The sequence below is a fragment of the Henriciella sp. AS95 genome (assembly GCF_038900055.1).
Taxonomy (GTDB): Bacteria; Pseudomonadota; Alphaproteobacteria; order Caulobacterales; family Hyphomonadaceae; genus Henriciella.
The window spans coordinates 1692302-1749972 of sequence record NZ_JBBMQM010000001.1 but is presented as its reverse complement, the minus strand read 5'-3'; the positions used below and the strand labels follow the sequence as shown (position 1 = coordinate 1749972).

Here is a 57671-nt window from a genome sequence, read left to right as displayed (position 1 = left end):
CGGTGCGGCCGCCTTCGCGGATCGCGAAGCGCAGACCCTGGTCCATGGCGATCGGAGCGATGAGCTCGACTTCCATTTTCACATTGTCACCCGGCAGGACCATTTCCTTGTCCGCTGGAAGCTTCACAACACCGGTCACGTCCGTCGTACGGAAGTAGAACTGCGGACGGTAATTGGTGAAGAATGGCGTGTGACGGCCACCCTCTTCCTTGGTCAGGATGTAGGCTTCGGCTTCGAACGTTGTGTGCGGCGTGATCGAGCCTGGCTTACAAAGAACCTGGCCACGCTCGACACCTTCACGGTCGATACCGCGGATCAGCGCGCCGATATTGTCGCCAGCCTGGCCCTGGTCGAGCAGCTTGCGGAACATCTCAACGCCGGTCACGGTCGTCTTCTGGGTGTCGCGGATGCCGACAATCTCGACTTCCTCGCCAACCTTGATGATGCCCTGCTCAACACGGCCGGTCACAACCGTACCGCGGCCGGAGATCGAGAACACGTCCTCGACCGGCATCAGGAATGGCTTGTCCAGCGGACGCTCTGGCGTCGGGATGTAATCGTCGACAGCCTTCATCAGCTCGATGATCTTCTCCTTGCCGATCGCCTCGTCGCGGCCTTCAACGGCTGCGAGAGCAGAACCAGCAATGATCGGAATGTCGTCGCCCGGGAAGTCATACGAAGACAGAAGCTCACGGACTTCCATCTCGACGAGTTCGAGAAGCTCTTCATCGTCGACCTGGTCAACCTTGTTGAGGAACACGACAAGCGCCGGAACGCCAACCTGGCGAGCCAGAAGGATGTGCTCGCGGGTCTGCGGCATCGGGCCGTCAGCAGCGTTCACAACCAGGATCGCGCCGTCCATCTGGGCCGCACCGGTGATCATGTTCTTCACATAGTCAGCGTGGCCCGGGCAGTCGACGTGCGCATAGTGACGGCTCTCGGTCTCATATTCGACGTGCGCGGTGTTGATGGTGATGCCGCGTGCCTTCTCTTCCGGCGCATTGTCGATGTCCGCATAGGACTTCGCTGCACCGCCATAGGTCTCAGCCATCGTCATCGTGATCGCTGCCGTCAGCGTCGTCTTACCGTGGTCAACATGGCCGATCGTGCCAATGTTCACGTGCGGCTTGTTCCGCTCAAACTTCTCCTTGGCCATGGGGCCTCTCCTTCACTTCAAACTCAAGTCTTCAATCAATTGACCGCGCCAGACCAAGTCTGGCCTGGCGCTGAACCGGTTTACCCTGCCAGATCCTGAACGATCTTCTGGGCTTCCGCCTTAGGCACTTCCGCATAGTGGTCGAACACCATGGTGAACTGCGCCCGGCCTTGCGACATACCGCGGAGGTTGCCGACATAACCGAACATGTTGACCAGCGGCACGAAGGCACCGATCGCCACGACGTTGCCGCGCGGATTGGACCCCTGGATCTGGCCGCGACGTGAGTTCAGGTCACCAATGATGTCACCCATATACTCTTCCGGCGTCACAACCTCGACCTTCATCATCGGCTCCATGAGGCGTGGATCGCCCGGACCTTTCAGCTCTCGGAAGGCTGCGCGAGCAGCGATTTCGAAAGCGAGGACCGAGGAGTCAACGTCATGGTACTTGCCGTCAACCAGAACAGCCTTGAAGTCCGTCACAGGATAGCCGGCCAGAAGACCGTTTTCCTTGGCCTGCTCAAGACCTTTCTGGACGCCCGGGATGTATTCCTTAGGCACCGAACCACCGACGATGGCACTTTCAAACACAAAACCGGATCCGGCTTCAAGCGGCTCGAACTGGATCTTGACCTCAGCGAACTGACCTGAACCACCCGACTGCTTCTTGTGCGTGTAGTTGATCTCGGTCGCACGGCCGAGCGCTTCACGGTAAGCCACCTGTGGCTGGCCGATATTCGCCTCAACCTTGAACTCGCGCTTCAGACGGTCGACGAGAATGTCGAGGTGAAGCTCACCCATGCCCTTCATGATGGTCTGACCGGACTCAATGTCGGTTTCCACGCGGAAGGACGGGTCTTCAGCGGCAAGGCGTTGCAGACCGATGGACATTTTTTCCTGGTCGGCTTTCGATTTCGGCTCGACAGCAATCTCGATAACCGGATCCGGGAAGGTCATGGTTTCGAGAACGACAGGATCGGACTTGTCACACAGCGTGTCACCGGTTGTCGTTTCCTTGAGGCCGGCAAGCGCAATGATATCGCCCGCATAGGCTTCTTCGATTTCCTCGCGATTGTTCGAGTGCATCATCATCATGCGGCCAATACGCTCCTGCTTACCCTTGGTAGAGTTGAGCATGGAGCCGCCTTTGGAGACGGTACCGGAGTAGATGCGCAGGAATGTCAGAGAGCCAACGAACGGGTCGTTCATGATCTTGAAGGCAAGACCGGAGAACGGCTCATCATCGTCTGCGTGGCGCTTGATGTTGCGAACTTCTTCTTCGTCGCCGGGTTTGAAGCCGGTGTAAGCAGGAACGTCCAGCGGACCTGGCAGATAGTCGACGACAGCGTTCAGCATTGGCTGCACGCCCTTGTTCTTGAACGCAGATCCACACAGAACCGGCACGAACGACATGGACAGCGTGCCCTTACGGATCAGCTGGCGCAGCGTATCGACGTCGGGCTCTTCGCCTTCCAGATACGCTTCCATGATTTCTTCGTCCATTTCGACGGCGATCTCGACGAGCTCAGCGCGCATCTCTTCGGCTTTCGCCTTGAGGCTGTCGCGAATGTCGCGAAGCTGCCAGCTCGCACCAAGGTCAGAGCCTTCCCAGACCCATTCCTTCATGGTGACCAGGTCAACATGGCCTTCGAGTTCGGTTTCCGAACCGATCGGCAGCTGGATCGGGGCCGGCTGAGCACCGGTCCGGTCCTTGATCATCGCGACGCAGTTGAAGAAGTCAGCGCCGGTCTTGTCCATCTTGTTGACGAACACGATGCGCGGAACCTTGTAACGGTCAGCCTGGCGCCAGACGGTTTCGGTTTGCGGCTCAACACCAGCGTTCGCATCGAGAACACAGACAGCACCGTCGAGCACGGCCAGCGACCGCTCAACTTCGATGGTGAAGTCAACGTGTCCGGGCGTGTCGATGATGTTGAAGCGGTATTTCGGCGACAGGGCGGACGAGCCGTCCTCGGTGCGTTCCCAGAAAGTGGTCGTCGCAGCAGAGGTAATCGTGATGCCACGCTCCTGCTCCTGCTCCATCCAGTCCATGGTTGCAGCGCCATCGTGCACTTCGCCGATTTTGTGAGACTTGCCGGTATAGAACAGGATGCGCTCGGTCGTCGTCGTTTTACCGGCATCGATGTGTGCCATGATGCCAAAATTACGATAACGCTCCAGCGGATATTCGCGGGCCATGGGATTACCTTTGTTGTCTGGTTCCGGGAGGAACGATGAAAGTGGGGATTACCAGCGGTAGTGAGAGAAGGCGCGGTTGGCCTCTGCCATGCGGTGCGTGTCTTCACGCTTCTTCACAGCGGTACCACGGCCCTGGGATGCATCGAGAAGCTCGCCAGCGAGGCGCTCGCGCATCGTGTTCTCATTGCGCGAGCCAGCCGCAGATGCGAGCCAGCGGATCGCAAGAGCCTGACGGCGCTCTGGGCGCACTTCGACAGGAACCTGATAGGTCGCACCACCAACACGGCGCGAACGGACCTCAACAGCTGGAGAGATTGCCTCAAGAGCCGAGTGAAACACTTCCACAGGGTCTTTTTTTGCTTTTTCTTCAACAAGGTCGAAAGCACCATAAACGATACGCTCGGCGGTCGATTTCTTACCGTCCTGCATGATCTGGTTCATGAACTTGGTGATGATAATGTCTTTGAACTTCGGATCCGGAAGGACCTGACGTTTTTCAGCGCGGTGACGACGTGACATGACTGGCAGCCCTTATTTCGGTTTCTTCACGCCGTAATGCGAACGGCGTTGCTTACGGTTCTTGACGCCCTGGGTATCGAGGACACCACGCAGGATGTGATAGCGCACACCTGGAAGGTCCTTCACACGGCCGCCGCGGATGAGCACAACGGAGTGCTCCTGCAGGTTATGGCCTTCACCCGGAATGTAGCACAGCGATTCAAACCCGGTGGTCAGGCGAACCTTTGCCACTTTACGAAGTGCCGAGTTCGGCTTCTTTGGCGTCGTCGTATAGACGCGCGTGCAGACGCCGCGACGCTGCGGATTGCCTTTAAGGGCTGGGGTTTTTGACCGCGCGGGCTTTGGCTTGCGCGGGTTGCGAATAAGCTGTTGAATCGTGGGCATGAGGGCCTTTTGACTTCTTTCTCTCGTGGCCCCATCGGACCAGTTCAAACCAAGATAGCCCGGTTGGGCCACGAACTGACCCACCGGACCATCAATTCCGTACTATGCCAGCCTTGCGGGACCTCAAATCGGGCCGCGGGAGACCATCGTTAAAATGGGCTCAGCCAGCGTTCGGCGCGTGTTAAGACCCTGTGGCCGTCCCGTCAAGTGTCCTCGACGGTGACGGCTGCGATCAGGGCCTCTCCAGCTGCAGCTTACTCTGCTGCGTCTGGTGCTGGTAGCGCAGCTGCTGCCTCCTCGGCCGCCTGACGACGCTTCGCACGAAGCTTGGTGTCGCGTTGAGCGGCAATGCGGCGGAAGTTGCGCATGCCACCGCCTGTACCAGCCGGAATGAGCCGGCCGACGATGACGTTTTCCTTGAGACCTTCCAGCGTGTCCATCTTGCCCTGAAGGGCCGCTTCGGTGAGCACGCGGGTCGTCTCCTGGAAGGAGGCGGCAGAGATGAAGCTGCGGGTCTGCAGCGATGCCTTGGTGATACCAAGCAGCACAGGAACACCCGTTGCTTCGCGCTGGTCTTGCTTGCGCGAGCGGCGGACCGCTGCGTTCGCTTCGTCCAGCTCCATAAGGTCGACATGTTCGCCCTTGAGAAGCGTCGTCGTACCTGGATCGGTGATTTCGATCTTCTGCAGCATCTGGCGAACGATCACCTCGATGTGCTTGTCGTTGATCGGAACACCTTGCAGGCGGTAGACCTTCTGAACCTCGTCAACGAGGTAGTCGGCCAGCGCTTCGATACCGAGCGAGCTCAGGATATCCTGAGGCGCCGGGTTACCGTCGACGAGATACTCACCGCGGCGGATGAAGTCGCCATCCTGGAACGAGATGCGCTTGTTCTTCGGTACGAGATAATCGACCGCTTCGGCGCCCTCTTCTTCCGGAATAATCGCGATCTTCCGCTTGTTCTTGTAGTCGCGGAGATAGGACACGCGGCCATCGATATCGGCGATGACAGCATTGTCCTTCGGACGACGCGCTTCGAAGAGCTCTGCCACGCGCGGCAGACCACCGGTGATATCCTTGGTCTTCGCACCGCCGGTCGCGGTACGTGCCAAGCTGTCACCTGGTCCGATTTCGTCGCCGTCATTGACGGAGAGGATAGCGCCCGGCGAAAGCAGATAGCGAGCCTCGGTGCCGTTCGGCAGGGTCTTGGCTTCGCCCTTGTCGTCCACGATGAGGACGGATGGACGAAGGTCATTCCCCTTGCTGCCGCGATAGTCGACGATCACGCGGGACGAGATGCCCGTTGCTTCGTCGGTCTCGTCGCGGGCCGTCATGCCGTCGACAACGTCGATCAGCTTGGCGACACCAGCAATCTCGGAAACGAGCGGCTGAGCAAACGGATCCCAGTCAGCGAGCTTGTCGCCCGGCTTGACCTTTGCACCGTCCTTGATGTGCAGGCGCGTACCATATCCAGGCTTGAAGGTCTGGCGGGTGCGGCCGTCGCCGTCGACAACCGAGACGGCCATCTGACGTCCAACAACAACGAGGGTCTTGTCTTTCTTCGTAACGGTCTCGCCGTTCTCGAACTTGATCGTTCCCTCAAACGCCGCCTCAACGGAGCTGTCTTCTGCAACACTTGCAGCACCACCAATGTGGAAGGTCCGCATGGTCAGCTGTGTGCCCGGCTCACCAATCGACTGGGCCGCAATGACGCCAATGGCTTCACCACGGTTGACGATCGTACCGCGAGCAAGGTCACGGCCGTAGCAGGCCACACAGACACCGATCTTGGTTTCACAGGTCAAAGGCGAACGAACTTTGATTTCGTCCACACCTGCTTCTTCAATCGCAGCAGCAAGCGCCTCGTCAACATAGGTGTTGGCCGGACAGATGAGCTCACCGGTCTTCGGATTCTTCACATCTTCGCCAACCGAGCGGCCAAGGATGCGCTCAGACAGTGGAACAACCACGTCTGCACCTTCCATGACAGCGCCGATCTGGATGCCCTTGTCGGTTCCGCAATCGTCTTCGTTGACGATACAGTCCTGAGCAACGTCGACGAGACGGCGGGTCAGATAACCCGAGTTCGCCGTTTTCAGAGCCGTATCAGCAAGACCCTTACGGGCGCCGTGGGTCGAGTTGAAGTATTCAAGAACGGTCAGGCCTTCCTTGAAGTTCGACACGATCGGCGTCTCGATGATCTCACCGGACGGCTTGGCCATCAGGCCGCGCATACCAGCCAGCTGCTTCATCTGGTTCTTGGAACCGCGAGCACCGGAGTGAGCCATCATGAAGACGGAGTTCGTCTCTTCCATGCGGCCCGTCTTCTTGTCGATGGCAGCTTCACCAGCTGCATCCATCATCGCGTCAGCGACCTTGTCAGTACAGGTCGACCAGGCGTCGACCACCTTGTTGTACTTCTCGCCGCGCGTGATGAGACCTTCAGCATACTGACGCTCATATTCAGACACCTGCTCGCGCGTCTCTTCGACCAGCTTGGCTTTCGCCGCAGGGATCTTCATGTCGTCCTTGCCGAAGGAAATACCCGCTTTACAGGCTTCCTTGAAACCGAGGCCCATAAGCTGGTCACAGAAGATGACCGTCGCCTTCTGGCCGCAGTTCCGATAGACCTCGTCGATCAGTTTCGAGATGGCCTTCTTGGTCATCAGGTCGTTGACGACCTCAGGACGCATGCCCTTCATCTTAGGCAGCAGCGACGCGATCATGTAGCGGCCCGGCGTCGTATCGATGATACGAATTTCTTCCTTGCCTTCTTCATCGACGCCTTCGAAGCGCGCCTTGATTTTGGCGTGCAGCGAAAGTTTGCCGCTGTGAAGCGCATGCTCAAGCTCGGCAACATCAGAAATCGCCATGCCTTCGCCTGGCTCACCATCCTTGTCGAGCGACAGGTAATAAAGGCCGAGAATGATGTCCTGCGAAGGAACAATGATCGGCTTGCCGTTTGCTGGCGAGAGGATGTTGTTCGTCGACATCATCAGCACGCGCGCTTCCAGCTGGGCTTCCAGCGAGAGCGGAACGTGGACAGCCATCTGGTCACCGTCAAAGTCAGCGTTGAACGCTGCACAGACGAGCGGGTGAAGCTGGATAGCCTTGCCTTCGATGAGCTTCGGCTCGAACGCCTGGATACCGAGACGGTGAAGCGTCGGAGCGCGGTTCAGCAGAACCGGGTGCTCGCGGATGACTTCCTCCAGAATGTCCCAGACTTCCGGCTTTTCTTTCTCAACGAGCTTCTTGGCCGCCTTGACGGTGCCAGCCAGGCCTTTCGCGTCGAGACGCGCATAGATGAATGGCTTGAACAGCTCGAGCGCCATCTTCTTCGGAAGACCACACTCGTGAAGCTTCATGTTCGGGCCAACCACGATGACCGAACGGCCAGAATAGTCGACGCGCTTGCCGAGCAGGTTCTGACGGAAGCGGCCGTGCTTGCCTTTCAGCATGTCCGACAGCGACTTCAGCGGCCGCTTGTTGGTGCCCGTGATCGTGCGGCCGCGGCGGCCATTGTCGAACAGGGCGTCAACGGACTCCTGAAGCATACGCTTCTCGTTGCGGATAATGATGTCCGGCGCGCGAAGCTCCATCAGGCGCTTCAGACGGTTGTTACGGTTGATCACCCGGCGATAGAGATCGTTCAGGTCAGAGGTCGCGAAACGGCCACCGTCCAGCGGAACGAGCGGACGAAGATCCGGCGGAATGACCGGAACGATCGTCATGATCATCCACTCCGGCTTGGCCCCGGAGGCGAGGAAAGCCTCGACGACTTTCAGACGCTTGGAGTATTTCTTGGTTTTCAGCTCAGACGTCGACTCTGCGAGGTCATCACGCAGCTGATCTGCGAGCGAATCGAGGTCGAGGGCACGCAGGAGCTCGCGAATGGCTTCTGCACCAATCATGGCCGTGAAGCTGTCTTCGCCGTGCTCATCCTGAGCTTCCATGTACTCTTCTTCAGTGAGCAGCTGGTTCGGTTCAAGCGGGGTGAGACCCGGCTCGATGACGACATAGCTCTCAAAATAGAGAACACGCTCGACATCCTTCAGCGCCATGTCGAGCAGGGTCGAGATGCGGGAAGGAAGCGATTTCAGGAACCAGATGTGCGCGACCGGCGCAGCAAGGTCGATGTGCCCCATGCGCTCACGGCGAACCTTGGCAAGGGTAACTTCCACGCCGCACTTCTCACAGACAATGCCGCGATACTTGATGCGCTTATACTTACCACAGAGACACTCATAGTCCTTGATCGGACCGAAGATACGGGCACAGAACAGGCCTTCGCGCTCTGGCTTGAAGGTCCGGTAGTTGATAGTTTCCGGCTTCTTGATCTCGCCGGAGGACCAGGACCGGATCTTCTCCGGGCTGGCGATGGAAATCTTGATCGCCTCAAAGCTTGGGGCTGGGGCGTTGTTGTTGAAGATGCTGGCGACGTCTTGGCGCATATTTTCCGCTCCTCGGGAGGGGTGCGACCGGGCTAGGCCCGGCCTGGATAAAACTCAGTTCAACTCGACTTGGTTCACCTGCGGCGGCCTATTGGGCCGCCACTGGGGCGTCATCGTCATCATCATTGGCTTCGATCAGCTCGACGTTAAGGCCGAGTGAGCGCATTTCCTTGATCAGAACGTTGAAGCTTTCCGGAATACCGGCCTCGAAGGTGTCATCACCGCGCACGATCGCCTCATAGACTTTCGCACGACCGGCGGTGTCATCCGACTTGACGGTCAGCATTTCCTGCAGCGTGTAGGCAGCGCCGTACGCCTCAAGGGCCCAGACCTCCATCTCACCGAAACGCTGTCCACCGAACTGGGCCTTGCCGCCCAGAGGTTGCTGCGTGACGAGCGAGTATGGACCTGTCGAACGGGCATGGATCTTCTCGTCCACCAGGTGGTGAAGCTTGAGGAGATATTTGTAGCCCACTGTGACCGGACGTTTGAACGCTTCGCCGGTACGCCCATCATAGAGCGTGACCTGACCGGATGAGTGCAGCCCTGCCCGTTCCAGCATTTCAACGATGTCGCTCTCACGCGCACCATCGAAGACCGGCGTCGCAATCGGCACACCATTTCCGAGATTGGAAGCAAGCTCCACAATCTCTTCGTCGGTTTCCGGCAGTTCTTCTTCCTTGCCATAGACCATCTGCACGGTCTCGCGCAGCGCCTTGTTGTCGTGGTTCTCGTTCCACTCGTCGAGAGCGTTCTGGACGATACGGCCGAGGCCGTTCGAGGCCCAGCCCATATGGGTTTCCAGAATCTGTCCGACGTTCATCCGCGACGGCACGCCGAGCGGGTTGAGCACGATATCGACAGGCGTACCATCCTCGAGGAATGGCATGTCTTCGGATGGATTGATCTTGGAGATCACACCCTTGTTGCCGTGACGGCCAGCCATCTTGTCACCCGGCTGAAGCTTACGCTTCACAGCCAGGAAGACCTTGACGACCTTCATCACGCCCGGAGGCAGATCGTCGCCGCGCTGAACCTTGTCGACCTTGTCGTTGAAGCGGGCTTCCAGCTCGCGAAGCGACTCGTCGAAACGGCTTTGCAGCTGATCGAGCTCGCCTTGAGCCTTTTCAGACTTCAGAGCGATTTCCCACCAGACAGACTCGCGAACTTCATCGAGAGCTTCCTCGGTGATCTTACCGGTCTTGAAGCCTTTCGGGCCAGCCGCAGCGTCCTTGCCGATCAGAAGCTCTTTGAGGCGCGCAAAAGTGTTGCGCTCAAGGATGTTCTGTTCGTCTTCCTTGTCTTCCTGAAGCTGTTCGATCTGCTCACGCTCGATCTGCAGCGCGCGCTGGTCCTTATCGATACCGTGCCGGTTGAAGACACGGACTTCGACGACGGTACCGGCGCCGCCTGGAGGCACACGCAGCGACGTATCGCGAACGTCGGAGGCCTTCTCACCGAAGATGGCGCGGAGGAGTTTCTCTTCCGGCGTCATCGGGCTCTCGCCCTTCGGTGTGACCTTACCGACCAGGATGTCACCAGCTTTCACTTCGGCACCCACGGCCACGATACCGGCTTCGTCGAGGTTGCGCAGGGCTTCCTCGCCAACGTTCGGAATGTCACGCGTGATCTCTTCCGGGCCGAGCTTGGTGTCGCGAGCTGCGATCTCATACTCTTCGAGGTGGATCGAGGTGAAGACGTCGTCTTTCACGATCCGCTCGGAGATGAGGATCGAGTCCTCGAAGTTGTAGCCATTCCACGGCATGAACGCGACCAGCACGTTGCGACCAAGCGCCAGTTCACCGAGATCGGTAGACGGGCCGTCCGCGATGATGTCGCCAGCTTTCACCTCATCGCCCACGCGCACAATCGGACGCTGGTTGATGCAGGAGTTCTGGTTCGAACGGCGGAACTTGGACAGGCGGTAGATGTCGACGCCGGATTTGGCCGAATCGATGTCTTCGGTTGCACGAACCACGATCCGCGTCGCATCGACCTGCTCGATCACACCACTCCGGCGCGCCACAACAGCCGCGCGGCTGTCGCGTGCCACAACCGCTTCCATGCCGGTGCCGACGAATGGTGCTTCGGAACGCACAAGCGGCACAGCCTGGCGCTGCATGTTCGAGCCCATCAGAGCGCGGTTGGCGTCGTCGTTTTCAAGGAACGGAATAAGGGCCGCAGCGACCGAAACAACCTGCTTCGGCGACACGTCCATATATTCGACTTCCTCGCGGGGAACGAGCGTTGCCTCACCGTTCACACGGGCGTTGACGAACTCATTGTCGAGTTCGTTCTTGTCATTGATCGTCGCATTGGCCTGAGCGATCGCGAAGCGGTGCTCTTCCATGGCGGAGAGGTAGACGACCTCGTCGGTCAGTTTACCCTTTTCGACCTTGCGATACGGGCTTTCGATGAAGCCGTACTTGTTCACGCGGGCGTGGGTCGCAAGCGAGTTGATCAGACCGATGTTCGGGCCTTCCGGCGTTTCAATCGGGCAGATACGGCCATAGTGCGTCGGGTGGACGTCGCGGACCTCAAAGCCGGCACGCTCACGGGTGAGACCACCCGGCCCAAGCGCCGAAAGACGACGCTTGTGCGTGATCTCGGAGAGCGGGTTCGTCTGGTCCATGAACTGCGACAGCTGCGAGGAGCCGAAGAATTCGCGGACAGATGCCACAACAGGTTTCGCATTAATCAGGTCATGCGGCATGACCGTGTCGATATCGACCGACGACATACGCTCCTTGATGGCGCGTTCCATGCGCACCAGACCAATACGGTAATTGTTCTCCATGAGCTCGCCGACCGAGCGAACACGGCGGTTGCCGAGGTTGTCGATGTCATCGACTTCGCCCTTGCCGTCCTTCAGGTCGAGGATGACCTTCATGACGCCGACAATGTCATCCTTGCGCAGGATGCGGACATCGTCTTCAGCAGGATCATAGCTTTCCAGCGCCATGTTGAGGCGCATATTCATCTTCACGCGGCCGACCGCAGACAAGTCATAACGCTCGCCGTCAAAGAAGAGCTGACCAAACAGTGCCTCTGCGGCCTCCTGCGTTGGCGGCTCACCAGGGCGCATGACGCGGTAGATGTCGGAAAGCGCCTCAAAGCGGGTCTCGTTCTTGTCGGCTTTCAGCGTATTGCGCAGCCACGGGCCACGATCGCCACCGTCAATGTTCAGGACCTCGATCGATTTCTGGCCCTGCTCGCGCAGTTCAGCAACCAGCTCTTCCTCGAGCAGGTCACCGGCCTCACCGAAAATCTCGCCGGTCTCGCGGTTCACGATGTCACGGCCGAGGAACTTGCCCTCAAGCGCCGTCGACGGAACGAGAAGCTCGTCTGTGCCGCCTTCCGCAATGCGTTTCGCGGCAAGCGCGGTCACTTTGCGTCCAGCTGGGGCAACGACCTTGCCGGTCTTTGCGTCGACGAGATCGAAGTCAGGCTTCTGGCCTTTCCACGACTCAGGGCGGAAACCGATGATCCAGCCCTTCTTGTCCAGGCGGTAGACAGAACGGGTATAGAAGAGATCGATGATCTCATCGGTGTCGTATCCGAGCGCGTAGAGCATTGTTGTCGCCGGCAGCTTGCGCTTGCGGTCGACACGGATGTTGAGGATGTCCTTAGCGTCGAATTCGAAGTCGAGCCACGAACCACGGTACGGAATGATACGGGCCGCGAAAAGCAGCTTGCCGGAAGAGTGGGTCTTGCCACGGTCATGGTCAAAGAAAACACCTGGTGAGCGGTGCATCTGGGAAACGATGACGCGCTCCGTTCCGTTCACGATGAACGTACCCTTGTCGGTCATCAGCGGGATGTCACCGAGGTAGACTTCCTGCTCTTTGACTTCCTTGATTGATTTGGCGCCGGTATCCTCATCGATATCGAACACGACCAGCTGCAGCCGCACTTTCAGCGGCGCTGCGTAGGTCAGGTCACGCTGCATGCATTCCTGAACGTCAAATTTGGGGGGCTCGAACTCGTAAGAGACATATTCGAGAGTTGCCCGCTCGTTGAAATCAACGATTGGGAAGACGCTTTTAAAGACACCACCAAGGCCGTCATCCGTCCGCTCCGCGAGCGGCGTGTTCATTTGCAGGAACTGCTCGTAGGAGGAGCGCTGCACTTCGATGAGGTTTGGCATGTCGATGGCTTCGGGAATACGACCGAAGGATTTGCGGATACGTTTTTTTTCCGTGAAAGAAAGAGCCATCTTTTGTTCCGTTTCTTGCTGCTGGACCCCTCTTTCGAAAGAGGTCTCAGGCAGCTTGCCACCTGAAACGCGAGCACGCGGCAGGACCAATAAGGTCCCGCCGCGCATTTAATCTACTAAAATCGCGCCTCGCGCAGACACGATTCCGTGAAAGCAAGCCTGTTGGCTTACTTGATTTCGACCTTGGCGCCAGCTTCTTCGAACTTCTTCTTGAGTTCTTCTGCTTCGTCCTTGGAAACGCCTTCCTTGATCGGCTTCGGAGCGCTCTCGACGAGGTCCTTCGCTTCTTTCAGGCCAAGACCGGACACAACTTCGCGCACGACCTTGATGACGTTGATTTTCTTGTCGCCGCCATCCGTCAGGATAACGTCGAATTCGTCTTTTTCTTCTGCTGCAGCAGCAGCGTCGCCGCCGCCTGCAGGGCCAGCCACAGCAACAGCTGCAGCGGCTTTGATGCCACGCTCTTCGAGGTAATCATTGAGCTCTTTGGCTTCGAGAATGGTGAGACCGAGAAGTTCGTCACCGAGTTTTGCAATATCTGCCATTTGTCTATTCGACTTTCTTTAGAGGTTCTGAGGTGTTCTGGTTTTGCGTTCAGTTTCTGACCTAGGCCGCTGCCTGCTCGCCAATGACGTTGATCGCACCCGCAAGCTGAGCACCTGGCGCTGTAACGCGCTGGGCAATCTGGCTTGCCTGACCCGTGAGACGGGCAACAACAGTTGCAATCAGCTCTTCGCGCGAAGGCAGTTTCGAGAGTGCTTCCACACCCGACGCATCCATCGCCTCATCGCCCATGATGGCGCCGATGAGTTTGAGCTTGTCATTGTCTTTGGCAAATTCGGTAGCCGCTTTCGCAGGGACCGTTGGGTCTTCTGCATAAGCAATGGCCACCTGGCCTTTGAAAAGGTCTGCCCCCGCTTCGCCACCTTTGCCACCAAGGGCAATTTTGGCAATGCGGTTCTTGACCACTTTGAGCTTACCACCATTCTCGCCGAGCTTGGTGCGAAGCCCTGTCATCTCCGCAACGCTCAAACCGGTATAATGCGTGACGATCACTGCACCGGAGGTCTCGAAAACGGTTTCGAGTTCCGCGAGCGCCGCCTGCTTTCCAGCTTTATCCATTACGGTACTCCAGTAGTAAGGCGTCCGGCCCATCCGGGCGCCCGGGAAATCGCCTTCCACGGCCGGTTGGCCGCATCCAGCGCCTGCCCAGGGCCTGACGAAGTCGAACAACCAGAACACGTGCTCTGGCACCTCGATAGTCGCCTACCCCGTCTATCATGGGATTTCTGCACCTTGCGGCACCACCCATGGTCTTGGACAGGAAAACGGGAGTCCGCCGAAACAAATCGGTGACCTCCCGTCGAGCCGAGCCTGTTAACGCGGAAATTAATGCGCCGCAACCCCTCGACGGCAGAAAACATCATCGTCGATTGGTTTGGTTGCCTGCATTGCGTTTACTTTAAATCGGACTCGATAAAAAAGCAAACGCCCGGACCTTTCGGGCCGGGCGCATGCAATCTGTATACGAAGCGCCGACTAGTCGGCGGCGATCGCTTCAGCCGTGTCCACCTGGACGCCAGGGCCCATGGTCGAGGACACAGCAACCTTTTTCACATAGGTCCCTTTGGCACCCGACGGGCGGGCTTTGACCAGTGCGCCAACAAAGGCCTTGAAGTTCTTCTCCAGCGCTTCTTCGCTGAAGCTCGCCTTGCCGATGCCAGCGTGAATGATGCCCTGCTTCTCGACGCGGAACTCAACAGAGCCACCTTTTGCGTCTTTAACTGCCTGGCCAACATTTGGCGTAACCGTACCAACCTTCGGGTTTGGCATCAGGCCGCGTGGACCGAGAACCTTACCGAGGCGACCAACGATGGCCATCATGTCAGGGGACGCGATGACGCGGTCGAAGTCCATCTTGCCGTTCTGGACCTCTTCCATGAGATCTTCGGCACCGACGAAATCTGCGCCGGCTTCCTTGGCTTCTTCTGCTTTCGCGTCGCGAGCGAACACAGCAACGCGAACGTCCTTGCCCGTACCAGATGGCAGCGAAACCATGCCGCGAACCATCTGGTCAGCGTATTTTGGATCGACGCCGAGATTGACGGCAACTTCGATGGTTTCATCGAATTTGGACGTCGCATTGGACTTCACAAGCTTGATCGCCTCGGACACGCCGTAGGTCTTTTCTGCCTCAACCGTTTCGACGGCTGCGCGATATCTTTTTCCGTGTGCCATCTGCCTTACCCCACCACGTTGAGACCCATGGAGCGCGCGGAGCCTTTAATGATCTCCGTGGCCGCATCGAGGTCGTTTGCATTCAGGTCAGGCATTTTCATCTCGGCAATCTCGCGGCACTGGGCCTCGGTCACCTTGCCGGCAACGTCCTTGCCAGGATGCTTTGCGCCTGAGTTAGGCTTGCCGATCTTGAGACCAGCAGCCTTCTTCAGAAGAACGCTCGCAGGGGGCGTCTTCGTTACGAAGGTAAAGGACTTGTCCTGATAATAGTCGATCACGACCGGAATCGGCAGGCCCTTCTCCAACTTTTCGGTCTTCGCGTTGAAGGCCTTACAGAATTCCATGATGTTGATGCCGCGCTGACCGAGCGCAGGACCAACAGGTGGAGACGGGTTGGCCGCACCGGCCGGGATCTGGAGCTTGAGCTGCCCCAGGAGTTTCTTCGCCATGATATCCTCTCTGGCTTTGTAGGGCCGGTGGTCTTTCGATCCGGCCGCCTTTCGTTTGAGGTCCCGTGGTACAGCCCGGTAATGGTCTTGTTTTACCGGCACTTCCCACAGGAAGTCCGCCCCATCTGGAGCGAAGCGCGGCATACACACGAAAAGACCCGACAGGTCAAGCCTGCCGGGTCAGTTCGCAACGACGTTGTCGCTCGCGCGATCAATAGCCTTTTTGCTGAATATACTTGCGGATCTGTTCGCGCCGGTACTGCGGATTGGGGTGGGTAGACAGGAAGTCGGCCGTACGCTGTCCGCCGGACGCTTCCATGACTTCCCAAAGCCGGACCGCAGCGTCAGCATCATATCCGGCGCCGTGCATGTAATCGACGCCCCGCAGGTCCGCTTCGAGTTCGGCGTTCCGGCTATAAGGAAGTACGACGCCGAGATTGGCTGCGACACTTCCCAAGGCGCTGACCTGATCGGCGCTCACGGCACCATTCGATCCGCCGGCAAGTACAGCGCCGCCGAGCTGTACGGCCGTTGAAGCCGCCGCGGCTCGGGTCGCACGCTGGTTGGCGTGGCGGTAAATGGCGTGGGCAACTTCATGGCCGAGAACGGCGGCAAGCTGGTCGTCATTCTCAACGATGTTCAGCAGACCCGTGTAAACGCCCACCCGGTTGCCTGGCATAACGAATGCGTTGACCTGGTCGGAATCAAACACCTGAACGTCCCAAGGCTCTCCAGCTTTCGGCGTCGCAGCTGCGACACGTGACCAGACGCGCTGTACCCGCTGATACTGCGCCCCCGAGCTTAGCGTTGGGGTTTCGGTTTTCAGTTCCTGCCAGGCCTGGGCCGATAGCTGGGACAATTGATCATCGCTATAGGCTGCGAATTGCTGTTCGCCAGTGTACGGGTTGGTCGTACAGCTCGCGGCGGTGAAGAACACGCCAGCGACGGCAACCGTAGACACCAGCGCTTTTGCGACGCCGCCAGCAGACCCTATCCATCGGCGAGGTGTCGCCCCTTCTGTATTTGTGATTGCTGTGTCGCTGAATTCTGGCATCGTTCGCCTCCGCTTGGCATGATCTTCGTCTGCCAGCATTAACTACCTAACTGGCATCTCGTTCAATCAAAATCCGATTTTCTTTCAACTCATCTGAACGGGGCCTGAAAGCAGCGATGCGCTTCATCCACATTCAGCTTTCGACGGCCGTGAGCTCCTTCGCCTGGCCGATCCAGCCTTCCCGGCTCACGCGTCCGGCAAAATTGAGCTGACGGTCAATCCAGGTCTCATTCTCATCGGTCCATTCTGCTATCTGAGAGAAATGCCAGATGCCGTAATCATTCAGAATCGTCTGTATGCGCGGGCCTATGCCCGTGATGAGCGTCAGATCATCCGGCATGCCATTCGGCTTGTCGAGCGCGGCTGGCTGCTCGCCATGCTGCACTTCGACTGGCTCTTCAGAGTCTGAAGTGGGGTCCGAATCGGGCTGTTCGTCATCTGAATCGCTCGGCTCGTCGTCTGCTGTATCAACGCTTTCAGGCTCGGCTGCCTCTGTCGCTTCAGCTTCTGCGGCATCCTTCGCATCGAGCGCCTCCAGCATTTTCTCAGCTGGATGCACATCGCTGTCTTCGGTGTCGCTTTCCTCATCGGACTCTTCAGACGAATCCACGACGTCCTCATCAACGACATCGACTTCACCCTCAGTAGAGGACACCTCTTCGTCATTATCGTCTTCCGCCTCGAATGACGACGCTTCGTCAGGGTCTTCATCAGCCACAACTTCGTCTTCTGTGACATCGGGTGATAGTTCTGGCGCAGTTTCGGGCGTTGGAGAAACTTCACTTACATCGACCGCGCTGGCCGGGGCGGAGTCTTCGGCCTGGTCTTCCTCGTCGGGGCGTTCTTCAAAGTAAGCGAGACGCCCTTCCAGGTACCGGTTGCGCCATCTCAGGCGAGCCAGTTCTTCATCGACCGCGCTCGTATCGGCCTGAGGGGCAGCCGCCTGTTCAGCTTGCGGCGTTGCGTCTTGCACCACCACCTGCTCTTCCAGGGCTGCCACGCGCGACTTCAGATAGTCGACCTGCCAGACAAGTTTGTCCTTTTCGCTGTCTTCTTCGTCATCAGCCTGCTGCGTCGTGTCTGATGATGAGGTGGGCACAGCGGTGCCAAACTGGTGTACTTTTGCTTCGAGTTCGCCAACGCGCTCCTCAAGAAAGGAATTGCGCGACTTGAGGGTCTCAACCTCTTCGCTGTCACTTGTCGGTGTCGCTTGAGAACGCGCACCACCTCTCAACGAATCGAGTTCGGCTTTGGCTGAACCGAGCTCGGCAGCCATGCGCTGTATCTCTTCATCCCGCTCGCGGATTTCGACTTCCAAGTTGGTCGACCCAGCCGCGCTTTCGCGCTGCTTGCGCTGAGCCGCGTAGAGGGAGTCGAGTTCACCGCGCACCTGCTCCAGTTCGGTGATCGCAATGTCACGCTCCACGGTTGCCCTGCGTTTACTGCTGGCGCTCATGCCTCCACGGATGATCCATGCGAGCAGGAAACTGATGAACGCGGCCCCGCCTATCGCGAACCACATATATTCTTTTACGAGTTCCATTTGGAAAACGGCTCCTTAATCGAGTCGCCTAAGTGACAGGTGAGTCGTGTTCTGAAAAAGGCAAAGTTGCGACGCTGTCCCCTGCAAATGCGGCTCTTTCCTTCGAATTGGACCGGTTAACGCAATATGATGCATGCCGCATCAATTGTTTTCAGGCAAGTCTGTGCTAAACGCCGCCCATGTCGATACCCCCGGAAATCATCTCCAGTTCCTCCAATCCCCTGATCAAGACGTTGCGCGGACTTGAGCGGAAAAAGGTGCGCGCAGAAACGGGCTTGTTTCTCGCTGAAGGCGCTCGCCTGGTCGAGCAGGGACTGGATGCCGGCTGGGATCTGGACAGCCTTGTGGTGTCAACATCCGGCGCAGAGCGCGGTTTCATGCCCGCCTTGATTTCAAAAGCAAAATCTGGCGGTGCGCGGGTGGTTCAGGTGCCTGACAGGCTGGCTGGACAGATTGCCCGCAAGGACAATCCTCAAGCCGTGATCGGAGCCTTCAGGCAGCGCCACAAACCGCTTGGCGAATTAGACGCAACCGCGCAGGATTTATGGGTCGCGCTCTATGAAGTGCGCGATCCGGGCAATCTCGGCACGATTCTGCGCACCGCCGACTGCGCGGGCATTTCTGGCGTGGTTTTGGTCAATCAGTGCTGCGATCCCTACAGCGTCGAAGCGGTTCGGGCCTCAATGGGGTCTGTTTTCGACGTCGAATTCGCGCACGGATCAATCGAAGACTTCGCCTCATGGTCCTCCAATGCCGGATTGTCCGTTGTCGCTGCCAGCGTTAAAGGCACGGCCCGACACACAGAAATCGACATGAAACGCGGAACCGTCATTCTCATGGGTAATGAGCAGGCCGGCATCCCCCCCGATGTGGAAGCTGAATGTGACACACTCTGCCTGATCCCCATGCGTGGCGGCGCCGACAGCCTCAACCTCGCGCAGGCGACAGCTATCATGACTTATGAGGCGTGGCGCCAGAGAGATTTTTCATGAAATACGACCAGACCCTGTTCCTCGCTGACAACTGGACAGACTACGCCCTGCTCGACAGCGGTGATGGCTTCAAACTGGAGCGATTTGGCAATCAGCGCATAATCCGCCCGGACCCTCAGGCCTTCTGGAAACCTCACAGGCCGGTCTCGGACTGGAAGGCCGATGCGCACTTCGATGCCAAGGCAGGCGACGATGAGCGTGGCCAGTGGCGCAAGCTCAATGCCCAGGCACCCGATACCTGGCCGATGGAATGGGAAGGGCTAAAATTTCACGCACGCCGGACGCCTTTCCGACATCTTGGTCTCTTTCAAGAGCATTCGGTTCACTGGGCTTTTGCGGCAGAGCAGATCAAGCGCGCGCCCTACCCGACTAAAGTCCTGAACCTGTTCGGCTATACGGGCATGATGTCGCTTGCCTGCGCGCAGGCCGGCGCGGACGTTGTGCACCTCGATGCCAGCCCAAAATCCAATGGCTTTGGCAAGGAGCATCAGGACATGTCCGGCCTTCAGGATCGCACCATCCGCTGGATCGCCGATGACGCCATGAAGTTCGTTTCCCGCGAAAACCGCCGTGGAAACAAGTACGACGCGATCATTCTGGACCCGCCAAAATTCGGGCGCGGTACGAAAAACGAAACCTGGCGGTTCGAGGAAGACCTGCCGGGCCTGCTCGATGAGGTTGCAAATCTGCTCGTCGAAAAACCTCTCTTCGTTATCCTGACGGCCTACGCTGTTCGACTGTCTCACATTGCCCTGGCTCAGGCCCTCGGCGACCGACTTGAGCCGTTTGGCGGCCGGATTGAAATGGGCGAAATGGCGATCCCCGAACAAAAAAGCGGCCGGATGCTTCCGACCGCTATCTGTGCGCGCTGGCGCGCTGACTAGTCCGCGAAACTAAGCCGCTTCGCGCTCCTTACGAACGCCGAGCTGCTGCTTCACGCGTTCGGCAAGCTGGCGAACGCTGAAGGGCTTCGGCAGGAAGGACACTTCACGGTCATCATCGAGCTTCTTGGCCAGATCACGCTCGGCATAGCCGGAAATAAAGATCACGCGTGCATCACCAAGGTACTCTTTGGCTTCGCGAATGAGGGTCGGCCCGTCCATGCCCGGCATGACCACGTCGGAGATCACGAGATCGAAAGATCCGGATTCATCTTGGAGAATTTCCAGCGCCTCTTCGCCATCCTGAGCAGACATGACTTCATAGCCGCGAGAAATGAGATGCATCACAGCAATATCGCGGACGCCCTTCTCATCTTCAACCAGCAGGATGCGGCCGCGGCCCGAAATGTCGACCGGGCGGTGGTCGACGGCTTCTTCTTCAGGGCCGACAATCTCAGGAACCGGAATCTCGTCTGCCTTGAGCGCGGGCAGGTAAATCTGGAAAGTCGTCCCTTTGCCGACTTTGGAAATCGGACAGACATAGCCTTCTGACTGTTTGATGATGCCGTAAACTGTGGCGAGGCCGAGACCTGTGCCCACGCCGACATCTTTCGTCGTGAAGAAGGGTTGGAAAATCTTGTCGAGAATATTGGCAGGAATACCGTGGCCGTTATCGATCACTTCGACGAGGAGATACTCACCGTCCTCGACATAGTTGAACCCATGCTTGTGCGCGTCTTCTGCCGTTGCGCGAGAGGTGCGGATGGTCAGCTTTCCTCCGGTTTGGCCTGATAGCAGCATCGCGTCGCGGGCATTGGTCACAAGGTTGATGATCGCGGTCTCGAGCTGGTTCTTGTCGGCCTTGATGTAAGGCAGGTTGCGACCATGCAGCGTGTCGAACTCAATCCGCTCGTCGAGAATCTGACGCAGCAGAATACTGAACTCGGACAGGAAGTCGGTGACGTTGAAGACTTCGCGCTTGAACGTCTGCTGGCGCGCATAGGCGAGCAGCATATGGACGAGGTCTTTCGCGCGGACCGAGAACTCATGAATGGATTTCAGGTTCTCATAGGATGGATCGCCAACCGGGTGACGCGTCATCAGGTCATCATTGTTGAGCATGATGCCGGTCAGCACATTGTTGAAGTCATGCGCGACGCCGCCTGCAAGCTGGCCGATCGCTTGCATTTTCTCGCCTTGAGCGAGACGCAGTTCGAGCTCTTTCTGCTCTGTCATGTCGATGATGTAGGCGACCGATGGCTGCCCAACATTGTCGAGCGTCACGAACACGTTGACGGACTTAGGCTCATCACCGGCCAGTTTCAGGCCGACGGGCTTGTCGATGGCATCAACGAGCTTGGAAGCAAGGCTGTCAGAGCCTGTGCCTTCATCGACGAACAGGTCGGAGAATTTGGTGCCGGGGGCAGAGCGCCCTTCAGCCATTTCAAGCAGCGCCTTGTTGGCATCCAGGATGATGGCGGCTTCTACCGAATTGCCTTCGAGACGAACGGCACCGAATGGCGCATCGTCGAACATTGGGTCGCCATCCGGGCGAGCCGGCCGGCTGGCAGACGCGGCGAGAAAACGCCCCTCGCCTGCAAGCTGTGACTGGCTGTTTGCGACGACGACAGTCCGCCCCTGAGCCTCGACGCCCTTGCCGGACCATGTTGTCATGGTCTGAACCGGCATTTCGACACCATCGCGCGTGCGAAGCATGATGTTTGCGCGTCCCGGCGCACCAGATTTCTTGTCTCGCGCCAGCATCTTCACGAACTCTGGGCGCATGATGTCGTCCAAGCGGACATTCTTTGCTGTCTCAGGCAGGCCGATCATCTCGCGCAGCCAACCATTCGCATAGGTGATGGTGCCATCAGGCTTGGCAGCGAAGAAGCCAAGCGGGGCATCTTCGACGTAAAGCGCTTTCATGTCTGCTGCGCCGGTCGCGGCCTCCGCACCATTGATGCGGCGCAAACGCCAGAGCACGCGGCTGCGCGGCAGCGGCGCAACCGACACTTCGTACTGCACCGGCAGCGAATCGGCGCCAATCGTCATGGCGGGCAGGACTTCGCGGTGTGTCTCACATGCCTTTGCCGCCTTGGAAAGCCTGAATACCGGCGCGGCCAGTCCAGGGCTCGCGCTGAAAATGCGATCAACCGTTACCGGACCGGCAGAATCCTGCTGGCCGGTAAGCGCGATACGCGTCAAATCACGATAGGGTTCATTGGCGGAAATCGGAGCTCCGCCCTGATCTGCGATCAGGACCGCTTCGTCCAGCGACTCAATCCATCCAAAACGCGGGGTTGCGGCATTGATGGCTTCAGCGGCCGCTCCCTTGTCCGGGAAAAGACCAAGGCGGCGGCCCGCCCCTTTTAGCACCCAAAGCAGGAACACCATGCCGCCAGCGGCCATGGAGATCAGCAAGACCGGTCCGGTACCGCCAACAGCGTCAGGCCAGGCAATCGCAACCGAAGCAGCAGCCACAGCAATCAGAAGGCAGCCCCAGAATGCGAGTTGCAGGAGGTCGAGCCGACTCATCGGCTGCTCCGACAGGATCGTCTCGTCAGCGGCGATATCAAGATTGTCCTGCTTGCTGCCTGATGCCGTCATGAAAGCCTTACTCCTATCGCCGCGTTCAAGCGTTCTGCGTTTGCGTCGATTCGTTTATTCTACACCACTCCGGAAGCGCGCGCACGCCCGGGATTCGATCACTGTTTGTTGCAGGCATTTGTCGACCGGAAAGGTTAATCAATCCAAAAGCGCTGTTAATCGAATCCATAAAATTTCAGAGGGATTCACATGAGCTGCGCGCCTTAGCCTGCGGCTCGCCATGCTCCGGTCAGCGCGAAAGCTCCCTGTGGCGGGCTCATCCGCACACTGAATTTTGCCCACCCTGCAAGGCTTTCTGGTCGGCCATCACCGCCATTACAGCGCATCAGGCGGAACAAGAAGGTGGTGTCCTCCGTTTCAGTGCCAACAGAAAGTCATTCGAGGATATCATGAAACCGATCCTGCTAACTGCTCTCATTGCAACAGTTTCGCCGATCGCGCTGGCCCAGCAGAGCGCGACTGACCCCACAGTCCCAACGATTGCCAAGGCTGAGCAAGCTGCAATGGTCGGTGCCTCCGTCCAGGCCCCGCTGCCCAGAGCGATTGAGACGGCCGTCATGGACGACTGGATCGAAAATGAGCTGGGTAGCGACGTGCATGCCAGCGTCATTGAAGGCGCACGCCGGGCCTATGCCCAGACCATGTTTGAACCCATCTGGACGGAAGACGGTGCGAAGGCACTGAAGTCCTTTTCACGCAATCTCTTTGAATATGGCCTGACCAGGAACGACGTCCTCGATGCCAATCTCCAGACCCTGATATCCAAGCGTTTTGAATCAGAAGACGACGCCGAACGCGCAGAAGCGGACCTGGCGCTGTCAGCAGCATGGCTTCGTATGGCGGCAGCCATAAGCGGCGGCATGACTGACGAAGGCGAAGCTGACTCCTCCGAGATTGATGCAGCGACGTATTCTGCTCTGCCAGAAAACCTGATTGAGGCCGGCAAGGGCAAAGTGAAATCAGCTCTGGAATCCTATGAGCCTGATTACCCACAGTACAACAAGCTGATAGATGCACTCGCCCAGTATCGAGAGATTAGAGCCGATGGTGGTTGGCTTGCGATCCCCGATGGCGACGTTATCGAGGCGGGTGATACCGACGCTCGCATCCCAGCGATCCGGCAGCGGCTTGCTGCTGAAGGCTATGACTCCGAGCGCTCGCTCATCACGCTTGTTGCGTCAGCGATCAAGGCTGGATCCAATCCGGATGCCCCGGCTGAACCCGTTGCTGCGGCCTCCGAAGTGAACGTGCTCGACGCGGAAAGCGTCGAAAAGGAGGTCAATCCTGAAATCTATGACGAAAAGCTCGTCAACGCCGTGAAAGAATTCCAGACCCGTCAGGGCATCGAGCCAGACGGTGTGGTCGGACCGTCCACGCTGGCGGCGATGAATGAAAGCGTCGACTCCAAGATCGCACGCATTGCCGACTCTCTGGATCGCTGGCGCCATCAGGGGGCTGTCGATAAAAAATACGTGTGGGCCAACATCCCGTCATATACAGCGGAAGGCTGGAAGAACGGTCGTCGTGAAATCGCGATGAAAACGATTGTCGGCATGGAAAGCCGTGAGACGCCGATCTTCAATGACGAGATCGAATATGTGGTCGCCAATCCAAACTGGTACGCGCCGGTCAGCATCGTGAAACGCGACAAGCTGCCAAAGCTCCAACGTGATCCAGGCTATGCCCAACGCGGCAACTTCAAGATCTATGACCGGGCAACGGGTGAAGAGGTCAGCGCCTATTCCGTGAACTGGAATGACCCCTCTTCAGCCGAGAAATACCGCCTGGTCCAACAGTCTGGTTCGAACAATGCACTCGGCGAACTGAAGATCATGTTCCCGAACCAGTACTCGGTTTATCTGCACGGCACGCCAAGCGTCAGCCTGTTCGACAAAGCCGAACGCGCATTCAGCTCTGGCTGCGTACGCCTTGAAAATCCGACAGAAATGGCGAAATGGCTTGCCGAAGGCGATGCCGAAGCCAATCCGGAAGTTCTCGAGGACGCCGTCGAAGACAATCTCCATGAACGCTTCGAGTTCGCGTCGAGAATCCCTGTCCACATCACCTATATGACCGTCACGGTAAATGATGATGGCACCGTCAATTTCTGGCGCGACATCTATGATCGCACGGAAGGCATCAAGCAGGTTGAGAAATTTGCGCCTCTTTACGAAGCCGAAGAGCCGATTACGACCGCTCAGAACAATCAAGGATAAACGATGCTGAAACTGATCGTACTCGCCGCCGTTTGGAAGATCGCGGCAGCGGCTGGCGGCGCAACTGAAGCGGAGACGCCTCTCCAGATCAATGGAGAGGCGTTACCCTATTCGCAGTGGCACGTCATGGCGATGCCAGGCGATACGATTTCGTATGACGGTGCGTCCCGGCTTCAGCCCTTCCTGGACGACAGTAGCGTTGACAGCGATGGCAGCCTGACAGCACCAGACCAACCAGGCATCTACGATCTCGAATTTCGAACCCGCTCAGGCGATGTCGTCGCGGACCTTGCGCTCTTTGTCCTGGAACCGTCGAGCAGGATCGACGCTGATGGGCGTCTGAATGGCTATCGCATCGGCCAATATCCGGAAAATGAACCAAAAGGCTTTATCCGGCTCGATGAAGGCTATGGTGATGTGAATGTTTCACCCAGCTTTCGCATCGGGCAGTTTCTCTGCAAGCAGCAGCCGGATCACTGGCCTAAATACCTGCTGATATCGAGCGATAATCTCGACCGGCTGGAACATTTGCTCGCGGCTCTCAATGAGGATGGCATCACCGATGCTGACACGTTCTTTGTGATGAGCGGCTACCGCACCCCCTTCTACAATACGGCAATCGGTTCGGCGAAGCTGTCGCGGCACATGTATGGTGACGCCACTGACGTCTATGTCGACGTCTCTCCCAAAGATGGCATCATGGATGACGTGAACCGCGACGGCGCCCTCAACAAGGAGGATGCCAACTTCTTCTTTGACTATGCCGATGAGTTGTTCTCAAAAGGCGACGTTTCCGCTGGTGGTCTGGGTAGTTACGGATCCAATGCCGTTCACGGCCCATTCGTTCACGTCGATGGAAGAGGCCGCAAGGCGCGGTGGGGACGATAGACCAAGCTGACCGCTTGCATGTGAGGGCAAGTCCCGACAAAAGAATTATAGCGAATGGAATTGAACTCAGGGGGCAGGCATGCCGGAAATATTTGGCGATCTTTTCACGCTGAGCGGATTTTTCACTTTCCTGATGCTGCTCTTGTTGCAGGCTGTCCTCGGCTTCGACAATCTCCTCTATATCGCGATCGAGTCCAAGCGCGTCGGTGACAAAGCTCCGATGGTGAGACGCTGGGGCATCGGCCTCGCCATGTTGTTCAGAGTGGTCTTGCTGGTGATCATCGTCAGCCTCTTCGGCCTCCTGGCAGAGCCCCTGTTTTCAATCGCGATTCCCAAGGTTCTGGACGGCGAGTTCACCTTGCAATCCTTGGTCACGCTGATTGGCGGCGGGTTCATCATCTACACGGCCATCAAGGAAATCACGCACTTGCTGACGGTGGATGACTTCGGTCACTCCAAGGACGGCAAAAAGAAATCCGTGACGCAGGCGATCCTGCTGATCGTTGCCATGAACCTCGTCTTCTCGTTCGACTCGATCCTGTCAGCGATGGCGATCGCGAATGTGAAAGAGACGGTCGATGGTGTTACGGAAACGCGGTATCAGGTGACGATCATGACGGTTGCTATCATTGCTTCCGGAATCGCGATGATGCTGATGGCCGACTATGTCGCCGACTTCCTGCATCGAAACCGGATGTACGAAGTGCTCGGGCTGTTTATCCTGTTCCTGGTCGGCGTGCTGCTGGTCACCGAAGGTGCCCACCTCGCCCACATGCACATCTTCACATTCCCGATCGATGCGATGTCAAAGTCCAGCTTCTACCTGGTGGTTGGAGTTCTGGTTATCACAGACATCATCTCTACAAACTTCCAGAAGCGGCTTTGGGCGCAACGTGAAGCAGAGCTGCGGGTCGTGCGGGAAGCGAAAGGCGACGACCACTAGTCGCCAAGGCGCGTGACGCCCCGCTCTAATTGCGAGCGCGGCTCACGCGGACAGCCATTCGATCACCTTTGCGGCCGATCTCGCCTTCGAAAGCAGGCACCCCGTCACGCCCTCCCGAGAGGAGCTCAACCGGCTGATCCGCAGGCAGGCCAAGCAGCAACGTGTCGCCCGGCTTCATCTGCGCCAGTCGGCTGACAGACACGCTGAGCGATGCGATTCTCGCTGTCAGCAAAGCCGTCATGGGCGGCTTGTTCGCGGGTGCATTCACTTGAGGCTTTCCGGCCAGGCGCAGCTTGGCGATGGAAAACAGATCGAGGCTGGCGGCCCCCGTTTCCATCTCCACCGAGAAAGCGCGATGGTGGGCTTTATCGTCCGCCACGATTGATGCCGTGTAAGCAGCATCCGTCTCTATGCAGACCAAGCGGCAATCAGGCGCAAAGGCCTTGCTGAGCGGCGCGACAAGCTGCTCCAGAAGCGCACAATCGATCGCGCTGAGCGTCCGGCCGCCTGCATCAGCACTCCCGCGTCCTCCGCAGGCAAAGGACACAAGTTGCTCGGCCAAACGACCCGGAATCGCCAGGACATGCGCGACATCGCCATCTTCGGGCGCAAAGCAGGCAAAGGCAGCAGACTGTCCTGCCTGCGTTTTGAGTTCTGATTCAAGCGAACAGGCCGGATGGCTGGCTTCAGCTCGAACCGCGGCCTTCAACCCGGCGACATGGCCAAACAGCAGCGACAATCGCGCCGCGATCTGCCGGGCGTCTTCGTCCGGGCCGGATGGCTGCGTACCGAAATCGGCGTCAAACTTAACCGGTGCAGGGCTTTCAGGCGCGGCTTCACTGTCATTGATCTTTGGCAGGTTTGGACGCAGCAAAGCTTCGATTTCAGCTTTGGAGAGGATGCCGCGTGTCGTCGGCAGCTTGAAGCCTTCATCATCCACCGGGCGTGGTTTGCGATAGGCTTCAGTCAGGTCGCGCATAACGGCGCGCTCACGCCGTTCAGACATGGACCAGTCACCTGAAGTGTCTTTCACTGCGTTCTGCATGTCTGCCCTGTCAGCTTCGATGGTCATTCTGGTGCCGCGCTGGTTAATGAGACGTTAGTATTTCGGAGTCCGTCGCATACAGAATCAGTTTTTCCGCATTAAAATTGCGGTCAAACCCTAATCGATCAGCCGATTGTGTTAACCAAGCCACACCAAGTTTAATCTGTCAGAAACGAACCGATAAGGTTTGATTCGGATTCACGTGGCACATTGCTCTCAACGGATCGGCACACATAACCGCCGGGCGTTGGGTGATAAAAAACGGCAGAGGTCTTCGTGACCCCTGCCGTTTTGATTTTCAGCTAGGCTTAAGTTCAATCGTCGCGAACGGTGCGTTCCTTACGCTCGTGGCGCTCTTGTGCCTCCAGGCTCAGCGTCGCGGTCGGACGCGCTTCGAGACGGCGCAGATTGATCGGCTCTCCGGTCTCGTCGCAATAGCCATAAGTGCCTTCATCGATACGGCGCAGCGCTGCATCGATCTTGGCGATCAGCTTGCGCTGGCGGTCACGGGTGCGCAGTTCAAGCGCCTTGTCGCTCTCTGAAGAGGCGCGGTCCACCAGGTCAGGAAGGTTGCTGGATTCTTCCTGCAGATTGTTGATGGTGGATTTCGTCCCGTTAAGAATATCGGTTTTCCATTGCTCCAGGCGAGCGCGGAAAAACGCCTGCTGACGGGAGTTCATGAACTCCTCATCATCGCTGGGGACGTAGTCGTCGATCGTAGAATCAGACATAGCCTTTACTCCCTCTCACACGGCGGGCCTATACTGCGTGTCGCCGTCATGCGCAATTGCGGAATGCATTTTGCGTGCCGGGTCGTGTCTCATAAGATTGCGGCGTGAATCGGCCAATAAACCGACACTTTCATCATATTGATGCTGCTGGAATGTATTCGCAGGCTTGCTATCCACCGGCCTGCCGTGCCGTATAAGAATCGCCGTGCTCGCGAGCGCGCTGTATAGCTTCAAACCCAGGTCCCGTATGGCCCGAATTCGAAAACGCAGGGATAAAGATCGCAACGGCACATGGCGTCAGGCCTTGCTATTCAACAGTCTTCTCCTGCTGCTCGTCGTTCTCGGCACGCGCGTTCTGACAAATGCCTATACCGCTGAAAGCGTTGGCGACGTCCCGGATATCCAGGCTCGAAACGAAACCCGCAAGGAAATCGATGCTGCCTTCCAGACCATTGTCCCCAAAGGCAATGTCGCCCGCGCCTTTTGGGCCGATCAGATCGCACGGGAACTTGGGTCGCGCGACTTCTCGGCTGCACGCGGTTACCTGCTAGCGGCGCCTGTGATGCTGGAACGCGATGATTCCCGCGCCATCCTTGCAGCAGCTGACGCCGAGGAGTCAGGCTCGCAGGATCAGCGCCTCACCAAAGCCGCCCTGCTCTTCCTGCCCAATGAGGTTCGCGCCAGCTATCAGAGAGCGATTGAACCGCCGCGCGTCGACATGAGCCCCCAGGTTGGCGAGGAGCAGCCAGTCGTCGCCGGTGAAGAGACCGAAATTCCGCCTGCTGAAGACGATACGGAAGCGGCCCCCGAAGGCGCAGAAGTGACAGATGGCCCGGACGAGGCTGACACAACAGCAGAGGCCGAACCGACGCTGACCGATGCGCCGCGCAGCGCTACATTTTCCATGGTTGGCGACCGAACTGATCTGGTTCGCCGCTCACAGCGCTGGGTCAACAACGAGTCGGTGAATAGCCTGCTCCTCCGCCTTAGCGCGATCAGCCTCATCAAGGTCAGTGAAGATGACCAGGCCGACACCTATGCCGCCGCCACCTCAGTCTTGCGCGCTGCCAGTCGTGCAAACAGACTGACCGTGGACTATTCAGAATATCTTGAAGGCAGGATAGAGCGCGCCATGCCAGCAGACACCACACTCGCCGCTGTCAGGAATGCGTTGTCGGCAGTCGCCCCGATGAGCCAGCTCGAAGACCAGGTTCTGCAGGCCTATGAAGCATCCATCGATCAGGAAGGCCTCAACCGCCTGCAGCGGGATCTGCGCGCCATCGCGCGGATTTCGTCGCTGACCAGTCCGGCCGGCGCCGTTACCCTGCTTGAGACAGCCGAATCCCCAGAAGACGTGCGCAAGCTGCAACTCATCGCCGAAGCTGGCGGCGACAGGGCCGTGGCTCTGACAAAACAGATCGGTCCGAAGGTCATCGGGCTTGCCCAAATTGGCATCAAATGGTCGATCGAACTGACCTTGCAGCTAATGGCGATTGCCGGACTTGCCCTTGCGCTGGGCTGGACGGCCCTGTCGGCGGTCAGCAATGCGCGTCCCGTGCGCCATTACCGACGCTAGCCTGCCGGAACGGAAATTCCGAACGCGCCGATAATCCCGTCAATGATCAGCTGAGTCGACAGTGCGGCCAGAATAACACCGAAAATTCGCGTGATGGCACCAGCGACGCTCTCGCCCATCGCGCGGACCAATGGCGTCGCAAGCAGGAAAACGACCAGGCAGACCAACATGTTCAGGGCAATCGCTGAAAGCACCATGGCTTTGTGGCTCCACTCAACCGCCTGTGTCATGAAAAGCATGGCTGTTGCGATGGACCCCGGCCCGGCAAGCATGGGAATGCCGATCGGAAACACCGAGACATCGTCGGGCTCTTCATGCTCCTCCAGATATTCATCCGCGCGGGATTCGCGGCGCTCTGTGCGCTTTTCGAAAACCATGTCGAGCGCGATGAGGAACAACAATACGCCGCCAGCCGCACGAAAGGCGTCGATTGTTATGTGCAGCTGGTCCAGCAACCACGCGCCGAAGAAAGCGAAGCCGAAAATGATCAAGGTTGCGACAAAGATCGATCGCACAGCCATACGGCGGCGATAGGCAGCGTTGCCGCGCGCCGTGAGGGACGCGAAGATTGGCGCAACGCCAAGCGCATCGATCAGAACGAAGAATGTGACAAAAGATGCGGTGAAAATGGAAAAAAGGTCGCCGGTCATGGCCCGCGCCTTAGTCGGACTGCCTGAGCGCGTCCAGTATCTCTTCCACAAGCGGATGCAAGGCTGGCTTGCCAGAACGCAGGTGCTGCGCACTTTCGATGGCGTCACCGTCAGCGATCATCTTGATCAGGCGGACGCCGCGAGCCCGCTGTAGCAGGCCGTCTAGATCGCTTTGATCTTCGGGCTGTCCAATGACGCCGCCGCCAAAGTCGATCCGGATGGATGTGTCGGCCTTGCCGGACTCCAGAAGTGCAATCGCCTCGTCCAGCGACAGAACTTGACCGTCAAGCGATACGGGCTGTCGAGGCATGACGCTATTCATCGCGCAAATCCGGTGTAGGGAGTTCTCGTTCCAGTTTGCGGCAGGCGCCGATCGCTCGGTAGAGCTGGCCCGACGCCACAAACCGGCTGATCATCATGATCTCTTCCTGCAGTTCTTCTGTCGGCGCATCACGGACAATATTCGCGAGCGCCACAACACACGCATCATAGAGCGGCCCATCGGTTTCACCGGTCAGATACATCTGCATGACCGCGAAATAAGCGGCTTCAAAATTGGTGTTTACTTCTTCAGGAAACATGACATCTCGTTCTCGCAATATGCGGGCCTTTGTTTCAAGCAGGAGGGTGCTACGGCGCTCTCCATTACGGATAACCGCTCCATTCACGACCACAGCTTCGGCCGGCTTGAGTGACAGCTTGAGAGGCATTTTGCCCTCCCCCCCGGATATTTCCTACCGAATCAGCCCGTTAAGTAAACATCTCATTGGTTAATACGAGCTTGCATTTTTAATCTGTACGAATTGACGCAGAGGCATGGACAGGCGAAGGTTGCCCTGCCCATCGCCATGCTTATCATCAGTACTGATAAAAGTATTGGAGACCCGAATGCGCTTTGAAGGCACCCAGGATTACGTTGCAACAGAAGATTTGAGAGTGGCCGTCAACGCCGCCATTGCTCTGGAACGCCCACTGCTGGTGAAGGGTGAACCTGGAACCGGCAAGACCGTCCTCGCGATCGAAGTCGCCAAAGCGCTCGGCGTTCCACTGATCGAGTGGCACATCAAATCGACGACCAAGGCGCAACAAGGCCTTTACGAATACGACGCTGTCAGCCGCCTCCGCGATGGTCAGATGGGCGATGAGCGCGCCAAGGACGTCGCCAATTACATCAAGAAGGGCAAGCTGTGGGAGGCTTTCACCTCCGAAGAGCGTCCGATCCTTCTGATCGACGAGATCGATAAAGCTGATATCGAATTCCCGAACGACCTCCTGCAGGAGCTCGACCGGATGGAGTTCTATGTCTACGAGACCGATCAGACCGTGAAAGCCGTCCAGCGGCCGATCGTGATCATCACGTCGAACAATGAAAAGGAATTGCCGGACGCCTTCCTGCGCCGCTGTTTCTTCCACTTCATCAAATTCCCTGATGAGCAGACGATGCAGGAAATCATCGAGGTCCACTATCCGGGGATCAAACAGAAACTGGTGAAAGAGGCACTGACGACCTTCTATTCCATGCGCGAAGTGCCGGGCATGAAGAAGAAGCCGTCTACCTCAGAATTGCTCGACTGGCTCAAGCTCCTCATGAATGAGGATGTCGATCTTGAGACCATGAAGGAGAACGATCCGGACAAGCTCACCCCACCGCTACACGGCGCGCTCCTTAAGAACGAACAGGACGTCGCGCTCTTCGAACGCCTCGCCTTCCTCTCGCGCCGCGAAAACAGCCCGCGCAGGGGGCCGGCGGGCTGACAAAGTTGTTCATTACAGCCACCCCCGTCACCAAGGTTGACGGACCCTGATTTTGACAGCCAGTTTGGTCGCGACGCGTCTAAGTCGGCCGATAAGCGACCGATTTGGGGATCGCCGCGGTCTCTGATTGGAAATGAAACCAGGGTCAATGCGTGGAGGAGGCGGCCCCATTCTCCACGTAGCTAGATAGTCATCGACTTCCGGCTGAACGCTCCGCCTGGCCTCCAGTGAAGACAGCCTATGGACGCGAAGAAGTTTGTCATAATCCGTCAATTCGTGGCGGATGTGCGCTGCGGCAATCGAATATAGAAACCTGGTTGAATAGGCAGAAGTTGCGGTCTTGCCGGCGTAGCGGGCAACGAGGTTTTCACAGGTGCGCGCAGGCATTCCAGGGAACATTCGGCGAAGATTTTTTCGAAGGGGTGAGGGGCGAAGAACGATCTCTTGATGAGCCAATATTTCAGTCAATCCTGCGCTCACCGTAGACCAGCCGCTCGGCATTCCCGTCCCCGCCTCGGATCGGGCTGCCGGTGCGGCCTGCCACGCGCCACCCCTGCTCCGCCAGCGAGACACAGAAAGCCTCCTCCGCCCGCGCCGCCGCCACCGCATCGCTGACAAGTCCGCCCTTCCCGACATGCGCCCGCCCGACCTGGAATTGCGGCTTGAACAGGCAGACCAGCTCGGCCTCCTCCGCCGCCAGCGAGAGCGGCACGCCCAGCAGCTTCTCCAACGCGATGAAACTCGCATCGCAGACGATCAGAGACGGCGGCTCGCCCAGCATGTCGCCCGTCAGCGCCCTTGCATCCGTCCCTTCCAGCGACGTCACACGCGCATCGCCCGCAATCTTTTCGTGAAGTTGTCCGCGTCCGACATCCACAGCCACGACCGACTTCGCACCGCGCGACAGGAGCACATCGGTGAACCCACCTGTGGATGCCCCAACATCCAGGCAGTGTCGGCCAGTCGGATCGACCTCGAACACGTCGAGCGCATGGGCCAGTTTCACCCCTCCACGGGATACCCATGGATGGGGCGCAGACGCAACAATGCGGTCCGATGGCGAGATCTGCTGTGACGCCTTCAGCACGGGCTCACCGTTCACTTCAACGCATCCGGCAAGGATCGCGGCCTGCGCAGACGCTCGGCTGTCATAATGGCCGAGGCTGACCAGCACCTTGTCCGCCCTGTTCTTTCCGGTCACTATTTTATCCTCATTGGAACGTGCGGCGATTGCTGCGCGTTCGGTAGATTACCGATCGATTTTGGTCCGCAGAAAGATATCGAAGGAGTTCCCCATGTCACGCGCACTCGCTCTTGCTTCTACAGTTGCAACCTTTTCCATCCTGTTTGCCTGCTCACAGCAAGCATCCACGGCGCAGGAGGAAGAGGCAGCCCCCTCTGAACCCGCTGGCGAAGAGATCGAAATAGCACCAGACACGACCGGCAATGAATCCCTTCCGTCCATGATGCGCGCCACGGGCGACCTGCTCGGCGATGACGGCTCCACAATTGGATCAATCAACATGATCGAAGGGCCAAACGGCATTGTGATGGAAGTCTCAGTCGATGAAGGCGGTCTGGAGCCGGGCTGGCATGCTATCCACTTCCACCAGACAGGAGACTGCTCCGACACCGGCGAGTACAAAGAATCCGGCGGTCATGTCGGCAAGTCTGAAGGCGGCCATGGCCTGCTCAATCCGGACGGGCCAGAGCCAGGCGATCTGCCGAACCTCTACGCGTTCGAAGATGGTTCGGTCCATTACGAGACCTTTACTGACATCATATCGATCTCAGACGTGCTCGACGATGATGGGGGTGCCATCATTATCCATGAGGGTCGCGACGATCATCTCACCCAGCCCATCGGCGGCGCCGGCGGCCGGGTCGCCTGTTCGGTCGTTCAATAGAGCAAGAGGTCAGAGTGTCAGGCCGCCATCAGCAATGATGGTCTGGCCTGTCACATAACTTGCCAGCGGTGACGCCAGGAAGAGCGCGACGCCTGCCATGTCTTGCGGCGTGCCAAGCCTGCCTTGAGGGATCGCTCGCAGAGACCCGGACAGGCGCTTCTCATTTTTTGTCGTGACATGCGTCAGCTTGGTCTCGACCAGGCCCGGAGCAAGACCGTTGACGCGGATACCCTCCCCTGCCCAGGCAGCGCCAAGCGTCTTCGTCAGCCCGACGGCAGCATGCTTTGAGGCTGAGTAGGCAGGCGTCCCGATCGTAGCGCCAAATCCCGCAACAGAGCTGACGATAATGACACTGCCCTTAGATGATATCAGCGGAAGCTTCAGATTCCGCGCCACGTCCATCACACTGTTGATGTTCACATCCATCACGGCGTCCCAGCCAGGGCGTTCAAATTCCTCGCGATTGTAACGCACAATCCCCTGGCAGAGGACGAGGACATCAAGCGCAGAGATTTTTGCTGTAGCCTGGTCGACCTCATCACGGTTGGCGACATCGACCTGAACATAATCAAGGCCCGACAGGTCTGAGCCTTTTACGCCCGCATAGTCTTCGGCTGTTTTTCGAGTCCCCCAGACCGTGACATCGGCGCCGGCCTCCCGGAAGGCTTGCGCAATGCCGTTCCCGATCCCGCTTGATCCGCCGACGACGAGCACATTCTTGTCGCTAAAATCCAGCATTTCTCTGACGCTCATAAGTCTCTCTTTTTTATTTTTTCGCGGAGCGCTTTCTTCTCGCCGAGCTCTTTCTTGGCTTTGATACGCCGCTCAATCGCACCGCGCCCGGGCCGAGTCGGAATTCGGCGCTTCTTCTTTTGTGTCGCCTTCCGGATCATCTGCGTCAAACGTTCCCTCGCGGCATCGCGGTTTCGCGGCTGCGATCGGTGCTCGCTGGCGTCGACGATAACCTCACCGTCTTTGGTAATCCGGTTTTTCCAGAGACGGTGGAATCGCGCCTTCACGGCTGGCGGAATCGAAGACGCATCGACGTTCCACCGCAGCTGGACCGCGCTTGAAACCTTGTTCACACTCTGTCCGCCCGGCCCGGAGGATCTTGTGAAGGTTTCGACAAGCTCCCAGTAAGGCACTGATATTTCGTCATTTATTTTCAAATCTTGCGAGGCTGTCATGATGAAGGGTCTGTTCAGCTAGGGTTCAAGCTTGCACCAATAATATTGTGCGAAGGTTTCGCGTCAGGAACCAGCAATCTGCCGGAGTTCCGGTCAATTCTGAATGGAGGCTTGAATGGCTCTCTTGTCTATTATTTCGCGCATAGGCGCAGCAGGCGCCCTGGCGTTTGCAACACTTGCTCCCGTTGCCGCCGCCGATGATCGCGGACGTGGCGACCGGGGCGGGCACTATGATCGCGGTGATCGCGGACACCGCGGCGACCGTGGACACCGAGGCTGGGACCGCGGACGTCATCACAACGACCGCGGCTGGGACCGTGGCCGCCATCACAACAATCGTGGTTGGGACCGTGGACGCAACCATCATCGCGACTGGGATCGCGGCCGCAATTATCGCCGTCATAACAATTACCACTATCGCGCACCACGCGTGGTGAACCGCTATTACTACACCACACCAAGCTATTACCGCCCGCGCCCGGGTATCTCCTTCCACTACAATTCGGGCTATTACCATCCGCGCTATACGATCGGCGGCTACTATTCCTATGGCCCGCGCACGGTGATCATTCGCGACTATGACCGCTATGGCCTGTACCGCCCGCCGCACGGCCATCACTGGGTTCGCGACGGCTACAATGGCGACGCCGTCCTGGCATCGGTAGCAACGGGTGCCATTATCGGCCTCGCTGTCGGCATCATGGCGCAATAAGTCAGCGGCAGAAACAGACCGATTAAAATCCAGCCTGGCGACATTTTGTTGCCGGGCTTTTTCTTTGTTCATCTTCCATTAGGCCCGAGTCATGTTTTAATTGACCTGCACGCGACCCTTTCGCGGTCAGTGCTTTGTTTTCAACAGCTGAAAGGAGGTGATCCAATGTCTAGTGAGAAACCAGGAGCGGGAATTGGATCCGTTCGTGCTGGTAGCCTTGGAGAGCAGCCTCTCTCTGTGCGCTAGCACTGACTAAGGGTCAGACTTGATCTGGCCAGGATTCAGAGCCCATCCGGCTCACGGAGGCCACCCGTTTCGGGTGGCCTTTTCGTTTGCGCGCCGTATTGGCGACGGCCGCTAATTGGCGGATGGCAGTGAATTCCACATCCGGCCGCGATGAAGGTCAGAGCTGAGCTGGATGTCGACGCTCTCCTGCGACAGGCGCTGGCGGTACACCTGCGTGTTCTCAAGCACACGCTGGACATAGTTGCGGGTTTCAGAGAACGGAATGAACTCGACCCAGTCAATCGGATCGACTTCGCCAGTCCGGGGGTCGCCATATTCCTGCACCCAGCGTTTTGGACGCGACGCGCCGGCATTATAAGCCGCCGCCGTCATGATGTAGCTGCCATTGAACTGGTTCAGCAGGGTATCGAGGTGCGCCCCGCCCAATGTCATGTTGTAGCCTGGATCGTCAGTCAGCCATGAGGTCTTGAAGGGCAGCCCCATGCTGCGCGCTTCTGCCTGCGCGGTACGCGGTACGAACTGCATCAGCCCGCGCGCATTCGCATGAGACACAGCCGACGGGTTCATTTCGCTCTCCTGGCGCGACAGGGCGTACATCATTGCGCGTTCGACGCGAGGCTCGCGAAGGAGCTGATAGTCCGGAACCGGGAATGCCGCCTCGGTTGCCACGATCCCCTTGGCCAGGCCTGCCTTGGCCCCCCGAACGCCGATATCGGCGTACAAATAATCCGAGGCCAGATCAGACAGCAGCAAATAGTCTGCCTCGCTGTCGAGCAAATCATCGAGATGGTAGGCAAATTGCCGGAATTCACCGGACTCGCCATTTTCGGCCAGAAGCTTCAAGGCGCGAACCAAGGGGCGCTGGTTGAAAGCCTCACGTTCGGTGTCGGTAATTTCCGACTGCGCCTGAAGGTACAGCTGCGCCTTGCCGACCTTTTCGGCCGCCAGTTGCCCGTAATAGACGAACGGGTACTTGGCCGCTTCTTCGTAAGCCACCTTGGCTGCGTCCGCATCATTCAGCGCTTCATGCGCCCTGCCCTCCCAATAGAATGCGCGGGCGAGGCTGATTGGCGTCGAGACGTTCTCAGCGAGCGTCTGGAAGTGACCGAGCGCCCGGGCAGGCTGATTGAGGTGCCGCAGCGCGATCCAGCCGGAAATCCATTCGGCTTCCGCGAAGTCGGTTCCGTCGCTCATTCCGTGCGGGGCGGCTAGCGCATAAGCGGTCTGGAACTGGCGCTCTTTCAGGGCGGTGCGAATGGCTAGGTTTCGCTCACCCCAAAGATTATCGCGCCCCGCTGGTGGGACGTCAGCGCCGTTTATTTGCGTGAGAAGCGGGACATAGGCACTTTCATCCTGCCTTGCGCGCCGGCGCCACTTTGCCCGGTCGTACAGCATACCAGGATGGTTCTGCAGGCTGGCGGGGACGGCATCCACTGCCGCATCGACCCCGCGCGCCCGCGACTGAAGGCGAATTCGCGCCTCGGTGAGCCGCGTCCAGTCGGCGTTCAGATATGGCATGAGCCTGCGCGCAGCGGTGTGCTGCGCCGTCCACATCAGGAAGTCGGCGCGCTTTTGATGGTCTTCCTGGGTCAGGTTGCCACCATAGGTCGCCAGCACGGTCGAGGTTTCGCTGGAGTCCAGCGTGTTGCCGTGCCAGGCGTCGCGGATGGTCTCGACAGCCTTGTCGGTCTGGCCTGTCCGGCGATAGGCGTCCGCCAATGCGAGGCGTCCGGATCCGGAAATCGGTCCACCCTGCTTCTCAAACCATGCAATTCGCTGCTCATTGTTGAGCGCTGACAGACTGATGGCCTCTTCAGCGCGAACCTGGACGCTTCGCATCCGCGGCCAATCACCCTGTGTGCTGAGCAGGCCGTTCAACTCGTCGAAGGACATTTGAATGTCGCCGCGGCCCCGATACCAGAGAATCAGCTGGCGCACTGTTTCATCCCGGGCCTGCGCTTCGAGTGAACGCACCGTCGACCAGCTACCGCTATCAACCGCATCGATCGCGCGGCGCAGAATGCCTGCATCCGTGGTCGAAACGACGTTGGATGCTGCAACCATATCCGGCTTCAAGCTGGGCGCTGTCGGTATGGCGGCCGAGCTACCTGCTGTAATTGCAGCAAGCATTGCTGCTGCAAGAGTTGCCCTTGATGTGCTAACGCGCATAAAGCCCTGCCTGTTTCCTTAAAGGTGCCGCCGTGCCAAACACGATGACATCGATTCCTTCTCAAGTGTTCAACATATAAATCGCGGCAATATTACGATGTTCCATGGATCCATTCCTGCCCTTGTCACACCATTCAAGAATGGGGCCGTAGACCGGAAGGCATTTGCCGATCTCGTCGAACGCCAGATCGATGGCGGCGCGGGCGCTCTCGTCCCTTGTGGCACGACCGGTGAGTCAGCAACGCTAACCCACACTGAACACCGCGAAGTGGTCACGCTTTGCATCGAAGTGGCCGCCGGGCGCATTCCCGTCATCGCCGGCGCTGGGTCCAATTCAACACACGAAGCCATCGGCCTCGTCGAACACGCTAAAGAGGTTGGCGCAGATGCCGTCCTCTGTGTGTGCCCGTACTATAACAGACCCGATCAAGCAGGTCTTGAGGCGCATTTCAGAAAAATCGCTGACTCGGTCGCCATGCCGATCATTCTGTACAATGTCCCCGGCCGCACGGTCTCTGATCTGCTTCCCGACACGGTCGTCCGGCTCGGCAAACACCCCAATATCGTTGGCATCAAGGACGCTGCAGGCGATCTCGCCCGCGTCAGTCTCCACGCGGCGGGCCTGGGTGGTGAGCAGTTCGTCCAGATTTGCGGCGACGATCCACTGACATTGGGCCACCGCGCAATGGGCGGCACCGGGTGCATATCGGTAACTGCCAATGTGGCGCCTGAGCAGATGGCGCAGCTTCACACAGCTGTCGACAATGGAGACCTCGACGCTGCTCGGGCGATCGAGACCAGGTTCATTGCGCTTCACAAGGCCCTGTTCAGCTCGCCATCGCCAGGCCCCGCCAAATACGCTTTGTCGCGTCTTGGTCTGTGTGAGGCTTCAACGCGGCTGCCTATTGTGGGCCCGGATGAAGCAGCTCGTGCGAAAATTGACGCTGCAATGGAAATCGCAGGCCTTATATAGTCAGGCATGTCCAAGAAGAACCAGATAAAGGGCCGCAGCGATGGCCTCGTGGCCGAGAACAGGCGCTCGCGCTTCGACTATCATGTCGAGGACACGCTGGAGGCTGGCCTTGTGCTGGCCGGCAGCGAGGTGAAATCCCTGCGCAATGGCCGCGCGAATATCGCCGAGTCCTACGCCGCCGTTGAAGATGGCGAGTTATGGCTCGTGAATTCGGATTTCCCGCCTTATGAAGGCGCAAACCAGTTCAATCACGAACCGAAACGCCGCCGGAAACTGCTGGTCTCAAAGCGCGAAGTAGCGCGGCTGGCCCAAGCCGTTGAGCGCGCTGGCCGCACGATCGTGCCGCTGAAACTCTATTTCAACGAGCGCGGTATCGCGAAACTCCTGATCGGCGTCGCGACCGGTAAACGCGCTCCCGACAAGCGTGAAACCGCGAAAAAGCGCGACTGGCAACGCGACAAGGCCCGGATTCTCAAGGAGAATTAAAACGCTTCCAATTGTCCGCTTCCCCATCGAAAGGTGGGGCTCGTGGCGGCTGGAGTGGGCACCTCTCAACCAGCCGCCATTGATCCCAGCTTGCGCCGGGAAGTCGGCTGAGGAAACCGGATGCAAACCGGCGAGAACTAGCCAGAGATGATCCCGGCAAACTGCGCCGGATCGACATTCCCGCCCGAGAACACAACCCCAACATTCTTGCCTTTCGCTTCAGACGGTAGGTCATGAAGCGCGGAGGCCAGCGCCGCGGCACCGCCCGGCTCAACAACCAGTTTCAGATGCCTGAAAGCCTGGCGCATGGCATCACGGATATGATCGTCGGAAACGGCGCACCCACCCGCGAGAAGCTCTTTACCGAGGGCCCAGGTCAGCTCACCCGGCGACGGTGTCAGGATGGCATCGCAAATCGAACGGGTGCCTGGCGCATTCACCTGTTTTTCGCCGCTTGCCAGCGACCGACGCCAATCGTCATGCGCCTCGGGTTCAGCAGTCCAGATTTTCGTGGACGGGTCTGATGCCTTATAGCCAAGCGCCAATCCCGTAATCAGTCCGCCGCCACCGGCACAGCAGATAATGTGATCGAGAGCGTCGCCCGATTCAGCGATTTGCTCGGCAAACTCTGCACCGCAGCTGCCCTGTCCCTCGACGATGAAAGGGTCGTCAAAACTCGGCACGAGTACAGCGCCGCGTTCGTCGGCAATGCGTTCGGCTATGGCCTCCCGGCTTTCTGTATCGCGGTCGTAAAGATGAATGTCTGCGCCGTCAGCCCGCACCCCGTCGATTTTTACGCCCGGCGCATCAGATGGCATCACAATAAGGGCCGGCATTCCGAGCAGCTTTGCCGCACGCGCCACGCCCTGCGCGTGGTTGCCTGAAGAAAACGCCACAACGCCAGCCGCCCTGCCCTCTTTCGGGATCTGGAGAAGCCGGTTCGTGGCACCGCGAATTTTGAAGCTGCCTGTGAGCTGCAAGTTCTCGCACTTGATATACAGCTTGGCCCCAGCCAATTCGTCCAGAGCTTCGTTGCGAAGAACGGGTGTTCGGCGCACGCGCCCTTTTAGCCGCCCATAGGCTTCAAGAACCGTGGTCGAAGTGGGTCTTCTCATCACTCGCCTCGACGCTCAGAACCGCCGCATCGCCGGGCCAGCAGCCACACGTTGCGTCGTGAACCAGTCAACGAACTGGCCGATCCCCTCTTTCAGGCTGACTGCGGGTTCGTAACCGTAATCTGACTGCATGCGAGATATATCGGCGCAGGTTTCCGTGACATCGCCAGGCTGCATCGGTTCAAGCGCCATTCTGGCTTTCTGACCGGTCGACTCTTCGATTGTGGAGATAAAATCCATCAGGGTCACAGGCTGGTTGTGACCGATATTGTAGAGCTTGTGAGCGAGCTCACCCTCCACGAAAGTGGCGCGCTTCGTCGCGATTGCCTTCAGACCAGCAATGGCGTCCGAAATAAAAGTGAAGTCGCGCTTCATCTTGCCGCCATTGAAGACGCGGATCGTTTCACCGCGCAAAATCCGGTCGGTAAACGACCAGTAGGCCATGTCGGGACGGCCCCAAGGGCCGTAGACGGTGAAAAACCGCACACCGATCTGTCGGATATCATACAGCTTGGCGTAGGCCTGGCTCATCAGCTCATCCGCGCGCTTGGTCGCCGCATAGAGGGAAACCGGCCGGTCGACATTTGCGTCTTCACTGAATGGCGCGACTGCATCGTCACCGTAAACAGAGCTCGACGATGCATAAATCAGCAGAGGTGCCTTGGCCGCCCTGCGGCAGAACTCAAGCACGGCGAGGTGCCCGGTCATGTTCGATTCAGCGTAAGCAAAGGGGTTTTCGAGCGAGTATCGCACACCGGCCTGCGCTGCCAGGTGAATGACACGGTCAATCGAGTCGCGGTCTGGCAGCGCCAGCAGCGACTCATGGTCGGCGATATTCATCTTGTGAAAGCGAAAGGCGTCGTTTGACTGCAACCGGTGCAGTCGTTCCTGCTTTAGCGCCACATCGTAATAAGCATTGAGATTGTCGAGGCCGACAATTTCATGTCCGTCATCAAGCAGGGCCTGAGCGATACTCGATCCGATAAAACCGGCGACGCCGGTGACAAGATACTTCATGCTCGCTCCTCACGCCGAAGCGTATACCCCCGGTACCGTGAAGGCGAAAGCGAAACGCTGTTATCGTCAGCTGTCATCGCTGTATTTTGCGAGAATGCGACGCGCTTCGTCAGCCGTTTCCGGATGCTTTAGCGCGTGGGCGACGACCGCTTCGAAATAGCCGGCTTTGGAGCCGCAATCGAACTCTTCGCCATCAAACTCATAGGCAAAGAATTGCTGTGTTTCCATCAGGCGGACCATGGCGTCAGTGAGCTGGATCTCGCCGCCGGCACCTTTGCCCTGGTCTTCAAGCAGACCGAAGATTTCGGGGCGGAGGATGTAGCGTCCGGTGATCTTGAGATTTGACGGCGCATCCTCGCGCGGCGGCTTTTCCACCATACCGCTCATCTCGATGAGGCGGCCATCACGGTTTTTCGGCGCAATCACGCCATAAGACGAAACACGCTCCTCCGGTACAGGGTCGACGGCGACGATGTTGCCGCCGGTCTTGTCAAAGGCTTCGACCATCTGTGCGAGACAGGAGGGTTTGGCGCGAACGATCACGTCCGGCAGGAGCACAGCGAAGGGTTCATTGCCCACAATATCCTTGGCACACCAGACCGCATGGCCGAGACCCAGAGGCGCCTGCTGGCGGGTAAAGCTGGCCGCGCCGGCGGGAAGCCGGGTGCGCTGAACATCTTTCAGAATGTCGGCTTTCGATGCCTTTGCGGCGAGGGATTCCTCAAGCTCGAAGGCGTGATCGAAATAGTCTTCAATGGCACCTTTTCCGCGCCCGGTGACAAATACGAGATGCTCGATTCCGGCCTCAATCGCTTCATCGACAACGTATTGCAGCGCAGGCTGGTCCACGACGGGCATCAACTCTTTTGGAATCGACTTTGTGGCCGGAAGTACACGTGTTCCATGACCTGCCACTGGCAAGACAGCCTTGCGAATTCCCATGCTTTTTATCCCCTTGAACTTACTGGATCGGCCCGAACCATAGCGATTTGAGGCACGAAGGCCAGCCGGGTATCACCACAACCCAGAGAAGAAGAAGACACCCATGATGGCAGTGATGCCGGATGACGCCGCCAGGACGCGGCCGATATCCATGGCGGGTGCGCGCTGTTTCTCGCTGGAGATCGACTCGTGCAGTTGCTCCTGCAGGACCCGCGCTGGAGAGGGTGCCGGCTGGGTATCGCTTTCCAGGTCAGCTTTACCCACAGTTGTCGCTGAGTTCCGCTCGGTTTTCGCCGTCTCGCGCACCTCTTCCGGCGCGGCTTGGGCGTCTGAATGATCGAGTTTGCGCTTGGCGGACATGACGGACCTCTCTTGCTGATGTCCTTCTCGCATCCCATCCCTAATGAAGCGCTAAGTCGTTGACCCAAATTTTGCTTTTCCCCAATTTTTCCAACACCCAGACGGTTGGATATTTCGTCCCGAAGGCGGCTATTTTTGTCGTCCAGGAACAGGCCGATTATAGGCCGATTTCAGGCCGATACTGGGTCGATTACGGGCCGATCGGGCGAAGCGTCTGGCCAATCGGCGATGCCTGCACACCAAAGACGTCTTTGAGCAGTGCGTCGCTCAGGACATCGTCCGGCGCGCCATCGGCGACCAGTGTCCCGGCATCAAGAACAATGAGGCGGTCAAATGTCGCCTTCGCGAGCAAGAGATCATGGATGGCGACACAGACCAGTTTGCCGCTCGATGCCTCGGCGCGCAGCGTCTCGAGCACGGAGAGCTGCTGGGCGATGTCGAGCGAGGCAAGTGGTTCGTCGAGAAGCAGGTGATCAGCGCCGACAGAAAGCAATCGGGCCAGATGGACACGGGCCTGCTCACCGCCAGACAGGGACAGGACGTGGCGACCGACAAGGTGCGACGCCCCTGCCCGCTGGATGGCGTCATCGACAATATTTCGGTCGCTGTCGCCGAGCGTGCCATAGCGCCCGCCCCCCCAGGCGTGGCGACCAAGCGAAACCACGTCCTCGACCGTCAGGTCCCAGCTCAGTTCTCGTGACTGGCCGAGCCATGCGATCCGCTGCGCGCGGGTCTGTTGCCTGAGAACAGACAGCGACACACCATCAAGCTTTATCGCTTCTCCCGATTGCGGCAGCAGACCGGCCAGCAGACGAATGAGCGTCGACTTGCCGGCGCCGTTCGGGCCGATGATGCCGACGAGTTCGCCGCTTTTGAGCTCTGCCGAACAGGGGTTCAGCGCGGGATGATTGCCAAGATGGATGCCGGGCGCGGCGATGTCGAAGCTGATCATAGCCGCCCCCTTGTGAGCCTGGCTGCGATCCAGATGAAGACGGGCGCGCCGAACAGGGCTGCGGCCACGCCGAGGCGAAGCTCGCGGTCAAACGGCAGTAGCCGGATGACGAGGTCAGCGCCCATCAGCATCAGGCCCGCGAGCAGCGCGGATGGGATGAGCAGGCGCGCCGGGTCTGATTTCACGAACGGGCGGATTATGTGCGGGGCGACGATGCCGACAAACCCGATGGCTCCGGCTATGGCGACACTCGCACCGGTGAGAAGCGACGTGCCAGCGATGACCAGCGTGCGCGTGCGGACCGGGTCTGCGCCGAGGCTTTGCGCGGTTTCCTCTCCAAGGCTGAGCGCACGAAGGCCCGGCCCTGCCATGAGCGCCAGAACCGCGCCGATCGCGATGGCCGGCATGGCCAGAAGAATGTCCGGCCAGGCCCGGTTCGACACAGAACCCAGCAGCCAGTTCATCAGGTCGGCCAGCGAATAGGGGTTTGGTGCGAGGTTGAGCGCGAGCGCGATGAGGGCACCGCCCGCGCTGGACAGCCCTATGCCGACGAGCAGCGTGCGCACTGCATCGCCTTTGGTGCCGGCGGCGGCGAGCAGCAGGATGACAGCGAGGCCCGAGAACAGGATGGCAAAGACTGGAACAGCGAACCAGGTGATGGCGGCGAGGCCGAAGTAGAGCGCAATGACAGCGCCGAGCGAGGCAAAGGCCGAGACACCAAGCACGCCAGGTTCGGCGAGGGGGTTGCGGAGCAGGCCCTGCAAGGCGCTACCGGCGAGACCAAGGCAGGCGCCGGTCAGGAACGCGGCGACGCTGCGCGGCATCCGGATTTCCCAGATAATGGTGCTGGCGACATCGTCCGTCCCCACAAGCCCCGCCCATAACCGGCCAAGCGGCAGATCAGCCGAGCCGGCCAGAACAGACAAGACCGCCACGACCAGAACGAGAAGCAGAAGAGCGAGGTTGAGCCGCATCAGTTGAGCGCCTCCGCGACCGCGCGGGCCTCGTCCGCAACAAACCAGGCGGGGCATGTCAGGCGCGACTCGTCGAGCCGGATGGTTTTGGCGTTGGCGAGGATACGCTGCATGGCCGGATGACGGGTCAGCGACCAGTTGGAGGCCCTGTCTTCATCAAAGTCGAAGAAAGCGGCGAGAACACGCTGCGGTGGGTTCTGCACCAGTGTTTCGAGCGGCACGTTCACCCAGCCCTGCTGGCTCACGGCGTTCTCCAGGCCTGCAGCGGTCATGATTTGATCGACCATCGTGCCCGGCCCGGCCGTCACACCGCCGGGGGTGAGGTAGAGGGCGGTCTCTCCCGTTTGTGGCGCGGCGAAGTTCAGGCTGGTGACAAGATCTTCAGCACGGTCCTGCTGGTCCAGTTTTTCGGCAATCTCGCGAGTGACACGCGCTGCGCCTTCAAAGTCTGAGGCGTAGCCGATCTGCACGGTTTCGATCCCGAAGCGCTGGAAGAAGTCGAGCGCGCGGGCATCGCCGCCCCAGCTGCGGACCACAATGTCCGGCTGGAGGGCGATGACATCCTCGGCGAGCGCCCGCACACGGGGCAATCCATCAGCCTTGTCACGAAGGTGACTGAAGCTGCGGCCTGCATGCGGGCTGACGCCGAGGATCTGTTCGCGATCTGCGAGCCCCATCACGAACTGGTCTGCGCAATAGTCCAGCGAGACGACGGTCGGCTTTTCAGCCTCAGCCATCTCGGGACGTGCCAGCACCAGGGCGGCGAGGAGCGCGCAGACAAGCCTCATCTGAGCTTCAGCCCGATAAAGCCAGCCGCGCCAGGCGAGGCATAACCAAGGACGTCGACCGCGTCTTCATCCAGCAGGTTCTGGCCCCGCAGAGTGAGCGCGATGCGGTCATTGAGCGGGATTTCGGCTGTCGCGGAAAACAGCGTGTAAGCATCCAGCGTGACACGCTCGGTCGGGAAGACGCCGAAATTGAAGTCGTCCTGCTCGCCGACATAGTCGAGCGCGGCACCGTAGCGGGCGCCATTCTCATTGGGCTGCCAGGACACGGCGAGGCTACCCGTCCATTCAGGCACGCGGATCTCGTCTGCGCCGGTGTCGTCTTCGGACTGTGTATTGGTCAGCTGAGCGGACAAATTGACGGTCTTGGACAGGTCGGTGCGGAAGGCCGCCTCGACGCCGGACCGCTCGCTTTCACCGACGCGATTCATCGGCGTGGACAGGAAGGTTGGCGTGTAGGCGGTGTAGATTTCATCCTCCAGATCGGCGTGGAAGTAAGTGATAGAGGCGACGCTGTTCTTCCATTCCTGATCATAGCCGATTTCCCAGCTGGTCGAGGTTTCCGGCTGGACGTCGGGATTGCCGATGAAGCTGCCCGGATAGAAGCCGAAGAGTTCGGTGAAGGTCGGGTTCTTCACGCCGCGCCCGATCGCACCGCGAACACGTCCACGATAATCGAACGTGTAGGACGCCCCGGCCCGCCAGCTGGTCGCGTCATCGAAATTGTCTCCATTGAAGTCCTGCCGGAGCGAGGCATTGGCGTTGAAACCGCCCACGCGGACGCGGTATTCGGCGGCGAGCCCCGTCGTCTCGAAGCTACGCGACTGGTTCGGGTCTCCGAAGGCGGTGTCGGTAGACCGGCGCTCATAGTCCTCGCGCTCATAATCAGCCAGCAAGCTGACCGTCTGGGCGACGACGCCATCGGTGCTGAAGGAGGGGCTCCAGGAGAATTTGGTGCGTTCGCCGGAGGTCTCGTCGACATAGACGCCATCAGCTTCATTTGTGCGCGCGACATCATTGTAGTTAGCGCGGAAGACATGGTCGATCGGGCCGGTGACGCCGGTGAGCGCCGCGCCGATGAGCCATTGCTCGCCATCGGTTGTGCGGTCGGCATTGTCGAGCTGGCCGTCGAAGTCGAGGTCCGGGTCTGACTCGACATAGGTGTCGCGATAGGTTGCCAGCGTGGACAGCGACCAGTCATCGCTGAGATCTGTCGCCGCCTTGAGGAGGAAAGCGCCGTTCTGCGAGCCGTCGGTTTCGCCGCCGCGGCCGGACGTGTCGATCCCGTCAGTGGTGAAACCGGATGCGGCGCCCTGCAGGCGGAAACCGCCAAGGTCCGTGCCAACGCCGATGGAGCCGCGAAGCGTCTCGAAACTTCCAGCTTCGATGTCGCCGCGGAGGTTTGGGTCATTCGAGGTATAGATGCCGATGACGCCGCCAATCGCGTCGGAGCCATAGAGCGAGGAATGCTCACCGCGCAGGACCTCGATGCGGTCGACGCCGAGCGAGGAGAGCAGGCCGAAATCGGTCTCGCCGGTGACGGGGTCCGAGAACTCGATACCGTCGAGAAGGACGAGCGTATGGTTGGCTTCAGCGCCGCGCACGCGCACTTGTGTAAGGCCGCCAACGCTGCCCGAGCGGGAGACAGCGACGCCCGGCACGGCGCGAAGCTGATCTGCGACATAGGGCGTGTCACGGATGGAGAGGTCTTCGGCGTCGAGGATGGCGACGTCTTCAGTGAGCCGCGCATCGAGCACAGGGCGAAGGCCGGACACGGTGACCGAATCGAGGCGGCGCTCGCCGGCCTCCTGAGCGGTTACAGACAAGGGGATGGTCAGCGCGACGGCGCTGAGGGCGATATATCTTGAGGTCATGACGACACTCCAGTTCAGGCGGGCCTTGGGCCAGCCAGGTCACAAACAAGCCGGATGATCCGGCGCGATGTGTCGTGAAACGGAGGTCACTCCGCCTGCCAGTCCGCTGGTCCCGGCGGCGGGCAAACGACGTGACGGCAGGTCTCCTGACTTCGCGGATGCTCACCCTGTCGCCGCCTTCCCGGATTGCTCCAGTGGCATGTTGGCGAGGGCTAGCCGCTTACAGTTGCGGGCACAGCGCCGGATTTTCACCGGCTTCCCTTTTCACTCGCCATTACGGCGAGCACCGTCGGGGGCCGCTATACGTGGGGCGCTGGAAAACTGCAAGCGCTGCCAACCTGTTGTGCAGGGCGACATTTTATCCGCCGCAAGGATGGCGTCGCTACAGTTGACGATCGGGGAATGATATAGACAGCAAACTGACCCGACATGCAGAGGACGCGCTTATGACGACCAAGATGCCCGGCAGATTCGCCTGGATGGCGCGACTTCGCATTCCTTTCCTGATTGTGGTTGCCGCCGCCGCGCTGTGGGCTGGCGCAACCTATCTATGGGCCGAGCATGATCTCGCTGACGACACGCTAATTCTCGTCCGCTTTCTTGTGATTGGTGCGATTGGCTGGGCGATCACGGCCTTTGTTGACCTTGCGCTCCAGCGCCGGATGGCGAAGCTCGAAATCGACACGGCGGACAATTTCGAAGCGCGAAAATCCGCAACGCGTCTGGATGTCATGCGGCGCGTGATTATCGTGATCGGCGCGATTGCCACCTTGGCCAGCGCGCTCGTCGTCGTGCCGTGGGCGAGACAGCTCGGCGTCTCCCTTCTCGCTTCGGCTGGTATTGTCGGCATCGCTGTCGGCCTGGCCGCCCGCCCCGTCCTGTCGAATTTGATCGCGGGGATCCAGATCGCGTTTACCCAGCCGATCCGGATCGAGGATGCGGTGGTGCTCGAGAATGAGTGGGGCTGGATCGAGGAGATCGATCTCTTCTATGTGGTTGTCCGCATCTGGGACCGGCGCCGGCTCATCGTGCCGCTGACCTATTTTATCGAAAAGCCCTTCCAGAACTGGACGCGAAAGACCGGCACCATCATCGGCTCGGTCTATTGGTGGCTCGATTATCGCGCACCGGTCGCAAAGATGCGCGACAAGCTACAGGAAATCCTGGACACCACCGATCTCTGGGATGGTGAAGTGTGCAACCTGCAGGTGTCCGAAACCGACAAGACGAGCATTCAGGTGCGCGCACTCGCGACCGCCAGCACCTCGCCGAGAGCCTGGGACCTTCGCTGCTATATCCGCGAACAGATGATCAACTGGCTACAGGCCGAACACCCCGAAGCTTTCCCGCGCTTTCGCGCAACGACAGAGGTCGAGGAAAAGCCCGGACCGTTCGAGATGCCGCCCCCCTCGCAGGACATCGCGCTGGGCGACAAGTCGCTGGATGGGAGTGAGACGCTGGAGGATGGCCACCCAGAGCCGAAGGCATGACGATTATTTGGTAGCAACCCACTTCGACATGCCAAGACGATCACGCCTGGTCCTTTCTTCCCCCGGAAAGCGGGGGAAGTGGCCCGCGAATGCGGGTCGAAGGGGGACTTCCGCAAAGCTCAGTAGGTGCCGCTTCCCCCTCCGCCCTTCGGGCACCTCCCCCGTGAACGGGGGAGGATAAACTTAAAGCCTAAAGCGTGCTCACGAGATGGCCGCCGTCGACGACAATCGTCGTGCCGGTCATGTAGCTGCCGGCATCGGATGCCAGAAGGAGCAAGGCGCCAGCCAGTTCCCGGTATTCGCCAAAGCGGCGCATCGGGATGCGTTTGCGCATCTTGTCGCCCTGTTCGCTCTCAAGGAACTCGTCATTGATGTCGGTTGAGAAATAGCCGGGCGCAATGGCATTGGCGCGGACGCCGTAGCGCGCAAGTTCGAGCGCCATGACGTGGGTGAAGTGCTCGACGGCCGCTTTCGACGCGGCGTAAGCTGCGATGGTGTGCTGTGGGCGGCGGGCGGTGATCGACGCGATGTTGATGATCGAGCCGGGTTTGCCGGCCTCCATCAAGGCGTTCGCCCCGCCTTTTGCGACACGCCAGACGCCATCGAGATTGGTGCTCATCACGGCGCGCCAGTCTTCCTCGGTCATCTTCGTGAACCAGTCATCGCGGGAGATGCCGGAATTGTTGATGATGACGTCGCAGGGTCGTCCGAGCTTGTCCTGAATAGTCGCGAAGGCGGCGTCCACGCTATCCGGGTCGGTGACATCCATCTGCACCGCCAGCGCTTTGCCGCCGGACGCTTCGATCGCATTTGCGAGCGATTCGAGCTTATTGAGTCGGCGCGCGGCCAAGACGACATGTGCCCCTGCAGCTGCCAGTTCGCGCGAGAAGCTCGCGCCAAGTCCGCCTGACGCCCCCGTAACGAGCGCTGCCTTTCCCGAAAGATTAAACAAATCCATGCCTCAAATCCTGATTTACTATTGCTTTCACGCAAAATTTTTCCGATCACTCGCCCCATGAAGCTGACAATTCTCAAAGAAACAAGTCCGGGAGAGACGCGCGTCGCGGCAACCCCGGAGTCGGTGAAGAAGCTTGTGGGGCTGGGTCACACCGTCACCATTGAGTCTGGAGCAGGAACCGTCGCTGGTTTTCCAGACAAAGCTTTTTCTGATGAAGGGGCAAAAATCGCGAAGACAGCGGCAACGGCGCTCAAGGGCGCTGATGTGCTTCTGAAAGTGCGAGGACCAAGTGCAGCGGAAGCCGCCAAATACCCCGAAGGCCTGACGCTCATCGCCCTGATGAACCCGTTCGCCATGGGCGATGTGACGGATGCGCTGAACGCCAAGAAGCTCAACGCTCTGGCAATGGAATTCACCCCGCGCATCACACGCGCCCAGTCCATGGACGCGCTCTCCTCGCAATCAAACCTCGCTGGCTACCGCGCCATGATCGAAGGCGCGCAGATTTATGGCCGCGCCATGCCGATGATGATGACGGCCGCCGGCACAGTGGCCCCCGCCAAAGTGTTCGTCATGGGCGCTGGCGTTGCCGGCCTCCAGGCCATCGCGACCGCCCGCCGTCTTGGCGGTGTCGTGACAGCCACTGACGTCCGCCCGGCCGCCAAGGAACAGGTTGCGTCTCTGGGCGCGAAGTTCATTGCGGTCGAGAATGAAGAGTTCAAGGAAGCTGAGACCGCTGGCGGTTACGCCAAGGAGATGTCGGACGACTATAAGAAGCAACAGGCCGAGCTGACCGCCAGCCATATCGCCAAGCAGGATATCGTGATCACCACCGCGCTCATTCCGGGCCGCCCAGCGCCTGTGCTGGTCAATGAGGCCATGGTCAAATCGATGCGGCCAGGATCTGTTGTTGTCGACATGGCTGTCGCGGCTGGCGGCAACTGCCCGCTTTCGAAACCGGATGAGGTGGTCGATGTGGACGGCGTGAAGGTTGCCGGCTTCTCGAACCTTCCGGCCCGCCTGCCCGCAGATTCATCCTCGCTCTATGCCAAGAATTTGCTGTCCTTCCTGCCGCTCATCACGGCGGAAGATGGCGCGCTCAATCTCGATACTGATGACGAAATCGTCACCGCCATGCTGCTCACGCGCGGCGGAGAAACCGTCAATGAAAGGCTGAAATCATGAAAGCCATCCCGGTAATTGCCTCGGCTGCTGCGCTGGCCCTTCCAGCCCACGCTGCCGAAATCTCGAACCTCAACCCGACTGTCTTCCTGGCTGCGATCTTCGCGCTGGCCTGTTTCGTCGGATACTATGTCGTCTGGTCGGTGACTCCGGCCCTTCACACCCCGCTCATGGCCGTGACCAATGCGATCTCCTCGGTGATCGTCGTCGGTGCCATCGTGGCGGCGGCGTCAGCGACCAATATCAATGGCGGCTGGATCGCCAAAGGGCTTGGCGGCCTCGCCGTGGCTCTCGCCAGCGTCAACATTTTCGGCGGCTTCCTCGTCACCCAGCGCATGCTGGCCATGTACAAGAAGAAGGGGGAGTAGCGCATGACACAGTTTGCAAACACCTGGGCCCCGCTGCTCTATCTTGTTGCGGGTATCCTCTTCATCCTTGCCCTTCGCGGTCTCTCCAGCCCGGCAACCAGCCGCAAGGGTAACCGCAATGGCATGATCGGCATGGCGATCGCAGTGGTCACCACCCTGATCACGCTCTGGCCTATTCTGGACGCCGTAACGTGGGGCATCCTGCTCGGCGGAGCAGCGATTGGCGGCACGATCGGCGCAATCATCGCCCGCAAGATCGCGATGACGGCGATGCCGCAGCTGGTTGCGGCCTTCCACTCGCTGGTCGGCCTGGCGGCCGTGCTTGTCGCGGCAGCGGCCCTCTATGCACCGGCTGGCTTCAGCATTGGTGAGGTTGGCGACATCCACCTCGTCTCGCTGATTGAACTCTCGGTCGGGTCTGCCATTGGTGCTCTGACCTTCACCGGTTCGGTGATCGCTTTTGCCAAGTTGAACGGCAACATGTCCGGCGCGCCGATCATGCTACCGGCCCGCCACCTTCTGAACATTGCGATTGCGGCAGGTATTGTGGCGCTCGTCGTCGTCCTGATCATGTCGAGCGGCGCGGCCACCTGGGCCTTCTGGGGCCTGACCGTGCTCGCGCTGGTTCTCGGCATCACGCTGATCATCCCGATTGGCGGGGCGGACATGCCGGTCGTGGTCTCGATGCTGAACTCCTATTCGGGTTGGGCCGCAGCCGCGCTGGGCTTCACGCTCGGCAACTTCGCGCTGATCATTACCGGCGCGCTGGTTGGTTCGTCGGGTGCGATCCTGTCCTACATCATGTGTAAGGGCATGAACCGCAGCTTCATCTCGGTCATCCTCGGTGGCTTCGGCGCTGATGATAGTGGCGGGGCCTCGGCAGGGGCTCAGGCCGACCGTCCGTTCAAACAAGGCTCTGCAGAAGATGCGGCCTTCGTCATGAAGAACGCCTCCAAGGTCATCATCGTGCCAGGCTATGGCATGGCGGTGGCGCAGGCCCAGCACGCGCTGAAGGAAATGGCCGAGCTGCTCAAGGAAGAAGGCGTCGAGGTGAAGTATGCCATTCACCCCGTCGCCGGCCGGATGCCAGGCCATATGAACGTGCTGCTTGCTGAAGCCCAGGTGCCGTATGACGAGGTCTTCGAGCTCGAGGATATCAACTCTGATTTCCGCAACTCCGAAGTCGCCTTCGTCATTGGCGCGAATGACGTGACCAACCCGGCTGCGAAGACGGACAAGACATCGCCGATCTACGGCATGCCGATCCTCGACGTGGAGAATGCCGGCACGGTGCTGTTCATCAAGCGCTCAATGGGGTCTGGCTATGCCGGCATCCAGAACGAGCTGTTCTTCAAGGACAATACGATGATGCTGTTGTCCGATGCGAAGAAGATGGTCGAGGAAATCGTGAAGGCCCTGTAAGGCCCGTCGCTTACCCGTTTGCAGCTGCGCCGAGACTTGCCTGCGGCCAGCTGCATTCGGGAAAGGCCCTGACCGCCGGAGGCGCGAGGAAAAATCCCTGCATCAAACGGACGCCCATATCGGCAAGCGTCTCGTACTCGCCCTGGGTTTCAATACCTTCGCAGATGGGCTCTACGCCGAGATCCAATGCCATGTTCAGAACCGATTTCACAATGGCCTGTTTGGTCCGGGATTGGTCGATCCCGCGAATGAGTGCCATGTCGAGCTTGATGAAGTCCGGCTGGAAGTCGCTGAGCAGGTTCAGTCCGGAATAGCCTGCGCCAAAGTCGTCAATCGCTGTGGCGAACCCCATGGAGCGATAGGTGCGCAGAATATTCAGGAGGTGGGCCGTGTCGTGCCGCTCATCTTCGGTGAACTCGAACAGGATCCGATCAATGGGAAACCCCGTCTGCAGGGCCGCGGTGAGCGTCTGCCGGATGCATGCCCGCGGTTCGTAAACGGCATTCGGCATGAAGTTGATTGAGAGCATGGGCGTCGCAGGCCGGGCGGGGAGGCCGAGCTCCGCTGCAAGCCGGATCGCCGTGGTGCGGCAAAGCTGGTCGAAGGCATATCGCGTGTCGACTGTCAGCCTCGCCAGAACCTCAGAAGCCGCTTGTCCCGCAATGCCGCGGACAAGCGCCTCGTAGGCGAATGCGGTGCGTTCCGAGACATCGACAATCGGCTGGAATGCCATGGTGATCTCGAAATCGACATCGCTGCCATTTTGACAGTTTCGACAAGCTTTAATGGTCATCTGCGCTTCCTCTTGCCCTCAGGGTCGCGCAAAAATCTTAAAATTGCTTTCCAATCAGGGAGAAAACTTCCTCATCCAGAGGGTGAGAAAAAGCCCGGCCAGAACGGCCGGGCTATCCTGATAGTGGCTGGTTATCGACGGAGCGGCCCAGCGCTATGGCATGATCAGCCGAGGCTCTATTCGTCGAATACCGCGTGGGCTTCGTCCTCGCCCATCATGGCCTGGCGGACTTGTGGGATGTGGGGGCCACCATAGGAGAGGAATTCGTCGTGAAATTCCTTCCAGCCTTCCGTACCCGTTGCATCCGGATAATTCGCAGCGACCCAGTCATTGCGCAGTTTGCGGATCATCAGTTTGCCCATCGTGTAATTGAGATAAGCCGGGTCATAGGTGCCGCGCGCGGCCTGCTGGGTCGCATTGCCCTTGTCGATATAGCATTCCTTGCGGAACAGCTCATAGCTGTCATCGACACTCCAGCCCTGCGTATGCAGGCCGATGGTGGAGAGATAGCGGCAGTCGCGCAGCAGCGCATTGGTGAGCTGGCCAACCTTCGTCTCAGCGTCGCCATCATGCAGGCCGGCGTCGAGCATCATCTCTTCGGTATAATGCGCCCACCCTTCAGCGAACGCATAGCCGACGAACATCTGCCCGAAGACCGAGTCAGACCGGTTCGCATGCAGGAAGTTGAGGAAGTGGCCGGGCCACACTTCGTGGATCGTGGTGCCGAGCAGGTCCATCTTGCCGGGGATGTAGGCCGCGCGGGTCGCCTCGTCCCAAGCCGGGTCCGGCGGCGATATGTAATAGACCGACGGCATACCGGTCTCGTATGGCCCTGGAATGGAGATATAGGCCGAGTTCTGACGGTTATAGGGCGGCGACTCCTCGACCAGGGCCTCCTCGGTGCCCGGAATGGAGACGAGATCCTTGTCGAGGATGAACTGCTTCAGCGCCGGCAGCGAGTCGCGGGCTTCCTGCACCGGCCCGTTCTCTGGCTTGTTGGCCGCCATCTTGGCCATGCAGTCCTCAATCGAGGCGCCGGGCGCAAAGCGCGCGCAGGCCTCGGCGAGGGCGTCCTGGTTGGCTTTCAGGTCGGCCCGGCCGATCGCTTCCAGCTCATCGAGCGGGATGTCCACGCCTTCGGTGAGGCGAACCATGTCCGCGAACTTCTCCGCGCCGAGGGCATAGCCGTCCGGCGTTGCGGGTTGGGAGCTGATATAGTCGGAGACAGACCGCATCGCGGCGGCAGCCTTCTCGGCGGCCGCATTGAACTCGGCCTGCAGCGCCTCATCGCCAACCCCGTCAAAGGCTTCCTTTGCCCCGCCGAGATAATAGTCGGCAAAGCCGCCAAAGCCCGCCGTGCCGTACTTCACGAACGTCTCGGGCAGCGGCAGCTCGATATTCGCCTTGATCTGCTCGGCCGCCACCGGAACGTTATTCAGATAGGTGATGAAGGCGCGAAGGCGCGTCTCCGGATCGGCATAGGGCCGCGAGATATAGACGTCCGGATCGAGCCGGCCGACATAGAAATCCGGATTGCTGTGATAGACATCGGCCTCTTCCAGCCAGAACAGCTCACCCTGCATCGAATTGATGAAATAGGTCCGCTCGAAGGCGTCTGCCTCATCCAGCGAAGCCGGATCGATCGCTTCAGCCGCATCGATCATGCCCTCGCGGAAGTCGATCTGAGCCTGAATGCCCGCCTCGCTGAAATCAGGCAGCTGACCGTCAAACTCATGCTTGCCTTGCGAGACAGCGAAGGTCGGGTTGATTTCGAAATAGCCTTCAAGAAAGGCCGTCATGAAATCATCCCAGACGGCTGCTTCGATATCGGCTTCGACAGCCTCTTCCACGGCGGCCGGAACGGCCTCTGCGGTTGCCACTTCAGGAGCTGTCTCACTGGTCGCACACCCAGACAGAATGAGCGCACCGACAGATGCAGCGGTCATCAGGACAGATATTTTCACGGGAAGCCTCCAGGGTCATCAGGATCAAACTGACGCGACAAGATCACGATCAGAGACGGAGCGCAAATACAACAAGACCCGGCATTCTGCCGGGCCCTGATGGATCACTTATTGTTTGGTTTCGACGCCTGGATCGGGAACGGAGTAGGCATCCTCAAGGATGTGGCCATCCGGCTTTTTCTTCAGCGAGCTGTGGCCTTCAATCGTTGCGCTGGAATCATCGTCGGTGCCGTCATTCGGGACGTTCGGGACGCGTTCATCATCCATATCGGTAACGAGATCCGCTTTTGCATCGGTTTGATTTGCCACCGGAGACCCGTCTTTGTAGCCGGCATTCTCAGCCGATTGCTTTTCGAGTGGCTTGCCGTTGCTGAACTGCTCGCCATAGCCGCGCTGGCGGCTGACTTCTTCTTCTCGTTCAATGTCGCGTTCTGCCATGACAGTCTCCTTTGGATCGGTTTCAATTTATCAACGGTCAGGCGGCACCGCGAGTTCCGACGACGGTGAGATGAAAGCCCCACCCTCCGATTCCGAGATGACTTGAGAGACCAATCACGCCACTCTGCGAGGATGGTTCGGAAACTGGACATTGCGGTGTGCGGCGCGGGCATTGGCGGGCTATCGGCAGCGATCCTGCTGGCCCGGCAAGGCAACCGCGTCACGCTGTTTGACCAATATGCTGAGACGGGTCCGGTTGGGTCTGGCCTGATGCTGCAATCGACAGGACTGGCTGTGCTGGGTGCCATGGGGCTTTCAGAGCGGGTATTGGCGCTCGGCAGCCGACTGGAGCGTCTTTGGGGCAAGTCCACGCCGAAAGACCGAACCGTGCTCGATGTCCGGTTTGAAAAGCTCCGCGCCGGCCATTTCGGTCTTGGTGTGCAGCGCCAGATGCTGTTCGACACGCTTTATGATGCTGCGATGGCCGAGAATGTGCCACTCGAAACATCTCGCAGGATTGAGAGCGTGGATCGCCAATCGGGGCAGATCATCTTTGAGACCGGGCAGTTCGTCGGGGGCTTTGATCTCGTGGTCGATGCGCTCGGCGTGCGGTCTCCGCTGACCCGCGCGCCGAAGCGGGAGCTGGCCTATGGCGCGCTCTGGACGACGCTTCCCTGGCCGGGCGATGGGCCGTTCGACAAGACGGCGCTGGAACAAAGGTATCGCGCGGCGCGCCAGATGGCGGGCGTTATGGCTTCAGGGCGCGTCGATGACAGCGCGCCGGAAAGCCTCACCTATTTCTGGTCGATCAGGATAGATCAATATGAGCGCTGGCGGGCCACATCGCTGGACAGCTGGAAAG

50 protein-coding genes and 1 riboswitch (2 of these 51 running past the window's edge) are annotated in these 57671 nt (G+C 59.1%); of the genes, 16 read left to right on the top strand and 34 right to left on the bottom strand.

Annotation, left to right across the window (positions count from 1 at the left end; genetic code table 11):
• The 12 genes from tuf to WNY37_RS08540 form a co-directional block, all read right to left on the bottom strand.
• Nucleotides 1-1156, bottom strand: the 5' portion of a protein-coding gene (gene tuf / locus WNY37_RS08595) for an elongation factor Tu (protein WP_342973056.1). It extends 35 nt beyond the left edge of the window; only the first 1156 of its 1191 coding nucleotides appear in the window; its start codon is at nt 1154-1156; its stop codon lies beyond the left edge, outside the window.
• An 80-nt stretch (nt 1157-1236) separates the two neighbouring features.
• Complete coding sequence (gene fusA / locus WNY37_RS08590; protein WP_342973055.1) at nt 1237-3357, bottom strand: elongation factor G; 2121 nt, start codon at nt 3355-3357, stop codon at nt 1237-1239.
• A 48-nt stretch (nt 3358-3405) separates the two neighbouring features.
• Nucleotides 3406-3876, bottom strand: coding sequence for a 30S ribosomal protein S7 (gene rpsG, locus WNY37_RS08585; protein ID WP_342973054.1), 471 nt, complete (start codon nt 3874-3876; stop codon nt 3406-3408).
• Nucleotides 3877-3888: 12 nt separating this feature from the next.
• Entirely contained in the window at nt 3889-4260 is a 372-nt protein-coding gene (rpsL, locus tag WNY37_RS08580) for a 30S ribosomal protein S12 (RefSeq protein WP_018146782.1), read from the bottom strand.
• Nucleotides 4261-4514: 254 nt separating this feature from the next.
• Nucleotides 4515-8711 carry a DNA-directed RNA polymerase subunit beta' gene (gene rpoC, locus WNY37_RS08575; RefSeq protein WP_342973053.1) on the bottom strand — a complete coding sequence of 1399 codons (4197 nt, stop codon included), beginning with the start codon at nt 8709-8711 and terminating at the stop codon, nt 4515-4517.
• Between the two features lie 88 nt (nt 8712-8799).
• Nucleotides 8800-12927, bottom strand: coding sequence for a DNA-directed RNA polymerase subunit beta (rpoB, locus tag WNY37_RS08570; RefSeq protein ID WP_342973052.1), 4128 nt, complete (start codon nt 12925-12927; stop codon nt 8800-8802).
• 167 nt (nt 12928-13094) lie between these two features.
• The gene (gene rplL, locus WNY37_RS08565) at nt 13095-13472 is read right to left on the bottom strand and encodes a 50S ribosomal protein L7/L12 (protein ID WP_342973051.1); all 378 of its coding nucleotides are present in this window, start codon (nt 13470-13472) and stop codon (nt 13095-13097) included.
• Between the two features lie 61 nt (nt 13473-13533).
• Nucleotides 13534-14049, bottom strand: coding sequence for a 50S ribosomal protein L10 (gene rplJ, locus WNY37_RS08560; RefSeq protein WP_342973050.1), 516 nt, complete (start codon nt 14047-14049; stop codon nt 13534-13536).
• 417 nt (nt 14050-14466) lie between these two features.
• The gene (gene rplA / locus WNY37_RS08555; protein WP_342973049.1) at nt 14467-15165 is read right to left on the bottom strand and encodes a 50S ribosomal protein L1; all 699 of its coding nucleotides are present in this window, start codon (nt 15163-15165) and stop codon (nt 14467-14469) included.
• Nucleotides 15166-15170: 5 nt separating this feature from the next.
• Complete coding sequence (gene rplK / locus WNY37_RS08550) at nt 15171-15614, bottom strand: 50S ribosomal protein L11 (RefSeq protein ID WP_342973048.1); 444 nt, start codon at nt 15612-15614, stop codon at nt 15171-15173.
• A gap of 211 nt (nt 15615-15825) precedes the next feature.
• Nucleotides 15826-16668 (bottom strand): M48 family metallopeptidase, encoded by an 843-nt coding sequence (locus WNY37_RS08545; protein WP_342973047.1) that lies wholly within the window; start codon nt 16666-16668, stop codon nt 15826-15828.
• Between the two features lie 133 nt (nt 16669-16801).
• Nucleotides 16802-18211, bottom strand: a complete 1410-nt coding sequence (locus WNY37_RS08540) for a hypothetical protein (RefSeq protein ID WP_342973046.1) — start codon at nt 18209-18211, stop codon at nt 16802-16804.
• Between the two features lie 179 nt (nt 18212-18390).
• Here WNY37_RS08540 and WNY37_RS08535 point away from each other — a divergent pair, with 179 nt between their 5' ends.
• Complete coding sequence (locus tag WNY37_RS08535) at nt 18391-19203, top strand: RNA methyltransferase (RefSeq protein WP_342973045.1); 813 nt, start codon at nt 18391-18393, stop codon at nt 19201-19203.
• Entirely contained in the window at nt 19200-20087 is an 888-nt protein-coding gene (locus WNY37_RS08530; RefSeq protein ID WP_342973044.1) for a class I SAM-dependent methyltransferase, read from the top strand. The genes WNY37_RS08535 and WNY37_RS08530 overlap by 4 nt, the downstream gene beginning before the upstream one ends.
• Nucleotides 20088-20096: 9 nt before the next feature.
• Here the strand turns inward: WNY37_RS08530 and WNY37_RS08525 are convergent, their stop codons facing one another.
• Entirely contained in the window at nt 20097-22691 is a 2595-nt protein-coding gene (locus tag WNY37_RS08525) for a response regulator (RefSeq protein WP_342973043.1), read from the bottom strand.
• 389 nt (nt 22692-23080) lie between these two features.
• Between WNY37_RS08525 and WNY37_RS08520 the strand changes: the two genes are divergently transcribed.
• The 3 genes from WNY37_RS08520 (at nt 23081) to WNY37_RS08510 (ending at nt 26738) form a co-directional block, all read left to right on the top strand.
• Entirely contained in the window at nt 23081-24907 is a 1827-nt protein-coding gene (locus tag WNY37_RS08520) for a L,D-transpeptidase family protein (RefSeq protein ID WP_342973042.1), read from the top strand.
• A gap of 3 nt (nt 24908-24910) precedes the next feature.
• Nucleotides 24911-25795 (top strand): D-Ala-D-Ala carboxypeptidase family metallohydrolase, encoded by an 885-nt coding sequence (locus tag WNY37_RS08515; protein ID WP_342973041.1) that lies wholly within the window; start codon nt 24911-24913, stop codon nt 25793-25795.
• A 79-nt stretch (nt 25796-25874) separates the two neighbouring features.
• A complete protein-coding gene (locus WNY37_RS08510; RefSeq protein ID WP_342973040.1) occupies nt 25875-26738 on the top strand; it encodes a tellurium resistance protein TerC in 864 nt (287 codons plus the stop codon).
• Between the two features lie 25 nt (nt 26739-26763).
• Here WNY37_RS08510 and WNY37_RS08505 read toward each other — a convergent pair whose 3' ends face one another.
• Together WNY37_RS08505 and dksA are read right to left on the bottom strand one after the other, a co-directional pair.
• Nucleotides 26764-27810 carry a FliM/FliN family flagellar motor switch protein gene (locus tag WNY37_RS08505; protein WP_342973039.1) on the bottom strand — a complete coding sequence of 349 codons (1047 nt, stop codon included), beginning with the start codon at nt 27808-27810 and terminating at the stop codon, nt 26764-26766.
• 287 nt (nt 27811-28097) lie between these two features.
• On the bottom strand, nt 28098-28514 hold the full coding sequence (dksA, locus tag WNY37_RS08500) for an RNA polymerase-binding protein DksA (RefSeq protein ID WP_342973038.1): 417 nt from the start codon (nt 28512-28514) through the stop codon (nt 28098-28100).
• Nucleotides 28515-28818: 304 nt separating this feature from the next.
• Between dksA and WNY37_RS08495 the strand changes: the two genes are divergently transcribed.
• On the top strand, nt 28819-30090 hold the full coding sequence (locus WNY37_RS08495) for a hypothetical protein (protein WP_342973037.1): 1272 nt from the start codon (nt 28819-28821) through the stop codon (nt 30088-30090).
• On the opposite strand, the gene WNY37_RS08490 is transcribed toward WNY37_RS08495, so the two are convergent.
• Genes WNY37_RS08490 through WNY37_RS08480 form a run of 3 tightly spaced genes read right to left on the bottom strand, consistent with a single transcriptional unit; the run spans nt 30087 to nt 31450 of the window.
• Nucleotides 30087-30740 (bottom strand): MarC family protein, encoded by a 654-nt coding sequence (locus tag WNY37_RS08490; protein ID WP_342973036.1) that lies wholly within the window; start codon nt 30738-30740, stop codon nt 30087-30089. The two genes, WNY37_RS08495 and WNY37_RS08490, sit on opposite strands and share 4 nt — an antisense overlap.
• Before the next feature lie 10 nt (nt 30741-30750).
• Entirely contained in the window at nt 30751-31050 is a 300-nt protein-coding gene (locus tag WNY37_RS08485) for a hypothetical protein (RefSeq protein WP_342973035.1), read from the bottom strand.
• A 4-nt stretch (nt 31051-31054) separates the two neighbouring features.
• Entirely contained in the window at nt 31055-31450 is a 396-nt protein-coding gene (locus tag WNY37_RS08480) for a flagellar biosynthesis repressor FlbT (RefSeq protein ID WP_342973034.1), read from the bottom strand.
• Between the two features lie 178 nt (nt 31451-31628).
• Here WNY37_RS08480 and WNY37_RS08475 point away from each other — a divergent pair, with 178 nt between their 5' ends.
• Entirely contained in the window at nt 31629-32495 is an 867-nt protein-coding gene (locus WNY37_RS08475; protein WP_342973033.1) for a MoxR family ATPase, read from the top strand.
• A 460-nt stretch (nt 32496-32955) separates the two neighbouring features.
• Here WNY37_RS08475 and WNY37_RS08470 read toward each other — a convergent pair whose 3' ends face one another.
• Nucleotides 32956-33696, bottom strand: coding sequence for a TlyA family RNA methyltransferase (locus tag WNY37_RS08470; protein ID WP_342973032.1), 741 nt, complete (start codon nt 33694-33696; stop codon nt 32956-32958).
• A gap of 94 nt (nt 33697-33790) precedes the next feature.
• Here WNY37_RS08470 and WNY37_RS08465 point away from each other — a divergent pair, with 94 nt between their 5' ends.
• A complete protein-coding gene (locus WNY37_RS08465) occupies nt 33791-34402 on the top strand; it encodes a superoxide dismutase family protein (protein WP_342973031.1) in 612 nt (203 codons plus the stop codon).
• Between the two features lie 9 nt (nt 34403-34411).
• Here the strand turns inward: WNY37_RS08465 and WNY37_RS08460 are convergent, their stop codons facing one another.
• Together WNY37_RS08460 and arfB are read right to left on the bottom strand one after the other, a co-directional pair.
• Nucleotides 34412-35155: an SDR family oxidoreductase gene (locus WNY37_RS08460; protein WP_342973030.1), complete on the bottom strand. Its 744-nt coding sequence runs from the start codon at nt 35153-35155 to the stop codon at nt 34412-34414.
• Nucleotides 35152-35589 (bottom strand): alternative ribosome rescue aminoacyl-tRNA hydrolase ArfB, encoded by a 438-nt coding sequence (gene arfB / locus WNY37_RS08455; protein WP_342973029.1) that lies wholly within the window; start codon nt 35587-35589, stop codon nt 35152-35154. Before arfB ends, WNY37_RS08460 begins: the two co-directional genes overlap by 4 nt.
• 115 nt (nt 35590-35704) lie before the next feature.
• Between arfB and WNY37_RS08450 the strand changes: the two genes are divergently transcribed.
• Complete coding sequence (locus WNY37_RS08450; protein ID WP_342973028.1) at nt 35705-36301, top strand: RcnB family protein; 597 nt, start codon at nt 35705-35707, stop codon at nt 36299-36301.
• A 357-nt stretch (nt 36302-36658) separates the two neighbouring features.
• On the opposite strand, the gene WNY37_RS08445 is transcribed toward WNY37_RS08450, so the two are convergent.
• Nucleotides 36659-38611 (bottom strand): lytic transglycosylase domain-containing protein, encoded by a 1953-nt coding sequence (locus WNY37_RS08445; RefSeq protein ID WP_342973027.1) that lies wholly within the window; start codon nt 38609-38611, stop codon nt 36659-36661.
• A gap of 202 nt (nt 38612-38813) precedes the next feature.
• On the opposite strand from WNY37_RS08445, the gene dapA reads away from it, so the two are divergent.
• Nucleotides 38814-39689, top strand: coding sequence for a 4-hydroxy-tetrahydrodipicolinate synthase (gene dapA / locus WNY37_RS08440; RefSeq protein ID WP_342973026.1), 876 nt, complete (start codon nt 38814-38816; stop codon nt 39687-39689).
• 6 nt (nt 39690-39695) lie between these two features.
• Entirely contained in the window at nt 39696-40175 is a 480-nt protein-coding gene (gene smpB / locus WNY37_RS08435; protein ID WP_342973025.1) for an SsrA-binding protein SmpB, read from the top strand.
• Between the two features lie 137 nt (nt 40176-40312).
• On the opposite strand, the gene WNY37_RS08430 is transcribed toward smpB, so the two are convergent.
• The 8 genes from WNY37_RS08430 to WNY37_RS08395 form a co-directional block, all read right to left on the bottom strand.
• The gene (locus tag WNY37_RS08430) at nt 40313-41290 is read right to left on the bottom strand and encodes a threonine/serine dehydratase (protein ID WP_342973024.1); all 978 of its coding nucleotides are present in this window, start codon (nt 41288-41290) and stop codon (nt 40313-40315) included.
• A 15-nt stretch (nt 41291-41305) separates the two neighbouring features.
• Nucleotides 41306-42307: an NAD-dependent epimerase/dehydratase family protein gene (locus tag WNY37_RS08425; protein ID WP_342973023.1), complete on the bottom strand. Its 1002-nt coding sequence runs from the start codon at nt 42305-42307 to the stop codon at nt 41306-41308.
• 66 nt (nt 42308-42373) lie between these two features.
• On the bottom strand, nt 42374-43249 hold the full coding sequence (gene galU, locus WNY37_RS08420) for a UTP--glucose-1-phosphate uridylyltransferase GalU (RefSeq protein ID WP_342973022.1): 876 nt from the start codon (nt 43247-43249) through the stop codon (nt 42374-42376).
• A gap of 72 nt (nt 43250-43321) precedes the next feature.
• Complete coding sequence (locus WNY37_RS08415) at nt 43322-43609, bottom strand: hypothetical protein (RefSeq protein ID WP_342973021.1); 288 nt, start codon at nt 43607-43609, stop codon at nt 43322-43324.
• 190 nt (nt 43610-43799) lie between these two features.
• Nucleotides 43800-44561, bottom strand: coding sequence for an ABC transporter ATP-binding protein (locus tag WNY37_RS08410; protein ID WP_342973020.1), 762 nt, complete (start codon nt 44559-44561; stop codon nt 43800-43802).
• Nucleotides 44558-45535 carry an iron ABC transporter permease gene (locus WNY37_RS08405; RefSeq protein WP_342973019.1) on the bottom strand — a complete coding sequence of 326 codons (978 nt, stop codon included), beginning with the start codon at nt 45533-45535 and terminating at the stop codon, nt 44558-44560. Before WNY37_RS08405 ends, WNY37_RS08410 begins: the two co-directional genes overlap by 4 nt.
• Nucleotides 45535-46323, bottom strand: coding sequence for an ABC transporter substrate-binding protein (locus WNY37_RS08400; protein WP_342973018.1), 789 nt, complete (start codon nt 46321-46323; stop codon nt 45535-45537). Before WNY37_RS08400 ends, WNY37_RS08405 begins: the two co-directional genes overlap by 1 nt.
• Entirely contained in the window at nt 46320-48194 is a 1875-nt protein-coding gene (locus WNY37_RS08395) for a TonB-dependent receptor (protein WP_342973017.1), read from the bottom strand. The genes WNY37_RS08400 and WNY37_RS08395 overlap by 4 nt, the downstream gene beginning before the upstream one ends.
• Before the next feature lie 118 nt (nt 48195-48312).
• Nucleotides 48313-48500, bottom strand: a riboswitch (cobalamin riboswitch).
• 140 nt (nt 48501-48640) lie between these two features.
• Here WNY37_RS08395 and WNY37_RS08390 point away from each other — a divergent pair.
• Entirely contained in the window at nt 48641-49684 is a 1044-nt protein-coding gene (locus tag WNY37_RS08390) for a mechanosensitive ion channel family protein (RefSeq protein WP_342973016.1), read from the top strand.
• A 190-nt stretch (nt 49685-49874) separates the two neighbouring features.
• Here WNY37_RS08390 and WNY37_RS08385 read toward each other — a convergent pair whose 3' ends face one another.
• Entirely contained in the window at nt 49875-50642 is a 768-nt protein-coding gene (locus tag WNY37_RS08385; RefSeq protein WP_342973015.1) for a glucose 1-dehydrogenase, read from the bottom strand.
• 57 nt (nt 50643-50699) lie between these two features.
• Between WNY37_RS08385 and WNY37_RS08380 the strand changes: the two genes are divergently transcribed.
• The 3 genes from WNY37_RS08380 to WNY37_RS08370 are packed head-to-tail and all read left to right on the top strand — an operon-like array spanning nt 50700 to nt 53614.
• A complete protein-coding gene (locus WNY37_RS08380) occupies nt 50700-51827 on the top strand; it encodes a Re/Si-specific NAD(P)(+) transhydrogenase subunit alpha (RefSeq protein ID WP_342973014.1) in 1128 nt (375 codons plus the stop codon).
• A complete protein-coding gene (locus tag WNY37_RS08375) occupies nt 51824-52192 on the top strand; it encodes a proton-translocating transhydrogenase family protein (RefSeq protein WP_342973013.1) in 369 nt (122 codons plus the stop codon). Before WNY37_RS08380 ends, WNY37_RS08375 begins: the two co-directional genes overlap by 4 nt.
• A gap of 3 nt (nt 52193-52195) precedes the next feature.
• Complete coding sequence (locus WNY37_RS08370) at nt 52196-53614, top strand: NAD(P)(+) transhydrogenase (Re/Si-specific) subunit beta (RefSeq protein ID WP_342973012.1); 1419 nt, start codon at nt 52196-52198, stop codon at nt 53612-53614.
• 10 nt (nt 53615-53624) lie between these two features.
• Here the strand turns inward: WNY37_RS08370 and WNY37_RS08365 are convergent, their stop codons facing one another.
• From WNY37_RS08365 to WNY37_RS08355, 3 genes are all read right to left on the bottom strand, one after another.
• Nucleotides 53625-54407, bottom strand: a complete 783-nt coding sequence (locus WNY37_RS08365; protein WP_342973011.1) for an EAL domain-containing protein — start codon at nt 54405-54407, stop codon at nt 53625-53627.
• A gap of 176 nt (nt 54408-54583) precedes the next feature.
• Nucleotides 54584-56371 (bottom strand): DUF885 domain-containing protein, encoded by a 1788-nt coding sequence (locus WNY37_RS08360; RefSeq protein ID WP_342973010.1) that lies wholly within the window; start codon nt 56369-56371, stop codon nt 54584-54586.
• A gap of 108 nt (nt 56372-56479) precedes the next feature.
• A complete protein-coding gene (locus WNY37_RS08355; protein ID WP_342973009.1) occupies nt 56480-56809 on the bottom strand; it encodes a hypothetical protein in 330 nt (109 codons plus the stop codon).
• 132 nt (nt 56810-56941) lie between these two features.
• Here WNY37_RS08355 and WNY37_RS08350 point away from each other — a divergent pair, with 132 nt between their 5' ends.
• Nucleotides 56942-57671 carry the 5' portion of an NAD(P)/FAD-dependent oxidoreductase gene (locus tag WNY37_RS08350; RefSeq protein ID WP_342973008.1) on the top strand. The gene runs 470 nt beyond the window's last position, so 730 of the gene's 1200 nt are visible here — the first part of the coding sequence; it begins with the start codon at nt 56942-56944; its stop codon lies beyond the right edge, outside the window.

Coding starts and splice junctions, on each gene's coding strand:
- fusA (WP_342973055.1), bottom strand. CDS start 3,357: ATGGCCCGCGAATATCCGCTGGAGCGTTATCGTAATTTTGGCATCATG.
- rpsG (WP_342973054.1), bottom strand. CDS start 3,876: ATGTCACGTCGTCACCGCGCTGAAAAACGTCAGGTCCTTCCGGATCCG.
- rpsL (WP_018146782.1), bottom strand. CDS start 4,260: ATGCCCACGATTCAACAGCTTATTCGCAACCCGCGCAAGCCAAAGCCC.
- rpoC (WP_342973053.1), bottom strand. CDS start 8,711: ATGCGCCAAGACGTCGCCAGCATCTTCAACAACAACGCCCCAGCCCCA.
- rpoB (WP_342973052.1), bottom strand. CDS start 12,927: ATGGCTCTTTCTTTCACGGAAAAAAAACGTATCCGCAAATCCTTCGGT.
- rplL (WP_342973051.1), bottom strand. CDS start 13,472: ATGGCAGATATTGCAAAACTCGGTGACGAACTTCTCGGTCTCACCATT.
- rplJ (WP_342973050.1), bottom strand. CDS start 14,049: ATGGATAAAGCTGGAAAGCAGGCGGCGCTCGCGGAACTCGAAACCGTT.
- rplA (WP_342973049.1), bottom strand. CDS start 15,165: ATGGCACACGGAAAAAGATATCGCGCAGCCGTCGAAACGGTTGAGGCA.
- rplK (WP_342973048.1), bottom strand. CDS start 15,614: ATGGCGAAGAAACTCCTGGGGCAGCTCAAGCTCCAGATCCCGGCCGGT.
- WNY37_RS08545 (WP_342973047.1), bottom strand. CDS start 16,668: ATGCCAGAATTCAGCGACACAGCAATCACAAATACAGAAGGGGCGACA.
- WNY37_RS08540 (WP_342973046.1), bottom strand. CDS start 18,211: ATGGAACTCGTAAAAGAATATATGTGGTTCGCGATAGGCGGGGCCGCG.
- WNY37_RS08535 (WP_342973045.1), top strand. CDS start 18,391: ATGTCGATACCCCCGGAAATCATCTCCAGTTCCTCCAATCCCCTGATC.
- WNY37_RS08530 (WP_342973044.1), top strand. CDS start 19,200: ATGAAATACGACCAGACCCTGTTCCTCGCTGACAACTGGACAGACTAC.
- WNY37_RS08525 (WP_342973043.1), bottom strand. CDS start 22,691: ATGACGGCATCAGGCAGCAAGCAGGACAATCTTGATATCGCCGCTGAC.
- WNY37_RS08520 (WP_342973042.1), top strand. CDS start 23,081: ATGAAACCGATCCTGCTAACTGCTCTCATTGCAACAGTTTCGCCGATC.
- WNY37_RS08515 (WP_342973041.1), top strand. CDS start 24,911: ATGCTGAAACTGATCGTACTCGCCGCCGTTTGGAAGATCGCGGCAGCG.
- WNY37_RS08510 (WP_342973040.1), top strand. CDS start 25,875: ATGCCGGAAATATTTGGCGATCTTTTCACGCTGAGCGGATTTTTCACT.
- WNY37_RS08505 (WP_342973039.1), bottom strand. CDS start 27,810: ATGACCATCGAAGCTGACAGGGCAGACATGCAGAACGCAGTGAAAGAC.
- dksA (WP_342973038.1), bottom strand. CDS start 28,514: ATGTCTGATTCTACGATCGACGACTACGTCCCCAGCGATGATGAGGAG.
- WNY37_RS08490 (WP_342973036.1), bottom strand. CDS start 30,740: ATGACCGGCGACCTTTTTTCCATTTTCACCGCATCTTTTGTCACATTC.
- WNY37_RS08485 (WP_342973035.1), bottom strand. CDS start 31,050: ATGCCTCGACAGCCCGTATCGCTTGACGGTCAAGTTCTGTCGCTGGAC.
- WNY37_RS08480 (WP_342973034.1), bottom strand. CDS start 31,450: ATGCCTCTCAAGCTGTCACTCAAGCCGGCCGAAGCTGTGGTCGTGAAT.
- WNY37_RS08475 (WP_342973033.1), top strand. CDS start 31,629: ATGCGCTTTGAAGGCACCCAGGATTACGTTGCAACAGAAGATTTGAGA.
- WNY37_RS08465 (WP_342973031.1), top strand. CDS start 33,791: ATGTCACGCGCACTCGCTCTTGCTTCTACAGTTGCAACCTTTTCCATC.
- WNY37_RS08460 (WP_342973030.1), bottom strand. CDS start 35,155: ATGAGCGTCAGAGAAATGCTGGATTTTAGCGACAAGAATGTGCTCGTC.
- arfB (WP_342973029.1), bottom strand. CDS start 35,589: ATGACAGCCTCGCAAGATTTGAAAATAAATGACGAAATATCAGTGCCT.
- WNY37_RS08450 (WP_342973028.1), top strand. CDS start 35,705: ATGGCTCTCTTGTCTATTATTTCGCGCATAGGCGCAGCAGGCGCCCTG.
- WNY37_RS08445 (WP_342973027.1), bottom strand. CDS start 38,611: ATGGTTGCAGCATCCAACGTCGTTTCGACCACGGATGCAGGCATTCTG.
- dapA (WP_342973026.1), top strand. CDS start 38,814: ATGTTCCATGGATCCATTCCTGCCCTTGTCACACCATTCAAGAATGGG.
- smpB (WP_342973025.1), top strand. CDS start 39,696: ATGTCCAAGAAGAACCAGATAAAGGGCCGCAGCGATGGCCTCGTGGCC.
- WNY37_RS08430 (WP_342973024.1), bottom strand. CDS start 41,290: ATGAGAAGACCCACTTCGACCACGGTTCTTGAAGCCTATGGGCGGCTA.
- WNY37_RS08425 (WP_342973023.1), bottom strand. CDS start 42,307: ATGAAGTATCTTGTCACCGGCGTCGCCGGTTTTATCGGATCGAGTATC.
- galU (WP_342973022.1), bottom strand. CDS start 43,249: ATGGGAATTCGCAAGGCTGTCTTGCCAGTGGCAGGTCATGGAACACGT.
- WNY37_RS08415 (WP_342973021.1), bottom strand. CDS start 43,609: ATGTCCGCCAAGCGCAAACTCGATCATTCAGACGCCCAAGCCGCGCCG.
- WNY37_RS08410 (WP_342973020.1), bottom strand. CDS start 44,561: ATGATCAGCTTCGACATCGCCGCGCCCGGCATCCATCTTGGCAATCAT.
- WNY37_RS08405 (WP_342973019.1), bottom strand. CDS start 45,535: ATGCGGCTCAACCTCGCTCTTCTGCTTCTCGTTCTGGTCGTGGCGGTC.
- WNY37_RS08400 (WP_342973018.1), bottom strand. CDS start 46,323: ATGAGGCTTGTCTGCGCGCTCCTCGCCGCCCTGGTGCTGGCACGTCCC.
- WNY37_RS08395 (WP_342973017.1), bottom strand. CDS start 48,194: ATGACCTCAAGATATATCGCCCTCAGCGCCGTCGCGCTGACCATCCCC.
- WNY37_RS08390 (WP_342973016.1), top strand. CDS start 48,641: ATGACGACCAAGATGCCCGGCAGATTCGCCTGGATGGCGCGACTTCGC.
- WNY37_RS08385 (WP_342973015.1), bottom strand. CDS start 50,642: ATGGATTTGTTTAATCTTTCGGGAAAGGCAGCGCTCGTTACGGGGGCG.
- WNY37_RS08380 (WP_342973014.1), top strand. CDS start 50,700: ATGAAGCTGACAATTCTCAAAGAAACAAGTCCGGGAGAGACGCGCGTC.
- WNY37_RS08375 (WP_342973013.1), top strand. CDS start 51,824: ATGAAAGCCATCCCGGTAATTGCCTCGGCTGCTGCGCTGGCCCTTCCA.
- WNY37_RS08370 (WP_342973012.1), top strand. CDS start 52,196: ATGACACAGTTTGCAAACACCTGGGCCCCGCTGCTCTATCTTGTTGCG.
- WNY37_RS08365 (WP_342973011.1), bottom strand. CDS start 54,407: ATGACCATTAAAGCTTGTCGAAACTGTCAAAATGGCAGCGATGTCGAT.
- WNY37_RS08355 (WP_342973009.1), bottom strand. CDS start 56,809: ATGGCAGAACGCGACATTGAACGAGAAGAAGAAGTCAGCCGCCAGCGC.